We start from the raw sequence: 49,605 nt of genomic DNA, 5'->3' as shown, positions 1-49,605 counted from the left end.
CTGAAGCTCTTGCCCGGGAAACAAACTCAAACTAACAGTCCCTTGTCCTGCCTCGCGGGTGGAGGAATTTGACTGACCACACCCGGAGGAATTTGAAGTGACCCGCGGGGTTTCCGGAAAGACCGCCCTCGTGACCGGCTCCACCGCCGGCATCGGCCACGCCATCGCGAAAGGTCTCGCTGCGTCCGGCGCGAGCGTGGTCATCAACGGTCGCGGCCAGGACAAGGTCGATGCCGCCGCGCGCAAGCTGGAAGGGGCGGGCGTCAAGGTCCGCGGAATCGCCGCCGACGTCTCGACCGCAGCGGGCTGCAAGGCGCTCGTCTCGGCGCTGCCGGAGGTCGACATCCTCATCAACAACGCCGGCATCTTCGAGCCAAAAGACTTCTTCGAGATCCCCGACGAGGACTGGAGCCGCTTCTTCGAGGTCAACGTGATGAGCGGCGTGCGGCTGTCGCGCGCCTATATGAAGGGCATGCTCAAGCGCAACTGGGGCCGCATCGTCTTCATCTCATCGGAGTCCGGGCTCAACATTCCCGTCGAGATGATCCACTACGGCATGAGCAAGACAGCCCAGCTCTCGGTCGCCCGCGGCCTCGCGCAGCTCACCCGCGGCACCGGCGTCACCGTCAATTCCGTGCTGCCGGGTCCGACCATGTCGGAGGGCGTCGAGACCTTCGTGAAGGATCTCGCCAAGCAGAATGGGCAGTCGGTGGATGAGGCCGCGGCCAATTTCGTCAAGCAGCACCGCCCGAGCTCGCTGATCCAGCGCTTCGCCAGCGTCGACGAAATCGCCAACATGGTGGTCTATGTCGCATCGAAGGAAGCGTCCGCGACCAACGGTGCGGCGCTGCGGGCCGAGGGTGGCATCGTCAACACGATCGCCTGAGACGCGTTCGTAGGGTGGGTTAGCCGGCGGCTGCGCGAAGCGCAGTCCGCTGGCGTAACCCACCACTGTGTATCTCCGAAGGGGCAGAAGAGGTGGGTTACGCTGCGCTAACCCACCCTACGGCGTTGTAGCGCCTACCATCCCTCGAGCACGATCTTCCCGCGCGACTTGCCGCTTTCGAGCAGCGCATGCGCGCGCTTGAGGTTGGCCGCGTTGATCGAGCCAAAGGTCTGGTCGAGCGTGGTGCGCAGCACGCCCTTGTCGATGAGGTCGGAGACGTCGTTGAGCAGATGATGCTGCGCGATCATGTCGGGCGTCTGGAAAGAGGAGCGCGTGAACATCGATTCCCAGTGTACCGAGATCGCCTTGCCCTTGAAGGTGCTCACGGCGAACTCCGGGGGATCGTCGATCAGGCCGAACCGACCCTGCGGCGCCATGAACTCGGCGATCGCCTTGTAGTGCTGGTCGGTGAAGGTGAGGCTCGCCACCAGCGCGACCGGCGGCAGCCTCAAGCTCTCGATCTGCTCCTTCATCGGCTTGCCGTGGTCGATCACCGCATGCGCGCCGAGATCGAGGCACCATTTTTGCGATTCCGGCCGCGTCGCGGTCGCAAGCACCGTGAGGCCCGTGAGGCGGCGCGCAAGCTGGATCAGGATCGAGCCGACGCCGCCGGCGCCGCCCGTGATCAGGAGCGTGCGCGGATCGACGCTCTTGCCGGGCGCCGCGCCGAGCCGGTCGAACAGCAGTTCCCAGGCGGTGATGGAGGTGAGGGGGAGGGCTGCGGCCTGCGCGAACGACAGGCTCTTCGGCTTGTTGCCGACGATGCGCTCGTCGACCAGGTGGAATTCGGAATTGGTGCCCTGGCGCAGGATCGAGCCGGCGTAAAACACCTCGTCGCCCGGCTTGAACAGCGTGACGTCCGGACCCACGGCATCGACGACGCCGGCCGCGTCATAGCCAAGAATCTTCGTCTCGCCCTCGGGCGGGGCGGCACGCTTGCGTACCTTGTAATCGACCGGGTTGGCCGAGATGGCCTTCACGGCGACGCGGATATCGCGCCCCTTGGGCTCGGGCTTTGCGGTCTCGAAATCGATCAGCGCGTCCTGATCCTCGATCGGAAGCGATTTTTTGTAGCCGACGGCCTTCATGGCTTGTCTCCATCAAATGGCGCGTAGCTTGTGATGTGCGCCTGGCCCGCTAACTGTCCCGCTAGCCCCGATTTGGCAAGTACTGTAAATTCGGGGATATAGTCCCTGTTTGGATACTATTGGGAAAACACGCATGAAGCGGCGAGATTTTACCCGGCGTCCCGGCTGCTCGGTCGAGGCGACGCTGGACCTGATCGACGGCAAGTGGAAGGGCGTGATCCTCTATCACCTCCAGGACGGCACCCAGCGCTTCGGCGAACTGCGCCGCCGGATGCCCGGCATCACCCAGCGCATGCTGACAAAACAGCTTCGCGCGCTGGAGGAGGACAAGCTCGTCATCCGCAAGGTCTATGCCGAGGTGCCGCCACGCGTGGAGTATTGCCTCTCCGAGCTCGGCGAGAGCCTGCGGCCGGTGATCGATATCCTGAAAGCCTGGGGCGAGAGCCATCAGCAACGGCTGTCCTGCGCGCCGCCGCCCGAAGCGGAGCCGGTCAAGAAGCCGAAGCGCGCAGCGTAACTCTCCGGGAGCGGACCGTGCCGCTCCCGGAAGAGATTGCATCAGAACGCAAACTGCGTGCGCAACGCGATCGCATCGAACTTCGAGCCGGTGTCCGCCGCCGACACCGCCGAGGCCTGCTTCGACACCGTGCCATGCAGATAGTCGAGCATGAAGCGCACATTGCCGTTGACGTACCAGTTGAGCGCCAGCGTGTAGACGGTTTGCCGCCCGCCGGCGATGCCGGCGGCGGTCGCCAACTGATCGTTCAGATCCACGGTCGAGTAGCGACCGGCGATCTCCCAGGCACCCCAGCCGCCGCCGTTGATCGAGAACGGATTGTTCGGCTTGACGCCGCCATAGGCCGCGTTGCTCGGATTGTACTTGCGCGATTCACCGGTCAGGACATAGGCCGCCTGTGCGTAGCCCCCCTGGAATTTCAGGCTCGACGTACCGATGGGCGCCACCGCGGTGTTCGCGCCGCGATCGATGTTGAACCAGTAGTATTCGCCCTGGACCCAGAGCGGTCCATAGGTGGCCGCGGCTTCCACGCCATAGACCTGCGCGCCCGACACATTTGCAATCGCTCCGGTCGAGATCAGCGTCGTAGGATCGATGCGCAGCTCGGGACGATCGCTGAGCGTGAGCGTTTGCGTGTTTGCGATCAGATTGCGCGGCGGCTGGATCAGCCACTCGGCGTCGGCGCCGAGATGCACCGAGTAGTCGTTGCCGCTCACGACCTGGCCCGCAACGCGGGCGGTCGCGCCGTATTGCTCGCTGGTCCCGGGAGGTGACACGCTCGAGGCCGAGTGAACGGCACCCGAGGTCGGGCCGGTCACGTAAGCGCCGGCCCAGAACACGTCATTGTACCAGCGGGCACCGGCGGCTGAACGGAAGTCGCCGGCGGCGATATTTTGCGCGATGATGCCGACCGAGGCGCGTTCCATGAAGGCAATGTCGTTGGAACTCGTGGATTCATCCAGGGTCCAGGCAAGGTCCATGATGCCGGCTTCGATTGCCATCTTGCCGCCGAACGGCTTCAGCCCCGTGTAGCTCACGAACGCGTTTTCGATGCCGGATGTGCCACCGCCAGGCAGGAAGCCGACAGGCGTAGCGCCAGCGGCGCCCGTGCCGCCAAATCCGTCGGACGAGCCCCCGAAATCGTAGATCAGCGCGAAATTCCAGTCTTCGAGGAATTTGCCGACGACACCGATGCGCGCGCGACGCACGTTTTCGCCGCTGTCCAGCTTTTGCGGCACAGTTGCCGCCGTGTTGGGACGATAGCCATAGCCGCCCATATCGTAGTGCACGCGACCGGTGATCGCGACACAGTTCGCCCCATCGGCGGTGCAGATGGTCGGCCGGTTGTTCGGCATCGTCACGACGGCGCCGGACGCGGGCGCCGGTCCCTTGAGCGGGATCGCCGCGTTGGCATTGGCCACGACCGCCTTCGCCTCCGAGCGCGCTTCGGCCTTGGCCTCCGCCTTTGCTTCGGCTTTGGCCTTCGCCGTGGCCGCCGTATTGGCGGCGGTCTGGCTCTGGAGCTTGTCGAGCTTCTGCTCCAGCATCTTCAATTGCTGCTTCAGCAGAGCGATCTCCTGATCGCTGCTGCTTGCTGTTTGGGCCTGGGCCTGCGAGGCCGCCAGCGCACCGGCGAGACCAATCGCGGTGGCTGCAAGTCTTGTCCTGCTCACATCATGACTCCATCGTTTGACGAACTTCCCCAAGTCGTAACGGGAGAGCCTAGGTCTGAACGATGACTGCCCCGCGACGCTGCGCCCGGTTGCGCGGTTCCCACTGATGCCAATTCGCCGCAACCGAATCCGCTCGCCCACCACAATGCTGGATGACGCGCATCATGCCAATCCACCGCCCAGGTAAATTGTCATTTCGCACGCAGGACTTGCACGCCGGACACACCGGGAAGGGGGGCTCAATAATGCCGCCTGGCGCCCTTCTATTGGCGGGCGAACGCGCCTATATTCCGGCGTCTTTTCCGAGAGGTAGGAATGTTTCGATCGACCCGGACCGCCGTCATCACGGCATTGTGCATAGCGTTTTCAGCCCACCTCAATCCGGCCGCCGCGCAGGACCGCCGTGTCCCGTCCTCGCCCGCCGAACTGCGGCTGTCCTATGCGCCAATCGTGCAGCGGGTGCAGCCGGCCGTCGTCAACGTCTACGCCGCCAAGGTGGTGCAGAACCGCAATCCGCTGCTGGACGACCCGATCTTCCGCCGCTTCTTCGGCGTGCCGGGTCAGCAGCCCGAGCAGATGCAGCGCTCGCTCGGCTCCGGTGTCATCGTCGATGCCTCCGGCCTCGTCGTCACCAACGTCCACGTCATCGAGGGCGCGGACCAGGTGAAAGTATCGCTGTCGGACAAGCGGGAGTTCGAGGCCGAAATCCTGCTGAAGGATCCGCGCACCGATCTCGCCGTGCTGCGCCTGAAGGACACCAAGGAGAAGTTTCCGACCCTCGACTTCACCAATTCCGACGAGCTGCTGGTTGGCGACATCGTGCTCGCGATCGGCAATCCCTTCGGCGTCGGCCAGACCGTGACCCACGGCATCATCTCGGCGCTCGCGCGCACCCAGGTCGGCATCACCGACTACCAGTTCTTCATCCAGACTGATGCGGCCATCAATCCCGGCAATTCCGGCGGCGCGCTGGTCGACATGAGCGGAAAGCTCGCCGGCATCAATACCGCGATCTATTCGCGCTCCGGCGGCTCGCAAGGCATCGGTTTTGCGATTCCCGCCAACATGGTGCGCGTCGTCGTCGCCTCCGCCAAGAGCGGCGGCAAGGCGGTGAAGCGGCCGTGGCTCGGCGCGAAACTGCAGGCGGTGACGCCCGAGATCGCCGAGAGCCTCGGCCTGCGTTCGCCGACCGGCGCGCTGGTCGCAAGCGTGGTCTCGACCGGCCCCGCGGCCAAGGCCGGCCTGAAATCCTCCGATCTCATCACCGGGATCGACGGCCAGACCGTGGATGATCCCAACGCCTTCGACTACCGCTTTGCCACGCGTCCGCTCGGCGGCACCGCGCAGATCGACGTGCAGCGCGGCGGCAAGCCGCTCAAGGTCACGATCGCGCTCGAGACCGCACCGGACTCCGGCCGCAACGAACTCGTCGTCACCGCGCGCTCGCCGTTCCAGGGCGCGAAGGTCTCGACCATCACGCCGGCCGTTGCCGACGAGCTGCATCTGGACGCCGATACGGAAGGCGTCGTGATCACCGATCTCGGGGGCGACAGCGCGGCTGCGAATGTCGGCTTCCAGAAGGGCGACATCATCCTCGCCGTCAACAACCAGAAGATCGGCAGGACCGCCGACCTCGAGAAGGCAGCGGGCGAACGGCCGCGGATCTGGCGCATCACGCTGGTGCGTGGCGGCCAGCAGATCAACGTCACGCTGGGCGGATGAGCCCGAAGCGACCACAGGAGACGCCAACTCTGTTCGCCGCGGCGGGGCTCGACCACGAGGCTCCGCATCCGCTGCCGGACCGACTGCGCCCGCGCGCGCTGTCGGAGGTCGTTGGCCAGGACCATATCCTCGGTCCCGACGGTGCGCTGACGCGCATGCTGGAGACGCGCACGCTCGGCTCGCTGGTGTTCTGGGGACCGCCCGGCACCGGCAAGACCACGGTGGCGCGGCTGCTGGCGGATGCGACGGATCTGCACTTCGAGCAGATCTCCGCGGTGTTCTCCGGCGTTGCCGATCTGAAGAAGGCGTTCGATGCCGCGCGCGCCCGCCGCGAGATGGGCAAGGGCACGCTGCTGTTCGTCGACGAGGTGCATCGCTTCAATCGCGCCCAGCAGGATTCGTTTCTGCCGGTGATGGAGGACGGCACCGTCGTGATGGTCGGCGCGACCACCGAAAACCCGTCCTTCGAGCTCAACGCGGCGTTGCTCTCTCGTGCGCGCGTGCTGGTGTTTCGCTCGCTCGATGCCGCCGCGATCGAAAAACTGTTCGCGCATGCCGAAGAGGTCGAGGGCCGCAAGCTGCCGCTCGATGACGAGGCGCGCGCCGTGCTGGTGCGCATGGCCGACGGCGACGGCCGGGCCTCGCTGACGCTTGTCGAGGAGGTCTGGCGTTCGGCGCGGGCGGACGAGATTTTCAACGCGGCGCAGTTGCAGGAGATCCTGCAGCGCCGCGCGCCGATCTACGACAAGTCGGCCGACGGTCACTACAACCTGATCTCTGCGCTGCATAAGTCGGTGCGGGGCTCCGATCCCGACGCCGCGCTGTATTACCTCGCGCGCATGCTCGATGCCGGCGAGGACCCGCTGTTCCTGGCCCGCCGCGTCGTACGCATGGCGGTCGAGGACATCGGCCTTGCCGATCCGCAGGCGCTCGTCATTGCCAACGCGGCCAAGGACGCCTTCGACTTCCTCGGCCATCCCGAGGGCGAACTCGCGATCGCGCAAGCCGTCGTCTATCTCGCCACCGCGCCGAAATCGAATGCCGTCTACACGGCTTTCAAGGCCGCGATGCAGGTCGCAAAACAGGCCGGCTCGCTGCTACCGCCAAAGCACATCCTCAATTCCCCGACCAAGCTGATGAAGTCCGAAGGCTACGGCGCGGCCTACGAATACGACCACGACGCCCCCGACGCCTTCTCCGGCCAGGACTACTTTCCGGAAGCCCTGGGCCGCCAGACCTTCTACGACCCGCCCGAGCGCGGTTTTGAGCGCGAGATCCGCAAGCGGCTGGATTACTGGGCCAAGCTGCGGAAGGAGCGGGGAGGCTCGCGCTAGAAACGGCCATTTCGCCGTGACGGGAGCCGGCTTTTAGGGTACGCAGGCAACCATGAGCCGCCGCATCAAGAGAATGAACCCAAAGCCCCGCTCGCGTGACGAGCGCGACGATTCGCGTCCGTTCAAGGCGCGCACTGCGAAGAAGGCGGGACCACGGCTGGGTGGCAAGCCGGGTGCGAAGCCGCCGCGCTTTGCGGCGGAGCGTGCTGAGCGGCGGCCGCCCAAGGCTGCGCCCGAAGCGTCGGCGCAGGCAAAGCCCGTCGAGGCGCTGCTGCCGACCAAGGTGCAGACCGTCAAGGTGACGGCTGACGAGAACAACATGCGCGTCGATCGTTTCCTGGAAGCGCGCTTTCCCGGCCTGTCGTTCTCCCACATCCAGCGCGTCGTCCGCAAAGGCGAGCTGCGCGTCGATGGCAAGCGTGTCGACAGCAAGGACCGGCTGGAGGAGGGCCAGAGCGTCCGCATTCCGCCGTTGAAGCTCGACACGCCGAAGGCCGCCGGTGAGCTGTCGGAAGGCGCCCAAAAGACGCTTCAGGCGCTGAAAGAGATGACGATCTACGAGGACGACGACGTCCTCGTCCTGAACAAGCCTCTCGGCCTCGCCGTGCAGGGTGGCTCGGGCATGACACGGCACATCGACCAGATGCTGGAGGTGATGCGCGATTCCAAGGGCCAGAAGCCGCGCCTGGTGCACCGCATCGACCGGGAGACCTCGGGTTGTCTCCTGATCGCCAAGACGCGGTTTGCCGCCTCGCATCTGACCGGCGCGTTCCGTTCGCGGTCCGCGCGAAAAACCTATTGGGCGCTGGTGCCGGGTCTGCCGAAGCCGAAGCAGGGCCGCATCTCGACCTTCCTCGCGAAGGAAGAGAGCGAGGACGACACCATCATGCGCATCGCCCAGCATGGCGACGAAGGTGCCAGCCACGCGGTGACGTATTATGCGGTGGTCGAGACCGCCGGCAACAAGCTGACCTGGGTGTCGCTGAAGCCGGTGACCGGCCGCACCCATCAGCTGCGCGCCCACATGGAGCATATCGGCCACCCCATCGTCGGCGATCCCAAATATTTCAACATCGAGAACTGGCAGCTGCCGGGCGGCCTGCAAAACCGGTTGCATCTGCTTGCGCGCCGCATCGTCATTCCGCATCCCCGCGGCGGCGTGATCGATGCCACCGCGCCATTGCCGCCGCACATGCAGCAGTCGTGGAATCTGCTCGGGCTGGATGCGAGCCGGTTTGATCCGATCGAGAACGCGCCGGAAGAGTAGGGATTGGACGTGCCGGCTGCGGCAGTTGCGCGACCGAGTAAGCCACATTCTCCGGTGTCATCGCCCGCCTTGTGCGCAATTGCGCACTGGGGCGGGCGATCCAGTACTCCGAGACGGGCTGCGGTTGAATCGATGGGCCGCGGCGTACTGGATGCCCCGCCTTCGCGGGGCATGACAGCTGTGAGTCGAACTGTCCCACCCCCTCACTTCCGAAACTGCTCCAGAAACATCCGCAGACTGTCGTGCGGGCTTTCGACATCCGTGATCAGCCAGCCTTCGGGTCCGTTGACCAGGACGAAGTTCAGCGTGACCTTTCGCCCGCGATTGTCGAAATTCGCTGCGACATAGGTCTTGTCGTATTGCCTGCGAACGACCGTGATCGCGACCGGGCCGAGCTTCCAGTTCGGGCTCTGCACCAGGAAGTCGTAGGGCTCGACCCTCGGTGCGCTCCAGGCCCTGCGCAGGCTGGGGTCGAAGAATTGCCGGGCGGAGGCGGCATCGCGCGGCAGGCCTTTTGACAGTTCCGGCGCGCCATCGCCGTAATGCGCGTAGACATTGCGGACCAGCGATTCCGGGGAGCGGAAACCGGCGTCCGCCGCGGCCGGCCAGAGCCCGGCGAGCAGGGCCGCAATGCCCGCAAGTTCCCTCATGCGTTGCCGCTCGCTTTATCAGCCGCCGGTCTTGGCTTACAAGCCTAGCATCCAGAGACCGGGGCCGAAACGAGATGCGCGAATTGTTCGATGAGGTTGCGGGGCGGTCCCCGCTCGATCCGCAGGAGGCGGTGCGCCAGGCCGCGCGTACGCCGCGGCGCAAGCGCTTCTACAAGGAGGCGGGCCTGGCCGAGGCCGAGGGCGGTTTCGCCATCACGCTGGACGGCAGGCCGATCCGCACGCCATCGGCCCGCCAGGTGGTGATCCCGTCGCGCGCGCTGGCCGATGCCGTGGCCGCGGAATGGGCGGCCCAGGGCGAGACGATCGATCCCGTGACCATGCCGCTGACGCGGATCGCCAACAGCGTCGTCGAGGGTGTCATCGATCGCGTCGAGCTCGTCAGCGACGACCTTGCAAAATACTTCGAGACCGACCTGCTGTTCTATCGCGCCGGCCACCCCGAAGGGCTGGTCGCCCGCGAGGCCACGCATTGGGACCCCGTGCTGTTCTGGGCCGCGGAGACCCTGGGCGCGCATTTCATCCTGTCCGAGGGCATCATGCATGTGAAGCAGCCGGACGAGGCCGTTCAGGCCGCCCGCGCCGCGCTCCCCGGTGATCCCTGGTCGATCGCGGCGCTCCATGTGGTCACGACCCTGACCGGTTCGGCGCTGCTGGCGCTGGCGCTCGCCCATGGCGTGTGCGATGCCGGCCAGGTCTGGGCCGCCGCCCATGTCGACGAGGACTGGAACGCCGAGAAATGGGGCGTGGACGAGGAGGCGGCTGGCCGCCGCGCCGCTCGCCTGAAGGATTTTGAGGCCGCCGTGGCGGTGCTGGCGGCCGTGAAGCCGCAAGCGGACGAAGGTCCTTAACGAGAGGTTTACGAGGGCGGCCTTAGGGTGGGGCCAGCGTTCCCCGGACCCCTGAAATGCCAACGCCGATAAGCTCGATCGTTCCCGTCGGTGCCGCCAGCCCCGTGGCTGATGCGGCGACGCCCGATCTTGTGCTCCAGGCCGGCAGCGTCGTGGACGCAAGGGTCGTCAGCGTGATGGCCGACAATCTGGTGCGGATCGCGATCGCCAATCTGTCGATGGATGTGATGTCCGAGGTGTCGCTGACACCGGGGCAAAATCTCCAGCTCGCAGTGTCGCAGAACGACGGCACCATCAGGCTCGCCATCATGAACGGGGCAGGCGAGGCGACGGCGGACCAGATCACGCTGACGCCGCGCGCGGCGTCGCTCGTGGACAGCCCGTCGCTGGCGCCATCTGCGACCACCGCACGCAACACGCTGACGCCATCGGAGCAGGTCGCCGTCACCGTGGCTTCGGCCGAGGCGGTAACAAAACAGGGCAGCCAGGCGCCGCTGTTCGCCAATCTCGCCTCCGTCGTCACCGGCAGCGATCTGCCGGCGGGACTGAAGCAGGCGGTGCTGGACGTGTTGGCGCAGCAGACGCCGCTCAACACTGGGCTCGATGGCGGTGATATCGAATCCGCCTTCCAGAAGTCCGGTCTGTTTCTCGAGGCGTCATTGGCCGCAGGCACAACGCCGTCCTCCGGCACAATGCCGGACCTGAAGGCCGCGCTGCTGGTGCTGCGCCAGACATTGGCCACGCTCGAGACCGCCGCGCCACGGGCGCAAGGCGCCGCGATCGCTACGGCGGGGAAACCGCAGGTCGCCGCCGTGCCGGGTCAGGCCGCATCGCCGTCAACCGAGCTCGATATGGCCCAACAGCCGCAGATGCCGCGCAGCGCCAATCTCCCAGCCGCTGTACTCGCCGACATCGCCGGCGGCGCTCCGCAGGCCGCGATGCCGCGAACCATGTCCGCCGGCCTTGCCGCGACCCTCCTGCAGGAGGTCACGCAAAACCTGCCGCGCCTGATCGGCAACGTGCCGGGCTCCAACAAGGCCGTGCCCGACGGCCATCTCTTCGAGGCCGCGGCGCGCGCGACACCGCCGCCGTTCCGCGGCGCGCTGCCGGCGCCGCAGGGGATCGCCTCGCCATCGCTCGCGCCGGATACGCCGCTCTCCGCAACGGTGCACCGCCTGCTCGACGACACCGATGCCGCGATCGCGCGTCAAACGCTGCTCCAGGTCGCTTCGCTGCCTGATCGCACCGATGCCTCCGGCCATCGCATCGGCCCGGCCGTGCCGCAATGGAATTTCGAGATTCCCTTTGCGACCCCGCAGGGCACCGCGATGGCGCAATTCGAGATCTCGCGCGATGGCGGCAATGAGTCCTCTGATCCCGCCAAGCGCGCCTGGCGCGCGCGCTTCACGCTCAATGTCGAGCCGGCCGGCCCCGTGCATGCCCTGATCACGCTCAACGGCGACAAGACCTTTGTGCGGATGTGGGCGGAGCGGCCGGCGACCGCGCAGCAGCTCCGCGCCGGCATCGGCGAGCTCAACCAGGCCCTGACGCGCGCCGAGCTCAAGCCCGGCGACATCCTGGTGCGCGACGGCACACCGCCGCAGCCGGCACCGGCCCGCGCCGGCCACTTCCTGGATCGCGCCACATGAGCGATCCATCCAAGCTCGCCATTGCGCTGCATTACGAGAAGGGCAGCAACGCGCCTGTCGTCGTCGCCAAGGGCAAGGGCACGATCGGCGAAAAGATCGTCGAGATCGCCAAAGCCAACGACATTCCGATCGAAGAGAACGAGATCTTGGCCGGCGCGCTGTCCAAGGTCGAGCTCGGCGAGGAGATCCCGCCCGACCTCTACAAGGCCGTCGCCGAAGTGCTGGTGTTCGTGCTGCGGCTGTCGGGCCGGGGGCGGTAGAGCATGATCCGGAAAAGCGTGCAGCGGTTTTCCGACAAGATCATGCTCAGGAAATAACCTGTCATCGTTTCACCACGATAGCGGCTGCATGGTCGCGGCCATCTTCATTGCTCAACGGATACTGCTCGTGCTGACCCGCCGTTCCACGCTCGGCCTTCTCGCCGCAGCCGCCACCATGCCGCAGCGCGCGTTCGGCCACGTCGCGCCGCCGCGCAACGAGATCCGCGACAGCCTCGCAAAGCGCTTCACCGACCTCGGCACATCAGGCACCTTCGTCGGCTACAAGGTCGAGGACTATCTGATCGTCGCCAGCGACAAGGAACGTTCCGGCGAAGCGAAGCTGCCGGCCTCGACCTTCAAGATCCCGAACTCGCTGATTGCGCTGGAGACCGGCGTCGTCACCGATCCCGACAAGGACGTGTTCCCCTGGGACGGCGTGAAGCGGCCGATCGAGGCCTGGAACAAGGACCACACGATGCGCAGTGCCATCGCGGTCAGCGCCGTGCCGGTCTATCAGGAGATCGCGCGCCGGATCGGGCAAGAGCGGATGCAAAAGTATGTCGACATGTTCGACTACGGCAATCGCGATATCGGCGGCGGCATCGACCAGTTCTGGCTCACCGGCAATTTGCGCATCGACCCGGTCGAGCAGATCGATTTCGTCGACCGGCTGCGCCGCCGCGCGCTGCCGATCAGCAAGCGCAGCCAGGACCTCGTCGCCGACATCCTGCCGGTGACCAAGGTCGGCGACAGCGTCATCCGCGCCAAATCCGGCTTACTCGGCGCCGAGCGCGGCGAACCGTCGCTTGGCTGGATGGTCGGCTGGGCCGAGAAGGGCGAGGCGCACACCGTGTTCGCGCTCAACATGGACTGCAAGGAGCCGCGTCTCGTCGGCGAGCGCATGCCGTTGACGCAAGCCTGCCTTGCCGAGATCGGCGCGATCTAGCTGGCGCGTACGAACCTGCTAGCATCCTTCCGACCAAAGAAAAGAAAAGGTCGGGAGGATAAAATGAGTTCAACGCCACTCTGGCTGTCGTCGCTCACGTTGGCCGCCGTCGGCGGCTGGCTCGCAGCCACGATGTTTGCCGCACCCGCCACCAGCAAGGAGCCGCGCTTTCCGCAGCTCACCATGGACCAGCTCGACGCCAAGCAGAAGCCGCTCGGCGAGCAGATCATGAAGGTGTCGAGCGTCGGCATCGGCGGGCCCTACAATCCGATGATCCGCAGCCCGGTGCTCGGCCAGCGACTGTTCGACCTGTTCTACTATCTGCGCTGGGAAACCTCGGTCCCGACCAAGCTGAACGAGTTCGCGATCCTGATCATCGGGCGGCAGTGGCGCTCGCAGGTGGAATGGTTCGCGCACGCGCCGCTGGCGGCCAAGGCGGGCCTGTCGCCGGATATCATCGCGGAGCTGAAGGCCAACAAGCGGCCGTCGAAAATGGCCGAGGACGAGGCCGTGGTCTACGACTTCGTCACCGAGATCACCACCACCAAGAAGGTTTCCGACGAGACCTACACGCGGGCGAAGAAGGTGTTCAACGATCAGCAGATCGTCGATCTTACCGCGGTTGCCGGCAATTACGTGATGGTCGCGATGCTGCTGGCGATGGCCGAAGAGACGGTGCCGCCGGACAAGCAGGAGCCGTTCAAGCCGGGCGAGCCGTAAGGGCTCGTCGTCGCGAGGAGCTCGCGACAAATTGCGATATCGTAGGGTGGGCAAAGGCGCGCAGCGCCGTGCCCACCATCTCTCCATACGTGATCTATAGTCGGTGGGCACGCTTCCGCCTTCGCTCTTCGAGCTACGGCGGACAAGTCGCTTTGCCCACCCTACGGCATCGGCGCAAGCTGAGCAGTCTCAGCCCAGCTTGAACAGCGCCTGCAAGAACTCCACCACCGCTTTCCGCGACTCCGCGGCGGTCGCGGGGTTGCCGCCGACATGCGGATTGAGCTCGACGCAGGCATCCTTGTAGGTGAAGGGCGCGTTGGTATCGCCGTTCATCAGCACGCCGCCGTCGCCCTCCTTGATATGGCAGTTGCGCACGGTCTGCGCGTTGGCCGACACCGCAACGGTGTTGACGCCGAGCAGGCCGCTGTCGAAGCCGTGCGCGCTGTCGGGGTATTCGGTCAGCACCACATCGCGCCCGGCCGTCTTGAGCCGTCCGACGAACGCCTTGCAGCTCGTCACGGGATTGTAGTCGTCGGGCGTGCCATGGAAGATGCGGATCGGGCGTGTGGCGACGTCGCCGTCGCTTTGATACGTCGTCGAGCAATCCGGATAGAAGGGAATGTAAGCCGCGAACTGCACGCCGGACTTGTTCCAGAGCTTGTTGAAGCGATCGAGGCTCGCATAGAGCGTCGCCTGTCCGCCGCGCGAGAAGCCCATCAGCACGATGCGGTCGGGATCGACGCGGGGATGCTTCGCCAGAATCTCCAGTGAGCGGTAAATGTCGACGATCAGGTTGAGGCGGCCGAGCAGGGCCTGGTTCGGCCCCACCACCGTCAGCCCGCGGCCCGTAAAACCGTCGATCACGAAGGTCGAGATGCCCATGGCGTTGAAAGCGTGCACCCAGGCCTCGGTCGTGGCGCCGACGCCGCTCGAGCCGTGCATCAGCACCACGACGGGAAGTTTGCCGGTGCCCTGCGCGACGCGGAATTCGCCCGCGACCGTCACCGGCTTGCCGGCCACCGCATCGCCGCTGAGGAATTGCTGGTCGGAGAGGGTGAGCGAGGGGATCGGGTAGATCTCGGCGCGGGTGGCGACTTGCTTCGGCAGGGATTGCGCGTTGGCGAGCACGGTTGAAACGCCGAGCGCGATGAGCGTGGCAGCGACGCGGAATGCCGTCGGCATCAAGTCCTCCCTTGTGATTTTCAGGGAGTAGAACAACAGGCCTGCGCGCTGTCAATTTGTCGCGGGACCATCAGCTTCAGCGTCATGGCCGGGCTTGTCCCGGCCATCCACGACCTTCTCGATGGACCACCAAAGAGCGTGGATGCCCGGGACAAGCCCGGGCATGACGACCTCAAATGCCTCAGGCCTTATCGGCCGTCTTCTTCATCAGCGCCTCGTCGATCGCAAAGCCGCCGATCTCGCTCATCGCCTGCGAGATCACGTCGCCCTTGCGTGCAAAGCCGGCGGAGAGGACATCGAACTGGGTGCGTGCCAGACGCAGCACCTCGAGCGGCACCGAGACCACGGTGTCGTTGAAGCTGTCGACTGAGGCGCGCAACGTCTCGAGCTCGGTGGTGAGCTTGCCGATATGGCTTTCCGCATGCTGCATCAGGCCGAGCAGCTTGCCGCGTTCGGCGTCGAACGCGGCGCGCTCGGCCGCCGCGGCCGCGGTCACCTCGGCGAGCTGGGTCGTCAGCGCCGCGATCTGGCTGACCATGGCTTCGGAGGCGAGCGCGGTCGCCTCGCGCAGGTCTACAAGGCGCTTGTTCTCTTCCTGTTGCTCGTGAAACAGCCGTTCGGCCGACATCGCCCGTTGCTTGAGTGATTCGATCAGCGCGGCCGCGCGCAGCAGCATCTCGCCGTTGCGCCCCGACACCATGCTGGCCATCCGCCGCAGGAAGTCGGTGGTTTCGGACGATGAGTTCGGCGGCAGAGGGACGACCGTGGCGGACATGGGTGATGCTTGCAGCCAGACGTGGTGACCGCCGCCGTACCGACTGAGCTCACGCAACATTCGGCGCCTGATCGTGAAGGGAGCAAGCCTGAATCGGCCGGCCCGGTCAACCGGTGGGGGCCGACAAAACGACGGCAATCCCCTCAGGCGTCTTTCTGGCGGCCGATCCGCCCGAGATGGGTGAAGCCGAACCCGGCCGAATATTTCAGGCCGTAGCCGAGCGCCCGGTCGATGCCGATATGGGCGAGCCAGATCATGGCGATGGACAGCGTGAGCGGCGAGGCGAAGCCGAAGCCCAGCGTCAGCAGCGCCACCGGCGCCATGTAGCTGTGGGCGGCATTGTAGACCAGCGCCCCGAATCTGGCGTCGGCCAGGTACGCCAGGAAGCTCAGATCGGGGACGAAGAAGAGCAGGCCGAACACCAGCCACGAGCCGCCCCAGGAGGCGTAGAGCATCACCATGCCCGTAAACAGGGTCAGGCCTTCCAGCCGCAGCAGGATCTTGACGCCGCCGGTCGCCGCGCCGGTCTCGGCCGTTGCTTCATTCATCGTTGTCTCCCAGGCAAAACTTTGTAATTCCTTGCGCTTTGGCGCTGCGGCAAGGCAGCCCTGCGGCGCCGAAAGCGGCTTCCCGGCCCGCAAAATGCCGTGTTAGAACCCCCGGCAATCGCATTTAGGCTAAGAACTGGCGGGAGCAAATGAAGAATATCCTGGACGCCCTTGAAGATCGTCGCGCCGGCGCAAAGCTCGGCGGCGGGGAGAAGCGCATCGAGGCGCAGCACGCCCGCGGCAAGCTGACCGCGCGCGAGCGCATCGAGCTCCTGCTCGACAAGGGATCGTTCGAGGAGTTCGACATGTTCGTCGAACACCGCTCCACCGAGTTCGGCATGGAGAAGAACAAGATCCCCGGCGACGGCGTCGTCACCGGTTGGGGCACCGTTAACGGCCGCAAGACGTTTGTCTTCGCGAAAGACTTCACGGTGTTCGGCGGCTCGCTGTCGGAGACCCATGCGCTGAAGATCACGAAACTCCAGGACATGGCGATGAAGGCGCGGGCGCCCATCATCGGCCTCTATGACGCGGGCGGCGCCCGCATCCAGGAAGGCGTCGCCGCGCTCGCCGGCTATTCCTATGTGTTCCGCCGCAACGTGCTTGCCTCGGGCGTGATCCCGCAGATCTCCGTCATCATGGGCCCCTGCGCCGGCGGCGACGTCTATTCGCCGGCGATGACCGACTTCATCTTCATGGTGAAGAACACCAGCTACATGTTCGTCACCGGCCCCGACGTGGTGAAGACCGTCACCAACGAGGTCGTCACGGCGGAAGAGCTCGGCGGCGCCTCGGTGCACGCCACGCGCTCCTCGATCGCGGACGGCGCCTTCGAGAACGACGTGGAGACGCTCTTGCAGATGCGTCGCCTGATCGACTTCCTGCCGTCCAACAACACCGACGGCGTGCCGGAATGGCCGAGCTTTGACGACATCGGCCGGGTCGACATGTCCCTGGACACGCTGATCCCCGACAATCCAAACAAGCCCTACGACATGAAGGAGCTGATCCTGAAGGTCGTGGACGAGGGCGATTTCTTCGAGATCGCGGATGCCTTCGCCAAGAACATCGTCACCGGCTTTGGCCGCATTGCGGGCCGCACCGTCGGCTTCGTCGCCAACCAGCCGATGGTGCTGGCCGGCGTGCTCGACTCCGACGCTTCGCGCAAGGCCGCGCGCTTCGTCCGTTTCTGCGACGCCTTCAACATCCCGATCGTCACCTTCGTCGACGTGCCGGGCTTCCTGCCGGGCACCGCGCAGGAATATGGCGGCCTGATCAAGCATGGCGCCAAGCTGCTGTTCGCATATTCGCAGTGCACGGTGCCGCTGGTGACGATCATCACCCGCAAGGCCTATGGCGGCGCCTTCGACGTCATGGCCTCCAAGGAGATCGGCGCCGACATGAACTACGCCTGGCCGACCGCCCAGATCGCCGTGATGGGCGCCAAGGGCGCGGTCGAGATCATCTTCCGCGCAGACATCGGCGACCCCGACAAGATCGCCGCGCGCACCAAGGAATACGAAGACCGTTTCCTGTCGCCGTTCATCGCAGCCGAGCGCGGCTACATCGACGACGTCATCATGCCGCACTCGACCCGCAAGCGGATCGCGCGGGCGCTGGCGATGCTGAAGGACAAGAAGGTGGAGACGCCGGCGAAGAAGCACGACAATTTGCCGTTGTGAGGCCTCGTAGCCCGGATGGAGCGTAGCGAAATCCGGGGTCTTGCCTTAGTCCCGCATGTCGCTGCGCTCATGCGGACGACTGGTTTCTTCTGATTTGGCAATCTCGATCCAAATGACCGAAGACGATCTGACCGACGAGATTTCGGACATCGAAGCGCGGATCGAGGCGCTGGCCGAGATCGCCGAGCGGTGCCGGAAGTACATCCTGGCGTCGAAGATCGCCATCGGCGGTGGTGCGGCGCTATTGTTGATCACGATCCTCGGCTTGTTTGGGACAGGTCTGACCGCGGCGCTCGGATCGATCGCATTGGTGTTGGGTGGGATTGTGTCGCTCGGTTCGAACATCAGCACGTTGCAGCAAACCGAGAGCGCCATCGGTGCTGCGGAGGCGCTTCGCGCGCAACTGATCGGCAGGATCGACCTGCGGGTAGTTGAGGATGCGCCGATGAAGTTGGTGTGAGGCGAAATTCGTAAGGCCGGTTAGCCCCCGCGACCGCGCGAAGCGCAGTTCGCGCGGCGTAACCCACCATCCTTGTTGACGTGCGTTGGCGGATTACGCTTGCGCTAATCCGCCTTACGTTTGGCATCCGCCGCAGCGAAATGCGTCATCTGATCGGCGTGGGCTTTTGCGAACGCCGGACGGCCCGTGGCGCGCGCGACGTAGTCGCGGCAGGCAGGACTGTCCGTCAGCCCGTCGAACTTATCGACGACCCGCAGCACGTCCGACATCAGGATGTCGGCGACGGAAAAGGACCCCGCCAGCCATTCGTGGTCGGCAAGCACCGTCTCCATGTGCTTGAGCCGGAGTTTTAGGAAGTCGTCGACGAACTTCACGGCAGGTGAGCCATCGTCGCTGCCGGTGAACTTGAACATCGTCCAGGGCAGGGCTGGCATCTCCACCGAATTGAGTGCCGCGAACACCCATTCGACCGTGTCGCTGCGGCCGCGCGGATCGGTGGGCATCAGCTTGGCGCTGAGCTCACCCAGATGCAGCAGGATCGCGCCGCTCTCGAAGATCGAGAGGTCGTCGTCGGTCAGCCACGGCACCTGGCCGAACGGCTGGTGCGCGAAATGCGCGGCGTCCCGCGGGCCGAACGGTACACTCGCGACGCGATAGGGCAACGCGGCCTCTTCGAGCGCCCAGCGCACACGAAGGTCGCGCACAAAACCGCGCGGCATCTCGGGAACCCAGTCGAAGGTGGTGAGAGTGAGGTTGGCCATGCGGTGTCTCCCTACTGTCTGGGCATAGGACGGATGAAGGGCGGGCGTTCCGACAGCGTGAGACTTTTTTTCTCCGCGGGCAGCGACCGTAGGGTGGGCAAAGGCGCGCTTGCGCCGTGCCCACCATCTTTTGGCCGACGACAGAAGTGGTGGGCACGCTCCGCTTTGCCCACCCTACGGGGCCACTGGGCTTCGCTCACTGCCCGAGCTTCGCAAGCCTACCTTGCTTCGCGGCCTCGACCGCGCGCTCTGCATCCTCCGGCAGCAGAATCCGCTCCGCCACCTGCCGCGCCGCCTCGCGCCGGACCGCCGCCGCATACGCCCCGTCATCCGCATATCGCTCCGCGATCGACAGCCTGGGATCGTGCACTTCCTTCCGCGCGGCCTCGGTCGGTGCGAACGGAACCACCGCGCCTTGCAACGGATAGAGCGCCGTCGGGCCAAAACCCTGCGCGCGCGGATTCCATGCGGTGTAGGTCGCGCGCGGCACCGCGAGCGCAAGCTGGCGGATACCTGCGATGGCCATGCCGTCATTGTCCGCCTTCGGCACGAACACGGGATAGCGGCCGATCTCCTTGGGCGGCAGCACGCTCTGGTCGGAGAAGGCGGCGAGCGTGTGGATGCCGGCATAGGGCAGGCCGGGGATATCCATCGGCACTGCGCCTTGCGCCGCGACCAGCGTGCCGTGGGCGCGCATGGGGACGCGGCTTGCGGGTGGCTTTGTGCCGTCGCTGATCCAGGCGTTGAGGTCGGTGAGGAGGGCGCGCATAGGCCCGCCCGCATGCATCGGGTTTTGCGGCAGCGACATCGCCGGCACGCCCTTGCGCATCACGTCGGAGGCTTCGGCGAAATGCGGCGTGCCTGAGATCATGTAGGCGCGGACGTTGTCGGGAAGGTCGAGGTGGTTGCCGGCGAGGTCGGTGACGAGCAGCGAGGCGTGCGAGGCCCACCATTCGTGCTCGCTGTCGGTCTGCATCACCTTCGGGCACGTCGCCGAGAGCGCGCAGCGGCGAAGCAGGCCGTCGGTCTTGCCGGAATAGGGATCGCTCAGGCTCGCATAGGTGAAGGGGAACAGATCGGCCTGCCACGCCGGATCCTGCGGATGGCGCGGGTTGCGGCCGGGCTGGCCGAAGCGGACATTGGTCGCCATCCGCCGCGTGCCCGCGACATGCGGCATCAATCCGTCGAACACGGTGCGCCCCGAGAGGTCCTCGTTGAAGCCGAGATAGAGGAAGTCGCGCAGGAAGCGGCCGGATTGCGACACGCCGAAGCCGATGGCGCGGCTGACCGAGGGATGCAGGCCGTTCAGCAGCGGGTTCGCCTGCGTCTCGTCGTGGCGGAGGAAGCTGACGACGTCGCGCACGGCGGCATAGCCCATGCCGAGCGGCACAGGATCGCGCGCGGTGTAGGTGATCTCGTAGAGCGCGCCGGCATCAAAACCGTCGGGCCGGGTGATCTCCACCGTCACAGGATCGACGAGCTTTGCGAGGAGGCCGGAAGGCGTCTGCCGCGCATCGGCCCAGGCGGCGCGCACGGAGACCTTGAGGTCGGCGGCGTCAGTCGCCGGCCAGGTCAGCGTCGCGCGCGCGGGATTGGTCGTGTTGTCGAAGACGATCTCTTCGCGCGCGGGCCCGGTGACGGTCTTCAGCACCGGTGCCGTCATCGCCATCTGGCCGGGCTTCGAGGGGATGTCGCCCTGCCAGCCGACCCAGACCATCGTAAAACCCTGGCGGTGCAGGAAGCCGATGCCGGCGTCGTCGGCCTTGTCGGCATTGTTGGCGCCGGGCTGAGCGGAATCGTCGAACAATTGCGGCGCCAGCTTGCGGCCGCGATTGGGCACCTCGAGCAGCAGCGTGCCGTTGCCGTGAGTGGGATCGGTAGGGCGCAGGATCACGACGTCGGCGGTGGCTGCCACCTTGCCGTCGGAGCTACGCGGCGCGAGCGCGAGGTCGGTGATGACGGCGTTGCGATCGTCGGACGGGTTGAGCGCGAAGGTCGCGCGCGCGGTGATGCGCTCATAGGTGCCGACATCGCCAAAGCTGCGTCCGGCAAAGGCGGGATCGCGCGCGAGGATGTCGAAGCGGACGATTTCGGCGAGCGAGGCCGTGGGCCACAGGCAGGTGATCGCAACGAGGCCCGTGATGATCCTGCGCATGGCCGTTCCTTCCCTTGTCGGCGCGATCCGAATGTTCTGTCGCGCGGGCTTTTTGTTGCCGCCACTATAACCGTCTATGCTGCGGCCAAACAACGGGAGGAAACACATGCCTGCTGCCTACTTCGTCGTTCGCGCCACCGTCACCGACGCCAGCAAGCGCGCCGCCTTCGACACATGGTACGAGACCGCGCATGTGCCCGACGCGGTGAAGGCGTTCGGCGTAGCTAAGGCCTGGCGGTTCTGGAGCCTGGACGATCCCTCGCTGCATCAGGCGATGTATCAGTTCGATGACGAGGCCAAGCTGGCTGCGATGCTCAAGGGCGATGCGTTGAAGCAGCTCGTCGCCGATTTCAATCGCGACTGGCCCGACGTGAAGCGCACGCGCGAGACGCTGGTGCTGGCGCAGGAGTTTGGAACGTAGCCGTAGTCTGCTTGTCCCTGACACCCATGTCATGAACCTGAAGATGCGATTCAGCTTTCGTTCATGTCGTGACCGCGACACTCCCTCTGCATCACTTGCTCGATAGCCTAGAGGACATGTCATGGAGCGTCGGAACTTTTTGAAACTTGCATTCGGCGTCGCGGCTGGAGCCGCAACGTTGACCGCGACCGCACAAGCTGCACCGTTGGCGCCGCAGCCGCTCGGTGATCCCGCGCGCGCGCCGCAAGGCAATCCCGACGCTCGTCCCGCCGTCACCACCAGTGAGGAGACCGCGCAGCTCAAGCCCGAGCTGGTGCATTGGCATGGCCACCACCGCCATTGGGGCTGGCGCCACCGCCACTGGGGTTGGCATCGCCGGCGCTGGCACCGCCACCACTGGTAAGCTCGGCACAAGCCAGGCCTTGAACGGGGATCGCGATTGCGGTCCCCGTTTTGATTCTGAGCTGGCGGATGCGACGCTAGGCGTTCAAAACGAAAATGGCCGCGCAGGCTTTCGCCGCACGGCCATCTCGCAAGACGAAAAGGTCAGATCAGATCGGGCGGCACCGGCCACCCCACCAACGGAAGCCATACGGGCAGACGCGGGCGCGGGGCACGACGACGACCGGCGGAGCAACCACCACGGGGGCGGGCCGCACAACGACCGCACCGCGCATCGGGCGGCAGCCGCCATAGGCGCCGCGGTACCAGCCGGGGCCGCAGCCGCCGGCGGCGCTGGCCGCCTCGCTGAAACCGACGACCGCGCTGGCGAGCATGACGGCGGCAAACAAGTATTTCATGAGATCTTCCTCTTGTCCTTGGGCAGGTTTTTGGAGCGCTTGCGGCGCACAATGAATCAAAAGACACGATTCGACACGTTAAATTTGGGGACGTGCCGACACGTCGCGATCCAAACATGCCAATCATGACCTGAATGCGGCATGAACATTCTCCGCATGCGGCTTCCGGCGACAGCAATGGCGCTGGAGCGCCGTCCCGATGGAATCGGAACGGGGCTCCAGGTTCTTTGTTCTGACGCGTTTTCTTGACTCGAACCGGTATCCGCTTCGCTCGAAAACGCTCTAGCGGCCGAGAAAGCCCAGCACCAATTCCTTGTACTTCTCCGGCGCCTCCAGGAAGACGAGGTGGCCAGTGTCCGCGATCACCTCGGCCCGCGCATTCGGCATCTTGGCCGCAAGCGCTTTCGCCAGCTCCGCGTTCTGGCCCATTTTCGCGCGCAATGCCTCCGGCGCGTTCGGACGGCCCGGCGCGTTGTGATCGTTGGCGCCCATGATGAACAGCGTCGGCTCGGTGATCAACGCGACCTCGTGCGCGACCGGCTCGCGATAGATCATCTGGCCGGAGCTGACGTAGGCGCGCAGCCAGCGCGGATAGTCCGGGCTGCCCTTGATGTTGAAGCGGGCATCGACGAACGGCGTGATCGCGTCGGGCGGCAGCTTGATCGCGTAGTTGGTCTGGAGCTGCTTGCGATAGCCGTCGGGTGTGAGCTTGTCCTCGCTCTCGATGATCTTCTCGGTCGGCGTCGGCGGCACATAGAGACGGTAGTCTTCCAGCCCGATCGGTGCGGTCAGCACGAGATGGGCGACGCGGTCCGGATAGGCGCGGGCGATGCGCACGCCCAGCATGCCGCCGAGCGAATGCGCGACGACCTCGGCTTTGTCGATCTTGAGATGATCGAGCAGCGCAATGGTGTTGCGCGCCAGCGTGTCGAAGTGCAATTCGCCTTGCGGCTTGGAGGATTTGCCGAAGCCGATCTGGTCCGGCACCACGACGCGGAAGCCTGCCTCGCTCAGCATCTTGATGACGGGCGCCCAGTAGCTCGACGGAAAATTGCGCCCGTGCAGCAGCACGACGGTGCGGCCGTTCGGCCGCTCGGGCGCGACGTCCATATAGGCCATGCTGAGCTGCTCGCCGTCATTGACGACAGGCAGCAGATGCACGGGATACGGATAGGCAAAGCCTTCGAGCGCGATGCCATAGGGCTCGCGCGGGGTGGTGTCGGCGGCGTGGGCGGACGTGAACGGGGAAGCGAGGAGGGCTGCGGCGAGAGTCGCGCGAAGGATATAGCTCATGGAGGGCTCAGAGTAATGGTTGAAGCTGGGAGACACGACCTCCGTCATGCCCGGGCCTGTCCCGGGCATCCACGTGGTTCGGCGAGAACTGCACTAAAGGCGTGGACGGCCGGGTCAAGCCCGGCCATGACGGAAGCCGTGGTTCACACGCAAACGTGCGATCTCACGCACCTGGCGTGATCAATCCTTCCCGGTCCCGAACAGCGTCGCAAACTGCTTCTCGCCGGTACGGGTGAAGTTCACCACGCGGCTGCCGGGCGCGGCGTCGCGCGCGGCCCATTTCAGCTCGGCGAAACGCTGCATCATGGCGGCGCCCAGCGTGCCGGCGAGATGATGGCGCCGCTCGCTCCAGTCCAGGCAGGCCTTGCACACCGGACGGCGCGGATGGGTGAGCATGTCGGGCGAGATCTGCAAATGCTTTGCGAGGAAGCGCTCGCCCTCGGCCGTCAGCTCGATGTCCTGCTTCTTCTGCCTGACCAGGTTTCGTGTGCGTAGACTGTCGAGCATCTGCACGCCGAGATCGCCGGCGAGGTGGTCGTAGCAGATCCGCGCGCGCCGCAGCGCCGGATCTTTCGGCCCGGTGCGCACGCGCATGTGGCCGGTGCGCGCGGCAAGCCCCGCAAGTCCCTCGAGCACGCCGGCGACGTCATCGTCAGTGAGGCGATAGTAGCGGTGGCGGCCCTGCTTCTCCGGCTCGATCAGCCCGCCGGCCTCGAGCTTGGCCAGATGCGAGCTCGCGGTCTGCGGCGTGATGCCGGCCTCCTGCGCCAGCTCGCTCGCGGTGAGCGCGCGGCCGTTCATCAGCGCGGTGAGCATGTTGGCGCGGGCGGGGTCGCCGACCAGCGAGGCAATCATGGCGATGTCAGGACCTGATTTCATGCTTCGATGGTAGCCGAAGCATTGCGGTGGGGCAAGGACGTAGTCTGTCCCTGCGAACACGTCATTGCGAGCGAAGCGAAGCAATCTAGTTGCTTCAGCGGCGACGGTGTTGCTCGCGCTTGCCGCAATGAAAAATCAGGGAGCCCACGATGTCCGTCACCGTCTTCATCCGCTACCAGCTCGATCCCTTCAAGCGCGCGCAGTTCGAGGAGTACTCGAAGCGCTGGCTCACCATCATCCCGAAATGCGGCGGCGACCTGATCGGCTATTTCATGCCGCATGAGGGCACCAACAACATCGCGTTTGCGCTGATCACCTTCGAGAGTCTGGCCGCCTATGAGGCCTATCGCGCCCGGTTGCGGCAGGACGCAGACGGCATGGCCAACTTCCATTTTGCCGAGGAGAACAAATTCATCCTTGCGGAAGAGCGCACCTTCCTGCGCAAGGTGGTATTATAGGCCATCAACGATAGGAGACGCCCATGATTGCCGTGATTTTCGAAGTCTGGCCCAAGCCGGAACATCGCCAGGACTACTTCGACCTCGCGGCCGACCTGAAGCCGATCCTGCAAACCATCGATGGCTTCATCTCGGTCGAGCGCTTCGAAAGCCTGACCGAGAAGGGCAAGATTCTGTCGGTGTCGTTCTGGCGGGACGAGGCGGCGGTTCAGGCGTGGCGCAACACGATGGAGCACCGGCGCACGCAGGCGAAGGGCAGGGCGAAGATCTTTGCCGATTATCACCTGCGCATCGCCAGCGTCATCCGCGACTACGGCATGAATGATCGCGAGCAGGCGCCGAAGGACAGCCGCGCCGTGCACGATGCGCACTAGCGTTTGCATTTGCGCGCGCTTATGTCTGCGCGGCCAACAAGGGAGAGAAACATGCATGTGACAACCGCTGACAAGCGCGCGACGTTCAAGACGATGCACGAGAGCGGCTGCTTCATCCTGCCCAATCCGGTCGACGTCGGCAGCGCCAAGGCGTTGCAGCATCTCGGTTTCAAGGCACTGGCCTCATCGAGCGCGGGCTTTGCCTGGACCATCGGCAAGGCCGACAACCACGTCACGGTCGACGACGTCTGTCAGCATCTGGCAGCATTGTGCTCGGCCGTCGACATCCCCGTGAATGCGGATTTCGAGGGCGGGTTTGCCGTCGAGCCGGACAAGGTCGCGGACAATGTCGAGCGCGGTGTGCGCACCGGCGTCGCCGGCCTCTCGATCGAGGATTCCACCGGCGACAAGGACAAGCCGCTCTACGAGCGCGCGCTGGCGGTCGAGCGCATCAAGGCCTCGCGCAAGGCGATCGGCGACAGCGGAACGCTGCTGGTCGGCCGGTGCGAGGCGTATCTGTGGGGCGTGACCGACCTCAAGCTCGTCATCGACCGGCTCACGGCCTATGTGGAGGCAGGCGCCGATTGCCTCTACGCGCCGGGCCTGAAGACGCGCGGGGACATCGCCGCGGTGGTGAAGGCTGTCGCACCAAAGCCGTTCAACCTGCTGATCGGCGCGTCCGGCCTGTCCTTGCAGGAGGCCGCCGACCTCGGCGTGCGCCGCATCAGCGTCGGCGGCTCGCTCGCCCGCGCCGCCTGGGGCGGCTTCATGCGCGCCGCGAAGGAGATGGCGGAGAAGGGGACCTTTACGGAGCTCGGCACCGGCTATTCCGGCGGCGAACTCAACAAGATGTTCAGCTAAACGAAAAGCGGCGGGATGTGAGGTCCCGCCGCTCTCTCATGCTCTCGGTGTCATGCCCCGCGTAAGCGGGCCATCCAGTACGCCGCGGCCTCTCGATTCAATCTCCGCCGCTGGTGGAATACTGGGTCGCCCGGTCAAGCCGGGCGACGACACATGTTGTCGTTACTTCGCGCCCTCAGACGGGGCGGCCGGATCTGGCGCCGCCGGCTTGCTCGGGGCAGCACCCGTGGTCACGCCGGGTCCGGTGTTGTTGCGCGGCGTCACGTCGCGCATGCCGGAAGGCGCGGCCGGATTCGCAGGCGGAGCCTGCTGCGCGGTCTGCGTTGCCGGCGTGTTGCTGGCCTGGTTGCCGGTGCTCGTGTTGTTCAGTCCGTAGAACACGGCACCCAGTACCAAGGCGATCGCCACTGCGAACAAGGCTACCTTGCCGCTGGAGGCGGGGCCTTCGCCAAGCTCGGGATCGGCCTGAAGCTCGGCATCCCGTCGCGCCGCACGGACATACTCATCATCGGCGAGATTCGGGCGATACGGATCGTTGGGAAAACGGTCGTCAGCCATCGATTTTGTCTCCTCGATTATTGCGGCTGGACAACCGCTAGATGCGAGAATCTGTTCCGCCCTCCTTAGTGCTTTCGTCGCATGTTGCCCTTGCGCGAGGAATCGGGAACCTGTTCATTTTGGAACCGTGCGTGTCGGTTCCATCGATGGGGAAGGGAACAAGGCGATGTGGAGCTTGCCGCCGAGCGATAGCGTGCTGCATCTGTTGTCGCTGGTCGCGGTCGCAGCGCAAGGCATGACCGCCGCGCTCGCGGCCGGCCGCCGGAGCATGGACTGGCTCGGCGTCTGCTTCCTCGGCTGTATCACCGCGCTCGGCGGCGGCACCTTGCGCGATCTCTTCCTCGGGCACTATCCGCTGGCCTGGGTCGCTCATCCCATCTATCTCGCACTCGCCGGCGGCGCGGCCTTCCTCACCATCCTGATCGCGCGGCTCGTACACCGGCTGAAGGTGGCCTTCATCGTGCTCGATGCCATCGGTCTCGTCGTCTTCACCATGGCCGGCTGCGACATCGCCTGGCAGACGAATGCCGCGCTGCCGATCGTCATCGTCTCCGGCATGGTGACCGGCTGCGCGGGCGGGGTGCTGCGCGACGTGCTCTGCAACGACGTGCCGCTGCTGTTCCGCTCCGAGCTCTACGCGACCGTTTCGGTCGCGACCGGCCTGTTCTACGCCACCGCCTTCGGCTTGAAGCTCAACGCGGAGCTCTGGACGATCTTGACGTTTGTCCTCGGCGTCAGCTTCCGCCTGCTCGCGGTGCGCTACAAATGGGAGATGCCGAAATTCGTGTTCACGGAAGGCGAGGAGCGGTAGGGCTTACTTCGCCTTTCGTAGAGTTTGAGCGCTATCGCATCCACGGCGTCATGGCCGGGCCTGTCCAGGCCATCCACGACCTTTGCCACGGCACGAAAGAACGTGGATGCCCGGGACAAGCCCGGGCATGACGACCTCTGGTGAATACTGAGGAGCGTGAACTACGGCTCCTTCCGCGCCTTCGCCACCTGCGCCGCGGTCACCAGCGGCGCGGCGTTGCCCCAGGAATTGCGGATGTAGTTCGTCACGGCGGCGATCTCTGCGTCGGACAATTGCTTGGCATAGCCGGGCATCTCGCCGGTGTTGGGCGCGCGTGGCGTCGTCACGGTGTGGGCGCCGTCGAGGATGATGCGCAAGCTGGAGGACGGATTGACCGATTGCAGAAGCGCGTTGCCGGGCAGCGGCGGATAGATGCGCGGCGCGCCGGAGCCGTCGGCTTCATGGCACGCGATGCAGAGCTTTGCGTAGACGGCCTGGCCGGCCTTCATCTCGGCATCGTCGGGCGGCGTCACGATCGTCTCGCGCCGCGACGCTGGCAGGCTCTTCAAGTAGACCGCGATGGCGCGCACATCGGCATCGCTCATCTTCGAGGTCGAGCCGACGACCACCTCGGCCATCAGCCCGCCGGCATGGCTTTTGACGTTTCGCCCGCTTTGCAGATATTCGGTGATGTCCTCGACGCTCCACGACTTCAGCCCGGTGCGCGCGGCGCCATCGAGCCTTGGTGCGTACCAGCCGCCGACTTCGTTGCCCGACAGCGCCTGCGCAGTTTTGTCCGCGCCGAAATAGTTCTTCGGCGTGTGGCAGGCGCCGCAATGGCCGAGCCCGGTGACGAGATAGCCGCCCCTGTTCCACGCCGCGCTCTGGTTCTGGTCCGGCTCGAACAGGGCGGGCTTGAAATACATCGCGTTCCAGAGCCGCATCAGGCCGCGATAGCCGAACGGCCAGCGCAGCTCCGGCGGCTTGTTGCGGCTCGCGACGGGCGCCAGCGTTCCGAGATAGGCCCGGATCGCCAGCGTGTCGTCCTTCGTCATCTTCGTGAAATAGGGATAGGGGAAGGCCGGGTAATAGTTCGAGCCGTCGGGCGCGACGCCGGTGCGCACCGCGCGGGTGAAATCGGCGTCGGTCCAGGCGCCGATCCCGGTGTCACGATCCGGCGTCAGGTTCGGCGCGTAGATCGCGCCGAAGGGCGTATCGATGCGCTTTCCGCCCGCGAATGGCTTTGCCGGATCGGCGGTGTGGCAGCTCGCGCAGTCGCCGGCCTCGACCAGCGCCTTGCCATAGGCGATCAGCTCCGGCGATGGCTCGGCGGCGCGGGCCGTGCTCGCAATTGCACTGCACAATGCGACAACAGCCAGAATCATTCGCATCGAAAGCCTCCCCTGCGACCAATCGCCCGGATAGGAGCCTCACGTCGTTTCGCGACGGCGGGGGTATGGTGACACAAATTGAAAATGCTTGATGCCTTTGCAGCCACGAAATTGCGATTTTTACCCGGCGCTTCCTTTGGTCCAGATTTGTGATGCGGAGCGTTAAATATCCGACATAGAGTGGCAGAGGTGGTCGGCGCGCCCTAGCTAAAAACAACGGGCAGGCAACGGCTTAAGTGGCCAAACGCTCAAAGGGGCGGAAGAGGACAAGAATGGGTATCAACCAGGGTCCGATCAGTCTCGACCAGAAATACACCCAGGAAACCGGACACGTCTTCACCACGGGCATCCAGGCCCTGGTCCGGTTGCCAATGGCCCAGATCCGGCGCGACCGCGCCAACGGCCTCAACACCGCGGGCTTCATTTCCGGCTATCGCGGCTCGCCGCTTGGCGGCTATGACCAGCAGCTCTTCGCGGCGCGAAAGCATCTCGAGCAGTACAACATCAAGTTCCAGCCCGGCGTGAACGAGGATCTGGCGGCGACCGCCGTGTGGGGCTCGCAGCAGCTCAACCTCTCGCCCGGCGCCAAATATGATGGCGTCGTCGGCATCTGGTACGGCAAGGGCCCCGGCGTCGATCGCTGCGGCGACGTGTTCCGCCACGGCAATGCCGCCGGCTCGGCCAAGAACGGCGGCGTGCTGTGTCTGGCCGGCGACGACCACGGTGCAAAATCCTCCACCGTTCCGCATCAGTCAGACCACGCCTTCATGTCGGCGCTGATGCCTTATCTCTATCCGTCCAGCATCCACGAGATGATCGAGATGGGCCTGCTCGGCATCGCGATGTCGCGCTATTCGGGCTGCTGGGTCGGCATGAAGGTGATCACGGAGACGGTGGAGACCACCGCCGAGATCGACCTCACCGACGAGATGAAGCCGTTCATCATCCCGCCCGATTTCGAGCTGCCGCCCGGTGGCCTCAATCTGCGCTGGCCCGACGACCGCTTCGAGCAGGACCGCCGCCTCCAGGACTACAAGGGCTTTGCCGCGATCGCCTTTGCGCGCGCCAACAAGGTCAACCGCGTCACCATGGATTCGCCGAACGCCCGCTTCGGCATCATGGCGTCGGGCAAGAGCTATGAGGACGTCCGCCAGGCTCTGCGCGAGCTCGGGATCACCGAGGAGGTCGCCGCCAAGATCGGGCTTCGCCTCTACAAGATCGGCATGCCTTGGCCGCTGGAGCCGGAAGGCGTACGTCAGTTTGCAGTCGGCCTCGAAGAGATCTTCATCATCGAGGAGCGGCGCGAGATCGTCGAGAACCAGGTCAAGCAGGAGCTATTCAACTGGCGCGACGACGTCCGCCCGCGCATCGTCGGCAAGATGGACGAGCACGACAAGCGCTTCCTGACCTTCGCCGCCGAGCTCAGCGTCGCCTCGCTTGCGACCTCGCTCACCGAGCGGCTACTCCGACTTAATCTCAACCCTGAAATCGCGGAGATGCTCCGCGCCAAGGCCGACTGGTTCAACGGCCGCCAGGCGACCCAGATGCAAGCGACAGCGCCTGTTTCTCGCGTCCCGTATTTCTGCTCCGGCTGTCCCCACAACACGTCCACCAAGGTCCCCGAAGGCAGCCGCGCGCTCGCCGGCATCGGCTGCCACTTCATGGCGCTGTGGATGGATCGCTCGACCGAGACGTTCACGCATATGGGCGGCGAGGGCGTGCCGTGGGTCGGCATCGCGCCCTTCACCAACGAGAACCACATCTTCGCCAATCTCGGCGACGGCACCTACTTCCACTCGGGCCTTCTCGCCATCCGGCAGGCGGTGGCTTCCAAGACCAACATCACCTACAAGATCCTCTACAACGACGCCGTCGCCATGACGGGCGGCCAGCGCCATGACGGCGATCTCTCGCCGCAGCAGATTACGTTCCAGCTCCACGCCGAAGGCATCCGCGAGATCTATCTGGTCTCGGAGGCGCCCGACACCTATCCGGCCGACACCATCGCGCCCGGCGTGAAGAAGTATCACCGCGACGAACTCGACAACGTCATGAAGATGTGTCGCGAGTACAAGGGCACCTCGGCGATCGTCTTCGTGCAGACCTGCGCCGCCGAAAAGCGCCGCCGCCGCAAGCGCGGCCTGATGGAGGATCCCGCACGCCGCGTCATGATCAACCCGGCGGTGTGCGAGGGCTGCGGCGACTGCTCGGTGCAGTCGAACTGCATCTCGGTCGAGCCCTTGGAGACCGAGTTCGGCCGCAAGCGCGCCATCAACCAGTCGTCCTGCAACAAGGACTATTCCTGCGTGAAGGGCTTCTGCCCGTCCTTCGTCACCGTGGACGGCGGCAAGCCGCGTCACCGCGCGCCGGCCGATCTCGGTGAGATCGGCGAGCTACCGGAGCCCGCGTCTCGGCCGATGCTGGACAAGCCCTACAACATCGCCGTCGGCGGTGTCGGCGGCACCGGCGTGCTCACCATCGGTGCGCTGCTCGGCATGGCCGCGCATATCGAGGGCAAGGCCTCGATGATCCTCGACATGTCTGGCCTTGCGCAAAAGGGCGGGGCGGTGCTCAGCCACGTCCGCCTGTCCGATCATCCGGCCGAGGTGACCTGCTCGCGCATCGTCACCGGGACGGCCGACGTGGTGCTCGCCGCCGACGAGGTGGTCGCGGTCGCCAAGGATACGATCTCGCTCTGCGACACCAGCCGCACCCGCGGCATCATCAACAGCCACGTCATCCCCACCGCCGACTTCGTCCTCAACCGCGACTTCAACTTCCAGACCCGCAAGCTGAACGGCTTGCTGGAGACGGCGCTGCACAAGGACTCGGTATTCTTCGATTTCACCAAGCCGGCCGAGCAGCTGCTTGGCGACAGCATCGCCACCAACATGATGATGATGGGTTATGCCTATCAAAAGGGGCTGTTCCCGCTGTCGGCTGAAGCGATCGAGCAGGCCATCGAGATCAACGGCGTCTCGATCAAGATGAATAAGGAAGCCTTCCGCCTCGGCCGCCTCGCGGTCGCCGATCCCCAGCGCCTCGCCGACATGCTGAAGGGGACCGACGAGGTGGTTGCGCCGAAGACGCTCGACGCGATGACGCTGGATGAGGTCGTCGCGCATCGCGCCAAGCACCTGACCGCCTACCAGAGCGGCCGCCTGGCAAAACGCTATCGCAAGCTGGTCGACCAGGTTCGCGATGCCGCCAAGCAGGGCGGTTATGACGATGCGCTGTCGCGCGCGGTCGCCGTGAACTACGCCAAGCTCCTGGCCTACAAGGACGAATACGAGGTTGCGCGCCTCTACACCGATGGTGCTTTCGAGCAGCAGCTCCGCGACCAGTTCGAGGGCGACTTCAAGTTCAACTTCAACCTGGCTCCGCCGATCCTCAGCAGTGGTGTCGACGCGCTGGGACGCCCGAAGAAGCGCGCCTTCGGCCCATGGATGCTGAAGGCATTCAGGGTGCTCGCGAAATTCAAGTTCCTGCGCGGCACGCCGCTCGACATCTTCGGCCACAGCGCCGACCGCAAGCTCGAGCGCGATCTGATCGTGGGCTACGAGAAGGACGTCGCCACCGTGCTCGGCCTGCTCTCGCCGGTCACCGTCGACACCGCCGTCGAGCTCTTGTCACTGCCCGATCGCATCCGCGGCTACGGCCCGGTCAAGGAGAAGGCGGTTACTGAGGCCAAGACGCGCTACGCCCAGCTCGCAGCCGACCTCGCGAGCCCACCGCCCGCGCCAAGGCAGATCGCGGCGGAGTAGGGCGGTCTCGACGCGAACGCAATGCGTAGTGGTGGGTCAGCCCTGCCGATGCGCCAAGCGCATCTGCTCGGCGTAACCCACCACCTCTCCGTCCACGTGGAAAGCAAAGAGGTGGGTTACACCTTCGGCTAACCCACCCTACGATTTCTTCTTTGAAATCAACCAGCGTCCTACTGTGCATGGGGTTGTTTTCGCGAAAAAAGAAAATCGCTTGTGCCGTCGGGCAAAACACCTTTAGGATTTTGCTTGTTATTGCGAGCGTAGCGAAGCAATCCAGAAATACATCCGCGGAAAGACTCCTGGATTGCTTCGCTGCGCTCGCAATGACGACGCGGAGGCAGACGGGCGTTCCATGACCGTCGCCACTTGCGCCAACGCGCTGCCCTCTCGCCCGACGGAATATTTCCGCGCTTGCCAAGCTGGTCCCCGCGGTTCAGAAAAACGGAGCAAGAAGAAACGCGAGCGCGGAGACCTGACGTTTTGACCATCAAGGGCAAGGCCTACATTGCCGGGATCTACGAACACCCGACCCGGCATGCGCCGGACAAATCCACCGCCCAGCTCCATGCCGAGGTCGCCAAGGGCGCGATCGAGGATGCCGGGCTCTCCAAGGACGATGTCGACGGCTATTTCTGCGCCGGCGATGCGCCGGGCGGCGCCTGGCCGATGGTCGATTATCTCGGCCTGAACACCAAAAAACTCCGCCACGTCGATTCCACCGAGACCGGCGGCTGTTCCTACATCATCCATCTCGGCCACGCCGCTGAAGCCATCGCGGCCGGCAAGTGCTCGATCGCGCTGATCACGCTCGCCGGCAAGCCGCGCACCGGCGTGATGCCGCCGCGCGCAGCCGGCGCGGAGGCCGATTTCGAGTCTGCTTACGGTGCGACCACGCACAATGCCTATGGCATGTGTGCCATGCGCCACATGCACGACTATGGCACCACCAGCGAGCAGCTCGCCTGGATCAAGGTCGCGGCCTCGCATCACGCGCAATACAATCCGCATGCGATGCTCAAGGACGTCGTCACCGTCGAGGACGTCCTGAATTCGCCGATGATCTCCGATCCGCTGCACCGCATGGATTGCTGTGTCGTCTCCGATGGCGGCGGCGCGCTGATCGTGACGACGCCGGAGATCGCCAAGAGCCTGAAGAAGCCGCTGGTCAAGCTGATCGGCCATGGCGAGGCGATGAAGGGCCCGCGCGGCGGCAAGGATCTCGATCTCACTTACTCCGCCGGCATCTGGTCCGGCCCGCGCGCCTTCGAGGAAGCCGGCATCACGCCGCAGGACATCAAATACGCCTCGATCTACGACAGCTTCACCATCACCGTGCTGATGCAGCTCGAGGACCTCGGCTTCTGCAAGAAGGGCGAGGGCGGCAAGTTCGTTGCCGACGGCAACCTGATCTCGGGCGTCGGCAAGCTGCCGTTCAACACCGACGGCGGCGGCCTCTGCAGCAACCATCCCGTCAATCGCGGCGGCATGACCAAGATCATCGAGGCCGTCAGGCAGCTGCGCGGCGAGGCGCATCCGAAGGTGCAGGTCAAGAATTGCGATCTCGCCATCGCCCACGGCACCGGCGGCCTTCTGGGCGTTCGGCACGCCGCTTCGACGGCCATTCTGGAGCGCGTGTGATGAGCGAAGCGAAAAAGTATCTGGCACCGGTGACCAATCCGGAGACCGCAGCGTTCTGGGATGCGGCCAAGCAGGGCAAGTTCATGATCAAGCGCTGCACCGCCTGCGGCGAAGCGCATTACTTTCCGCGCTCGATCTGCCCGTTCTGCTACTCCGACAAGACGGTGTGGGAGGAGGCTTCGGGCGAGGGCACGATCTATACGTGGAGCCTGATGCGGAAGTCGCCGACCGGCCCCTATGCGATCGGCTACGTCACACTGAAGGAGGGGCCGTCGGTGCAGACCAACTTCGTCGACTGCGATCTCGAGAAGCTCAAGATCGGCCAGAAGGTGAAGGTGGTGTTCAAGCCGACGGATGGCGCGCCGCTGCCGTTCTTCACGCCGGCGTAATTTCTTCCTTCCCCCCTTGTGGGGGAAGGTGGCATAGGCCGCCTCCGGCGGCCGTTCTAAAAATGGACGCCGAAGCGAAGCTTCGGCTACGGCGCCGGATGAGGGGTATCGCTCCACAGAGAGGCTTTTTCTGAGGAGCCAACCCCTCACCCGAATGAGTTTGCCGCACGGCTCTCGCGGCCCTCTCCCACAAGGGGAGAGGGCGCATTAACGAGCGCCGCTGCTTGCGGAGAGACCGGGAGGAAACCAGAAAAATGTCCGCCAGATACGAAGAACTCAAAGGCCTCAAAAATCTCGGCCAGAAATATTCCTATGGTGATCGCGAGGTCATGCTTTACGCCTACGGCATCGGCCTCGGCGCCGATCCGATGGACGAGAAGGAGCTCGCCTTCGTCAACGAGGGCACGTTCACGCCGCGGCCCCTAAAGGTGGTGCCGACCTTTGCGTCCGTCGCGGCCTGGGGGTCGGGGCCCGGCGAGATGAACCTCAACCGCGTCATGGTGGTCGACGGCGAGCGCGACATCACCTTCCATCAGCCTCTGCCGGTGGCTGCAAACATCACGGCGGACTCCTCGGTTGTCGAAGTCTACGACAAGGGCAAGGACAAGGGCGTCGTCATCAGCCACCAGACCGTGCTCAAGAACGAGAAGGGCGAGAAGCTGGCAACGCTCGTCGCCTCGCGCTTCGCCCGCGGCGACGGCGGCTTTGGCGGGCCGAACCTGACCCAGCCCGATCCGCACAAGATACCCGCGCGGAGCCCCGACAGGACCATCGATATCGTCACGCGCCCCGACCAGGCACTGGTCTATCGCCTCTGCGGCGACCGCAACCCGCTGCACAGCGATCCCGAGTTCGCCAAGAAGGCCGGCTTCCCGCGCCCGATCCTGCACGGCATGTGCACCTACGGCATCACCTGCCGCGGCGTGCTCCAGACCTATGCCGACTACGACGCCTCTGCTTTCCGCCAGCACGTCGCGCGGTTCTCATCGCCCGTCTATCCCGGCGAGACCGTGACGATGGACCTCTGGAAGGACGGCAACACCATCTCGTTCGAGGCCAAGGTGAAGTCGCGCGGCGTCACCGTGATCAAGAACGGCAAGACGGTGCTGGGTTAGGGACGCACCGGCGTTTCACTCCCTCGCCCCGCTCGCGGGGAGAGGGTGGGGTGAGGGGGAGTCTCCGCAGAGACGGTGATAGACGAGTTCGCGGAGGCTCCCCCTCACCCTGAAATCAAGTGGTGCTTGATTTCAGGCCTCTCCCCGCACGCGGGGAGAGGCGAAGCAAGAAAACAAAAACAGGGAGAGGCCACCATGGGACTACTCGACGGCAAGGTTGCGCTGATCACCGGCGCAGGCGGGGGGCTCGGTGAGGCCTACGCAAAACTGTTCGCGCGGGAAGGGGCGTCCGTCGTCGTCAACGATCTCGGCGGTCCCCGTGACGGCTCCGGCGCCGACAAGTCGATGGCGCAGCTCGTGGTGGACGCGATCAAGGCCGAGGGCGGCAAGGCGGTCGCCAACGGCGCCGACATCTCCACCATGGAGGGCGGCCAGTCGGTGTTCGACGACGCCATCAAGCATTTCGGCCGCGCCGATATCCTCGTCAACAATGCCGGTATCTTGCGCGATCAGACCTTCGCCAAGGCGTCCGAATCCGACTGGGACAAGGTCATCAAGGTGCACCTGAAGGGCACCTTTTGTTGCACCATGCCGGTGTTTCGCTGGATGCGGGAAAACGGCGGCGGCGTCATCGTCAACACCTCCTCGACATCAGGGCTGATCGGCAATTTCGGCCAGACCAATTACGGCGCGGCCAAGGGCGGCATCTGGGGCCTGTCCAACGTGCTGGCGATCGAGGGGCGGAAGTACAACATCCGGATCTGGACATTGGCCCCGGGCGCCCTGACCCGCATGACCGCAGACCTGCCCCGCTATAAGGAGAACCCCGGTGCGGCGCTGGGGCCGGACGGCATCGCGCCGGCCGTGCTATACATGGTCAGCGACTTGTCGGGCGACCAGACCGGCAAGGTGCTGGGTGTGTCCGGGCCCCGCGGCGTGCGCGAAATGCGGATGATGGAAATGGAAGGCTGGAAACCGCCGCACTCGGGCTGGAACGCCCAGGACATCGTCGATCATGCCAGGGAGATCTTCTTCTCCGAGGAGCAGATCAAGATGGGGGCGCGGAGGTTTTAGCCACACTGTCATTCCGGGGCGCGACGAAGTCGCGAGCCCGGAATCCATAGCCACCAGCCGGGGTTATGGATTCCGGGCCTGTCCCTTCGGGCCATCCCGGAATGACGAATAGAGAGAGACAAAGGAAGACAATGAAACTGACCGCCGACGCCAAGGGCACCTTCGCAATCGCGCCGACGCCGTTCCACGATGACGGCCGGATCGACGAGCGCTCGATCGACCGCCTGACCGATTTCTATGAGGAGGTCGGCTGCGACGGCGTCACGGTGCTGGGTATCCTCGGTGAGGCCCCCAAGCTCGACGCCGCCGAGGCCGAGCAGGTGGCGGTGCGCTACGTCAAGCGCGCCAAGAAGATGCAGGTGATCGTCGGCGTCTCCGCGCCGGGCTTTGCCACCATGCGTTCGCTGGCCAGGGCCTCGATGGACGCAGGCGCGGCCGGCGTCATGATCGCGCCGCCGCCCTCGCTCCGGACCGACGACCAGATCGTCGGCTATTTCAAGCAGGCGGCCGAGGCGATCGGGCCCGACGTGCCCTGGGTGCTCCAGGACTATCCGCTGACGCTCACGGTGGTGTTCACCCCCGCCGTGATCCGCAAGATCGTCATGGACAATCCGAATTGTGTGATGCTCAAGCACGAGGACTGGCCGGGCCTGGAGAAGATCTCCACTTTGCGCGGCTTCCAGAAGGACGGCTCGCTGCGTCCGCTCTCGATCCTCTGCGGCAATGGCGGCACGTTCCTCGATTTCGAGATGGAGCGCGGCGCCGACGGCGCCATGACCGGCTATGCTTTCCCGGAGCTTCTGATCGACGTCGTGAACCTCTCCAAGGCCGGCAAGCGTGATGCTGCGCATGATCTGTTCGACGCGCATCTTCCGCTGATCCGCTACGAGCAGCAGCCCGGCGTCGGCCTGACCGTGCGCAAATACGTGCTGCAGAAGCGCGGCATCATCGCTTCCAGCGCGCAGCGCAAGCCGGGCGCGACCATGACGGCGACGGCGAAGGCCGAGGTCGACTACCTGCTGTCGCGCGTTGCCCGTTTCGACAAGCGCGCCAATCTCGGCCCGCAATCCAGCGCCGCAGGTTAGTTGAATGCCAGAGACATCAGCATCACGCCCGGCTTCGACGATCCTCCTGCTCCGTGAAGGCGCAAAGGAGATTGAGGTCTTCATGATGGTTCGCCATCATCAGATCGAGTTCAACTCGGGCGCGCTGGTGTTTCCCGGCGGCAGCGTCGATGCCGGCGACAACGAGATCGTTGCCCGCGCTGACCTCTATTCGGGCGGCGAGGCCTTAAGTGAATCGGATCGCGGTTTTCGGATCGCCGCGATCCGCGAGACCTTTGAGGAAAGCGGCATCCTGCTGGCGCGGTCGAAGGACTTGGGCGCGCCGATCGATGCCAGGCGCGCCGGCGAGATCGCCGACAAGCATCGCGTCGCCCTCAACGAGCACAAGATCAGCTTCCTGAGTATCCTCGCCGACAACGGCCTCCAGCTCGCGCTCGATACGCTCGTGCCCTATGCGCACTGGATCACGCCGGAGGGCATGCCGAAGCGGTTCGACACCTGGTTCTTCCTCGCGGCCGCACCGCCCGATCAGCTCGGCGCCCATGACGGCCGGGAGTCCACCGACTCGATCTGGGTGTCGCCGCGCGAGGCGGTGGAGGGCGGCGAGAGCGGCCGTTTCAAGCTGCCGTTCCCGACCACGCGCAACCTGATCCGGCTCGCCAAGCAGGGCAGCGTGGGCGCCGCGCTGGAGCACGCCCGCGGGATGTCGGTCGTCACGGTGATGCCGATCATGACCAAGACCGAGACTGGCCGCCAGCTCCGCATTCCCCGCGAAGCCGGCTATGACGGCGAGGTGTTCGAGGTCGGGGCGGTCGGCTAAGATACTTCGATACCAAACGAAGTATTGGCGGCCACGGACGCGCTAGGTTCCGTCCATCGCGAATGGACGGGACGCGCAAAATGGATCAGGGACGGGACCCCAACATCGCCGTCGAGCTGGCGCTGCTGGTCGCGCTCGCAACGCTCTGGGGCGGCTCCTACACCTTCATCAAGCTCGGCGTCGCCACTATTCCGCCGATCACGCTGATCGCGGCGCGCACCGCGATCGCCGGTCTGCTGCTGCTCGTCGTCATGTGGGTACGCGGCATCAGGATGCCCACGGATGCCGCGACCTGGCAGCGCTTCGCCTTCCAGGCCGTGCTCAACCGCGTCATCCCCTGGACGCTGATCGCCTGGGGCGAGCGCCATGTCGATGCCGCGCTCGCCACCATCCTCAACTCGGCCGGACCGATCTTCACCTTCCTGCTCACGGCCGTCGTCACGCGCCACGAGGTGACGACGCCGCGAAAACTGTTCGGCGTGGTCGCCGGCATGGCGGGCATCCTGCTGATCGTCGGCGTCGACGCTTTCCACGACATCGGCAGTGGCCTCGTCGCGGAGGTCGCCATCGTCGCCGCCACCATCTGCTACGCCTGCGCCGCGATCTTCGGCCGCAGCTTTAAAGGTCTCGATCCGATGGCACCGGCCGCGGGCTCGCTGCTGACGGGCGCGGCGGCGCTGATCCCGGCCTCGTTGATCGTCGAACAGCCCTGGACGCTGTCGCCCTCGCTGAGTTCCGTGCTGGCGCTGCTCGCGCTGGCGACCTTCTCGACTGCGGCGGCGTTCGCGATCTACTTCCGCCTGATCCAGACGCTAGGCTCGGTCAGCACCACCGCGCAGGCCTATCTGCGCGTACCCATCGGGGTTGCCATCAGCGTCGCCTTCCTCGGCGAAACCCTGAGCCGGACCGCCTGGATCGGGCTTGCCTGCGTCGTCCTCGGCGTCGCCGCCATGACGATCCCGGCCCGGCGGCCGGCCAGCGTCAAAACGTCATAGTCGGGAGGGGAGACGGGCGGCGGGCTCGCGATATTAAGGATATTCGGCAGCTTGAGGCATGTTCCCCCGGGGCCGCAAACCATCGTATATTGGGCCTCCAATAGCCCGGTCCTCAAAAGCCCCAATGTCCGCCGAATTGACGCCGACCCCTGAGAAAAAGCGAACATTCTCGCTCTCCATCGGCCAGCTCACCTTCGGCAGCTTCCTCCTGGTGCTGGCGGTGATCATCGTCACCTCGACCGCGAGCGTGATCGCGATCCGGCACATCGATTCGACCTTCGCCGAGTTGCAGCGGCTCCAGAGCGTCGGCGACCTCGCCGAGGACATCGACCGCCGCATGAACGAGCTGCGGCTCGCCGCGCGCGATTTCGTCACCGATCCCGGCGCCGGCATCCAGTTCAAGCAGGTGGGCGAGGCGGCCACGACGCTCAGCGACATCCTGAAGAAGACCCGCATCGAGCTCGCTCCCGAGCAGCAGGACATGATCGACGGGGTCACCGAGCGCCTTGCGACCTATCGCAATGGCCTCGAGCGGATCTCGACCCTGATCGACCGCCGCGCCCAGCTGCTCGCCGGGCTGCCGCCGCTGCGCGACCGGTTCGACGTGGCCGTCGGAGCCGCGGCGGACCGCGAGCTCGCCTCCCGCCTGTCGGAGGCGCAGAGCCAGATCGCGCTCGGGCTGCTCGCGCGCAACCCGTCCGCCGCCGAGCAGGCCGCGCAGGGAATGCGGGCGATGGACATCGCGGACGCCAGGCTGAAGACGGCCGTGAACGACTATGCCGAGGCCATCATCGCGGTGGCGGTCCGGGAGCGGCAGATTGCCGATATCGACCGCGAGGTACTGGGCACCGAGGGCCGCCTGATCGGCCGCGTCACGGAACTCCTGCGCGAGGTCAGCGCCAGGCGCGGCCACGTGCTGTCGCGCGATTTCGCCCGCACGCTGACGGAGGCGCGGTGGCAGAGCATCGTGTTCGGCACCATCGGCGTCTTGATCGGCATTCTCGCGGCGGGCTTCGTGGTGCGGCGGACCGTCCGGCCGCTTGCGAAGATCGCGAGATCCATCCGCGCGCTCGCAGCGGGCGAGAAGGACACCTCGATCCCGTCGGCCGACCTCGACAACGAGATCGGCGACATCGCGCGCGCGGCCGAAGTGTTCCGCCGCGCGCTGGAGGAGGCCGACACGGCGCGCGAGGCGGCGGTGCGGGCGCTCACCGAGCAGCGCTTGGCCGAAGAGAGCTACCGCAAACTGTTCGAAGGCTCGGTCGACGGCATCTATGTCACGACGCCGGCCGGCGATCTCCTCAACGCCAATCCGGCGCTGGCGCGGATGATGGGCTATGACAGCCCGCAGCAGCTCATCGACAGCATCAACGACATCGCCCACACCATCTACGTCCACCCCGAGGCGCGTGCCGAATATCAGCGGCTGATGGCGCGCGACGGCATCGTGCGCGAGTTCGAGTACCAGGTACGCCAGCGCAGCGGCAACATCCTGTGGCTTTCCGACAGCGCCACGGGCGTGCGGGACGAGGCGGGCAACATCGTCCGCTACGAGGGCACGCTGCGCGACATCACCGACCAGAAGCGGGCGGAAGACGCCATCGCCGAAGGACGGCGCCTGCTCCAGCAGGTCATCGACACCGTGCCCGCGGTCATCAACGTCAAGGACCGCGAGCTGCGCTACGTGCTGATGAACCGCTACATGGCCGGCATCTTCGGCATCGAGCCCGGCGATGCGCTCGGCCGCACCACCGCGGATCTGATGTCGCGCTATGGCGCGGCCAAGTCCGACGAGAGCGACAAGAGGGTGCTCAAGCTTCGAAGAGGCCTCGGCTTCTACGAGGAGGAGTACAAGGATTCCTCCGGCAACATGCGGCAATGGCTGGTCAACAAGTTGCCGCTGCTCGATGCCGACGGCGAGATCGAGCGGATCGTCACCGTGGCGCTCGACATCGGCGAGCGCAAGCGCGGCGAGCAGGAGATGCGCAAAGCCAAGGAATCCGCCGAGACCGCGCTCCGGAATCTGCGCGAGACCCAGGCCTCGCTGATCGAGGCGGAGAAGCTCGCCGCGCTCGGACGGCTCGTCGCCGGCGTCGCCCACGAGGTCAACAATCCCGTCGGTATCAGCCTCACGGTCGCATCCGCGCTGGAGCGCAAGACCGCGATGTTCACCTCCGAAGTCGAGCGCGGCGAGCTCCGTCGCTCCACGCTGAACGAGTTCCTCAACACCAGCCGCGATGCGTCCTCGCAGCTCGTCTCCAATCTCAATCGTGCCGCCGAGCTGATCCAGTCGTTCAAGCAGGTCGCGGCCGACCGCAACTACTCCGACCAGCGCAGCTTCGATCTCGGCGACCTCACCGAGCAGGTGGTGATGAGCCTGCGGCCGGGTCTGCGCAAACACAATCTGACGCTCAACGTCGAGTGCCAGCCGAGCCTGACCATGAACAGCTATCCCGGTCCGTATGGCCAGGTGCTGACCAATCTGTTTCTCAATTCGGTGGCGCACGCCTTCCCGGACGGCCGGCCGGGGATTATCGACATCCAGGTGCGCGAGTCCGGCAAGGACAATGTCGAGATCATCTTCTCGGACAATGGCTGCGGCATGTCGCTCGACGTCCGCCGCCGCGCCTTCGATCCGTTCTTCACGACGCGGCGCGACCAGGGCGGCACCGGCCTCGGACTGCACATCGTCTACAGCATCGTCACCAATCGCCTCGGCGGGCGGCTCGATCTCGATTCCGAGCCGGGCGAGGGGACACGCATCCAGATCATCCTGCCGCGCACCGCGCCGCTCGAGCAGGCTGCGGAATAGTCCCGCGCCTAATCAGCTTCCGCGAGCTTGTGCAGCGTGGCGCCGAAAATCAGGCTGGCCTTGCCGACGAGCGCTGTGCCCGTCATCTCCGCGCGGGTGTCGGTGTAGGTCCCGCTGACGCCGATGCCGACCGGGGCAGGCCCGCCGAACAGCGGATTGTCGTCGCCCCGCGGCGAGGTGTGCCGTTGCACCAGCACCTCGCCTTTGAAGGTGTGGTCGTCCTTCACGACGTAGCTGCCGGTGTAATAGAGGTACGCATCGCCGCCAAGGATCCTGCCGTCGCGAAAAAGAATCACGCCGCTGCCCTTGCCGACTCGACCATCGAGCAGGTTCACGTGAATCGAGTAGAGGCCGTTCTTCATCACGTCCCACAGGCCGGCCGCCATCGCCCAACGGCGTAACCGGTAGAGCTTTTATGCCAAAGCGCGTTCCCGCGCGCAACGCGGCAGTTTGCCGGGCGGCGGTGCGATCTTGCCGCCGCCAGCCGTAGTTGTCCCGGCTTGTCTATGACACCACCATGACTGTCTGATCATGACGCGAGGCCAGTCGTTGCGAATCAAGTTGGCCCGCGAAATGCATAACCATTGTTGCACTGGCCGCGGGGTGCTGGAGCAAGACCAACGTGAGCAACTGGATCGATTCCGGCGGCGATGAGCCGCGTCTGTACAGTGTGCGTCCCACGATTTGCGAAACACAACGGCCGACTGGCGGCGCGCCACGCTGGCGAAGCATGGTGAGCCTCGCTTGCGCCTGGGCCCTGATCGCGCTCGCAGCCCCCTCGGGGCATGCGCGCGACCGCGGCCAGTTCGTCAACACCAATGCGGAATTGAAGGCGTGGTTCGACGGCCTGCGCAGCGGTAAGGGGCCTTGTTGTTCCGATGCCGACGGCTCGGCGCTCTCGGACACCGACTGGGAGAGCAAGGATGGACACTATCGTGTCCGCATCCCGCGCCTGGGCCACGTGCTCGACGGCCAGCAGCAGGAGTTCGTCTGGGTTGACGTGCCCGAGGAGGCCGTCATCTCGGAGCCGAACCGGGTCGGGCGCACCATGGTGTGGCCGATCTACGGCTACATGGGCGTCGCCATCCGCTGCTTTATGCCTGGCAGCATGAGTTAGCCGGGCGACAGCACGCCCGGCCTCTCGTCGACCTCAGATGCGGCGCCGCGTTAGGTGTATTTCTTGTCGCGCTCGAGCAGCTCGATGGAGATGCCTTCCGGGCCGCGGATGAAGCAGATGCGCACGCCGGGCCGGATCGTGGTCGGCTCGCGCGTGAAGGTGACGCCCTTGGCCTTGATCTCGGCCGCGACGGCGTCGATGTCCTTCACGGTGAGACCGAAATGGTCGAGGCCCTGATGCGGGTGCGGCGGCGGCGGGTTGACGGCGTTGTCGCCCTCGAGCGATGCGATGAAGATCTTTGCGCCGCCGAGATTCACGTCGATCCGTCCCGGTGCGCGCACGATCTCGCCGCCGAGGATGTCCCGCAGCCAGGCCGCTGTGGCCTCCGGATCGGGACTGCGCAGATGGACGTGATCCCAAGTGACGACGACTGGCATTTCATGTTCTCCCAACAGGGTCTTCGATGTTGCAACGCATGTTAACGGCCCCGGCTGGTGATCGCCACCGTCCTTGCCGACTCGGCCTGAGCGCGGGAACCTTAGTTCGTCTCCCGGATTAAGGTAAACAGTGGCCGAGTCCGTCGTCGAACGAACTCCGGTCGCGGTTGGTGATGCAGCCATGAACGCCAGGTTTGACCGGATCGGGTGGGGACGTTTCGCCGGGAGCGGCGAGCGCCTGGCGCGAGCCGTGACGATCGCGAGCGTCTCGTTCGGGCGAAGCGTGCTGTGGCTACTGGCGGCGATCATCGTCGGCTGCGGGGTGTGGATGCTGCTGCCGCTCTCCAAGGGCAACAGCGCCGAGCCGGTGAACTCTGACGTGGCAACGGTCGAACCGGCACCTCCGGTGGCGGCGGTCTCGCCGATTGTCGAAGCTCAGGCTCCAGCTGCGGCAGAACTCGATCGCCTCAAAATCTCATCGCAGACCTGGCGCCGTGGCGGGCTCGGCTCGAAGGCGCTGGTGACGTTCACGCTGCGAAACGACAATGACTATGCTGTTAAGGATCTGGAGATCGTCTGCGCGTTCACGCGACGCGATGGCAGTCATCTCACCGACCGCAGCCGCGTGCTTGCCGACACGGTAACGATGAAGAGCCGCAAGACCTTTGCGCGTATCCCTGTCGGCTTCATCAACGTTAACGCCGATCAGGCGAAGTGTTCGCTGGTCGCAGCACGGCGCGCGTAACGCCCGGCAGTTCCCGGTAGCGGAAAAGTTACTGTCCGCAGCCCTTGGCCGAAAAACTTGACGTCGCCATTTGAACCAAGGGCCGGGTGCAGGAACCAATTAGAGTATCGCCTGTTTAAGGCGAAGAGCCCACGCGGGGATGCGGGGGGCGGAGCGTGGCCGATGCCCATTTTCAGGTACTTCGTTTTCGTCGGTGGAGCCTTGCTCGCACTGTTGTTCGCGGCGGATTACGTTCTGCCATCACAACCGGTCGAACGGGCCATTGTCACCGCAAGCAACGATCAGCCCTTGATCCGGATCCGGTCGGATCGCCACTTGCCTGAGCGTGTCGTGCTCGACACCAGCCAGCCAACGATTGCCGCACCCGCAGTGAAGACCGCCGCGGTCGTCGCGCCTCAGCCGCCGGTGCAGGAGGCTGCTTCGCCGGAGCTGGCCGAGATGTCGGCCAAGGCGCGGGTGCGCGAGACCTTCGCCCAGTTTACGCCGGCCCCGAAGGATGCCACCAGGAAGGCCGACGCCAAGCCGCAAGCTCAGGCCCAGCCCCCGCAGGCTGCGGCTCAGCCCAAGCGCAAGGTCGCCAGGTCGCATCCGGCGCCGCAGCAGGGCCGGCCGATGATGATGGTGGCGCAGCGGCCGCAGTTCGGCTTCTTCTGGTAGGAACGCCTCTGACCCGTCTCGAAACGAGACGGGAAGGGCTTTTTATTGGTCAGTCTCTCTGCTAATTCGAACCCATCCGAACGCCGTCCGGTGCGCTGGCTTGCCAGCAGCGGTCAGGCGCTTCTCGGTTGCGGCCCAATACCCGGGCCGGGGCGCTCGTAGCTCAGCTGGATAGAGCATCGGATTTCGATTCCGAGGGTCGGGAGTTCGAATCTCTCCGAGCGCGCCACTTAAGCTCCTGATACTTAAGCAATTTTTGTTGCTCCCGTTTTCCCGTTCCGAACGCCTTCCGGTGCTCCATTCCGAACGTTTGTCGCCGCTTCGTTCTCCTGCTCCTTCGCGGCAGCCTCCGCCAGTACGTGCGCGTGGCGCTTTTTGGTCGCCGACAGCATGCGCGCCTGGGTGCGCTTGGCGTAGCCTTCATATGACCGCTGGGTGCTGTGGAGCGACAGGGCGCGACCTTGACCGTCGGTCAGTTCGGCCTCTTCCAGCTCGGTCATGCCACCATGCCGGCAGGCATCCAGGGTGAACCACGGCGGCACCCCCTCGATCTTCTTCCGGAGGCGGGCAACCGCATGCTCGATCGAGCTATAGACCCACGGGATCGCGATGGGTTCCTTGCCGCGCTCCTTCTTCGAGTTCTTGCCAACCTGACGAAGGATCATCTGCACGCCTACCCTCGGTAGGCGAGCCAGTACATCCTCGGCATCGGCGTAGAAGCGGACCACGCCTTGCTCGGTCTGCATTTCGAGGGGGTGGGGAGCGATCTTGTTCGTCTTGTGGTGCACAACGCGGATGGTCGCCGGCGCCGATGGCGCGCGATAATCGGACCACTTCATGTGGCCCATGACCACGTTTTCCGGCCGCTGGAGCCATTCGAAGCAGATGACGGCAGCCGCAGCGATCTCCGGATAGTCCTCGATGACCCCCCAGGCGAAGGTATAGACGTCCTCCCGTGTAACGGCCTTCTTCTCGGCCTTGGCGCGCACCTTCATCGTGACGCCGGTCCAAGGATTTGGAACTTCCTTATCGAATGGCAGGGAAATATCGGTGAACCACCTTCCAAGCCTTGCGGCATAGCCCGACCAGCTTCTCGGCCGTGCGCAGGCGCTCTTCGCCTTCCAGCTTCTTTTTGCCGGTGCCCGTCAGAAATTTCGCATAGAGCTTGTCGACGGTTCGGGGCGAGAGACGCTTGACCAGTTGATCCCCTGTGCGCTCGCCCTTCTTCGTGAGGGTGTCGCAGACTTGGTCCATCGCCCATTCGTAGTCGGGCCTGGAGCGGGGCGCCACCTTCCGAAGATAGGCGTCGCTGATCTTGTATTCGCGGAACAGCCAGTCAACCGTGCCGAACTTGGGCATGATCTTGCCCCCCGCGGCGGGCAGACCTTTGCGGGCGCGGTCCCATTCGTCGAACTGATCATTGAGCGTTTTGGCCCGCTCCAGCATCCTGGCGAAGTCGGTGCCCAGCGGCTCGTTCTCGACGGCGCAATCCATCTTCCGATACTTCGACGGCACGTCGTAGTAATAGGCGAGCTTGCCACTCGTCTTCAGCCGCTTCGGTCTGACGTGGCGGGGGAGGATATCCACGGTCAATACTCGTCGGCGAGGTCGGGCAGGTCGCTGCCCTCCGGGGCTATCGCCCTGTCCAGGTCGTCGATCAGCCATAAACGCCTCCGCCCTTCGTCAACGCGGGGCAGAGGATAGTCCTTCCCGACCCGCTGCAGGAAGGCCTCAACGGTCTTCTCCCCCACATAGCCGGCAGCCAGGTCCGCCTGCATGCGGCGGGGCCAGGACCCAGGGGGTATGGTGGCGGGACGGGTGGTCATGTCCTGACAGATACGCCTCGGTCGGGGGCGCCGGAATCGGCCCATCCGGCTTGGCCGCGGTCATCACCGGCTTTTTGGCCCAGCCAATCGAGATCGCGATCGATCCAGCGGATGAGTTCGACCTTGGCGTGGCCGACGATCCGGTCCTTGGGCGAGGGCTGATAGTCCGGGACGTAGTGCTGGATAAACTCCGGCCGCATGACAACGAACTGGACGGCGTAGCGGTTAACCTGCCGGATCATCAGCGAGCCGGCGGCGATGTCGCGCTTCAATGACGGGCAAAACCTGGTCGACTCGAGCGCGCATTCACGGTGGAGCAGCGGTTCGACCTGAAGGATTCCGGTGGTGCTGTTGCATGCGGCGTTCGAACGGACTCTGGCATGCGACAGCGACACCTTGGTCCGGTTCTTCAGCGGCTTGCCGCAGAGGTCACAGAGCCCGCGCGCGATCGCCTCGCGCTGCCGATCGTTGTGAGGCTTGCCGAACAGCGGCTTCCCAACGCCGGGGGCGTGGTTCATGCGCAGCGCCGGCGCCCGGGCATGGGGGCAGGGCCCGACGAACTGCCGCTCTTCGCCGGTCCAGGAGACGGTGTAGGGCACGGCTGTGTTGCCGAACCGCTTTATCGCCGACGCGCTCATGCTCAGTCCGGCTTCTTGCAGTTCGGATGGAATTCGCCGGAGCGCTTCGCCATCTCCATGACCTCGCGCCCGTATTCGACTTGGCCGTCGCGAACGGCATACGACGCATAGGTATGGAGCGCGCCGCCAGCATAGGTATCCTTCAACCGGATCAGAAAGAACTCGGTCTCGGTCGTGTCGCCCCAATCGATCACGCCGAACGATGCCAGCGTCTTCAGGGCCTCGCGCAATGCGAAGCCGGCAGTTCCGTCGGCGGTACCGTACTTCTCCTCGATTTCCTTGATCTTACGATTGAGGACCAAGCCGTACTTGCCGCGGCCGTCGGCGTTGAGATTGCGGTCGAGTTTCATTGCCATGCGTTCCTATGCTGCGAACAACCATTCCGCGGCGCGGACGTGGTCCTTCTCGGGATAGTCGATGAGATCCTTGGTGCGGAGCGCGCTGCGCGGGTTGGTGTAGCTGGTCGAGCTCGCTGAATACTGGGCGCCCTCGGCCGCGGTCGCGTTCGGCACCGCGCGCGGATAGTGCTGGGCGATCGAATACAGGATGCGCGCTTCCGGCCCGGGGAGGTTGCCAAGCACGAAGTCGAGCAGCGAACCGTTCAGCTTGATCTCCACCGCCTTCGCGACGCCGGCGGCGGTGAGGGCGAGATGATCGGCCATCGGATAGTCGATAAGTCCCCCGGTCTTCAATGCGCTGCGCGGGTTCGTGTAGGAGGTCGAGGACGGGCTGTAACCAGCCAGCCAGGCGATCTGGGCGTTCGAGGGCTTGACGTGGCCGAGCCGCCGCCACGTCGCCAGCGAGTTGAGAATGCGCTGTTGCGGGCCGGGAAGGGAGCCATCGCCGCTCGCCGCCGGCGCTGGGGCGCGGCCGGTGGGCGCGGCCGCGGGTCTCGGGGACGGAGATGCGCTTGGAGGCGCAACAGGCGAGCCCGATACCGGTGTCGGGCGATGATTGCGCAGTTCATGCGCGTATTCAGGGGCATGATCGGCGGCAGGCTGTTGAGCCGCGATGACTGTGTTGACCCGTAGCATGACCTCGCCGAGCGTATCCCGGAGTTCGGTCAATCCCTTGAAGGTCTGGAGGAACGGATAGAGGCCATCCCAAAGACCGCGGCGATAGGACTCGTCGAGGTCTTCCCGGCTAGCGCCGCCAGCGGGCTTTCGAGCGACTTCGCTGGTCAGCCGCGCGATCTCCGCGCGAAGGCGCGCCGGATCCTCGCTTTCGACCTGCTTGACAGCATCGCCGATGATGGCGCGGAGACGGTCGCGATCGACGGCCGCGGTCTTGACCTGCTGATCGGCCATGTCCCCGGTCGGAGTCGCCGAGTTGTCGTATGTCGAGATCTTCGGAAACTGCCGGAGCTCAGCGACCTGGGCCTCGCCGCTGCAGATCCAGCCCGACCCGGTCTTGAGCGAGGAGAGGGTCGTCGAGACGCTTTCGAAGGTCGTCTTGTCGCCGTTGGCCTTCAGCCATTTCTTGACC

The 49,605-nt window shown here is 65.2% G+C and carries 50 protein-coding genes, 1 tRNA gene and 1 pseudogene; 31 read left to right on the top strand and 21 right to left on the bottom strand.

The window, feature by feature from the left end; translation table 11 throughout:
- The first annotated feature begins 97 nt into the window (after positions 1-97).
- Positions 98-886 carry an SDR family oxidoreductase gene (locus tag QJT78_RS27170; protein ID WP_038943758.1) on the top strand — a complete coding sequence of 263 codons (789 nt, stop codon included), beginning with the start codon at positions 98-100 and terminating at the stop codon, positions 884-886.
- A 134-nt stretch (positions 887-1,020) separates the two neighbouring features.
- Here QJT78_RS27170 and QJT78_RS27165 read toward each other — a convergent pair whose 3' ends face one another.
- Positions 1,021-2,034, bottom strand: coding sequence for a zinc-binding alcohol dehydrogenase family protein (locus QJT78_RS27165; protein ID WP_028151188.1), 1,014 nt, complete (start codon positions 2,032-2,034; stop codon positions 1,021-1,023).
- Between the two features lie 133 nt (positions 2,035-2,167).
- On the opposite strand from QJT78_RS27165, the gene QJT78_RS27160 reads away from it, so the two are divergent.
- Complete coding sequence (locus tag QJT78_RS27160) at positions 2,168-2,551, top strand: helix-turn-helix domain-containing protein (RefSeq protein WP_028151187.1); 384 nt, start codon at positions 2,168-2,170, stop codon at positions 2,549-2,551.
- Between the two features lie 41 nt (positions 2,552-2,592).
- Here QJT78_RS27160 and QJT78_RS27155 read toward each other — a convergent pair whose 3' ends face one another.
- A complete protein-coding gene (locus QJT78_RS27155) occupies positions 2,593-4,224 on the bottom strand; it encodes an OprO/OprP family phosphate-selective porin (RefSeq protein ID WP_028151186.1) in 1,632 nt (543 codons plus the stop codon).
- Positions 4,225-4,539: 315 nt separating this feature from the next.
- On the opposite strand from QJT78_RS27155, the gene QJT78_RS27150 reads away from it, so the two are divergent.
- From QJT78_RS27150 to QJT78_RS27140, 3 genes are read left to right on the top strand one after another with little or no spacing between them, the layout of a single operon-like run.
- The gene (locus QJT78_RS27150; RefSeq protein WP_028151185.1) at positions 4,540-5,946 is read left to right on the top strand and encodes a DegQ family serine endoprotease; all 1,407 of its coding nucleotides are present in this window, start codon (positions 4,540-4,542) and stop codon (positions 5,944-5,946) included.
- Positions 5,943-7,280: a replication-associated recombination protein A gene (locus QJT78_RS27145; protein WP_028151184.1), complete on the top strand. Its 1,338-nt coding sequence runs from the start codon at positions 5,943-5,945 to the stop codon at positions 7,278-7,280. The genes QJT78_RS27150 and QJT78_RS27145 overlap by 4 nt, the downstream gene beginning before the upstream one ends.
- A gap of 52 nt (positions 7,281-7,332) precedes the next feature.
- Positions 7,333-8,547, top strand: a complete 1,215-nt coding sequence (locus QJT78_RS27140; RefSeq protein WP_038943757.1) for an RluA family pseudouridine synthase — start codon at positions 7,333-7,335, stop codon at positions 8,545-8,547.
- A gap of 203 nt (positions 8,548-8,750) precedes the next feature.
- Here QJT78_RS27140 and QJT78_RS27135 read toward each other — a convergent pair whose 3' ends face one another.
- Positions 8,751-9,197 (bottom strand): hypothetical protein, encoded by a 447-nt coding sequence (locus QJT78_RS27135; RefSeq protein WP_028151182.1) that lies wholly within the window; start codon positions 9,195-9,197, stop codon positions 8,751-8,753.
- A gap of 74 nt (positions 9,198-9,271) precedes the next feature.
- Between QJT78_RS27135 and QJT78_RS27130 the strand changes: the two genes are divergently transcribed.
- The 5 genes from QJT78_RS27130 (at position 9,272) to QJT78_RS27110 (ending at position 13,641) form a co-directional block, all read left to right on the top strand.
- Positions 9,272-10,066, top strand: a complete 795-nt coding sequence (locus QJT78_RS27130) for an ATP12 family protein (protein ID WP_028151181.1) — start codon at positions 9,272-9,274, stop codon at positions 10,064-10,066.
- Positions 10,067-10,122: 56 nt separating this feature from the next.
- Positions 10,123-11,715: a flagellar hook-length control protein FliK gene (locus QJT78_RS27125; RefSeq protein ID WP_038943756.1), complete on the top strand. Its 1,593-nt coding sequence runs from the start codon at positions 10,123-10,125 to the stop codon at positions 11,713-11,715.
- On the top strand, positions 11,712-11,975 hold the full coding sequence (locus QJT78_RS27120; protein WP_028151179.1) for an EscU/YscU/HrcU family type III secretion system export apparatus switch protein: 264 nt from the start codon (positions 11,712-11,714) through the stop codon (positions 11,973-11,975). The genes QJT78_RS27125 and QJT78_RS27120 overlap by 4 nt, the downstream gene beginning before the upstream one ends.
- Positions 11,976-12,102: 127 nt before the next feature.
- On the top strand, positions 12,103-12,921 hold the full coding sequence (gene blaOXA, locus QJT78_RS27115) for a class D beta-lactamase (RefSeq protein ID WP_080586638.1): 819 nt from the start codon (positions 12,103-12,105) through the stop codon (positions 12,919-12,921).
- Positions 12,922-12,984: 63 nt separating this feature from the next.
- Positions 12,985-13,641 (top strand): hypothetical protein, encoded by a 657-nt coding sequence (locus QJT78_RS27110; RefSeq protein WP_028151177.1) that lies wholly within the window; start codon positions 12,985-12,987, stop codon positions 13,639-13,641.
- Between the two features lie 189 nt (positions 13,642-13,830).
- Here the strand turns inward: QJT78_RS27110 and QJT78_RS27105 are convergent, their stop codons facing one another.
- The 3 genes from QJT78_RS27105 to QJT78_RS27095 all read right to left on the bottom strand — a co-directional run bounded on the left by QJT78_RS27105 (position 13,831) and on the right by QJT78_RS27095 (position 16,146).
- Positions 13,831-14,823 carry a dienelactone hydrolase family protein gene (locus QJT78_RS27105; protein ID WP_028151176.1) on the bottom strand — a complete coding sequence of 331 codons (993 nt, stop codon included), beginning with the start codon at positions 14,821-14,823 and terminating at the stop codon, positions 13,831-13,833.
- A gap of 181 nt (positions 14,824-15,004) precedes the next feature.
- Positions 15,005-15,598: a hypothetical protein gene (locus QJT78_RS27100; RefSeq protein WP_038943755.1), complete on the bottom strand. Its 594-nt coding sequence runs from the start codon at positions 15,596-15,598 to the stop codon at positions 15,005-15,007.
- 143 nt (positions 15,599-15,741) lie between these two features.
- Positions 15,742-16,146, bottom strand: coding sequence for a DUF4260 domain-containing protein (locus QJT78_RS27095; protein WP_028151174.1), 405 nt, complete (start codon positions 16,144-16,146; stop codon positions 15,742-15,744).
- A gap of 149 nt (positions 16,147-16,295) precedes the next feature.
- On the opposite strand from QJT78_RS27095, the gene QJT78_RS27090 reads away from it, so the two are divergent.
- Both QJT78_RS27090 and QJT78_RS27085 read left to right on the top strand, forming a co-directional pair.
- A complete protein-coding gene (locus QJT78_RS27090) occupies positions 16,296-17,828 on the top strand; it encodes an acyl-CoA carboxylase subunit beta (RefSeq protein ID WP_038943754.1) in 1,533 nt (510 codons plus the stop codon).
- Positions 17,829-17,940: 112 nt separating this feature from the next.
- Positions 17,941-18,288, top strand: coding sequence for a hypothetical protein (locus QJT78_RS27085; RefSeq protein WP_028151172.1), 348 nt, complete (start codon positions 17,941-17,943; stop codon positions 18,286-18,288).
- A 104-nt stretch (positions 18,289-18,392) separates the two neighbouring features.
- Here the strand turns inward: QJT78_RS27085 and QJT78_RS27080 are convergent, their stop codons facing one another.
- Positions 18,393-19,049, bottom strand: coding sequence for a glutathione S-transferase family protein (locus QJT78_RS27080; protein ID WP_028151171.1), 657 nt, complete (start codon positions 19,047-19,049; stop codon positions 18,393-18,395).
- A gap of 196 nt (positions 19,050-19,245) precedes the next feature.
- On the bottom strand, positions 19,246-21,204 hold the full coding sequence (locus QJT78_RS27075) for an alpha/beta hydrolase domain-containing protein (RefSeq protein WP_028151170.1): 1,959 nt from the start codon (positions 21,202-21,204) through the stop codon (positions 19,246-19,248).
- Between the two features lie 106 nt (positions 21,205-21,310).
- Between QJT78_RS27075 and QJT78_RS27070 the strand changes: the two genes are divergently transcribed.
- Entirely contained in the window at positions 21,311-21,625 is a 315-nt protein-coding gene (locus QJT78_RS27070) for a hypothetical protein (protein WP_028151169.1), read from the top strand.
- A 121-nt stretch (positions 21,626-21,746) separates the two neighbouring features.
- The gene (locus QJT78_RS27065; protein WP_028151168.1) at positions 21,747-22,028 is read left to right on the top strand and encodes a hypothetical protein; all 282 of its coding nucleotides are present in this window, start codon (positions 21,747-21,749) and stop codon (positions 22,026-22,028) included.
- Between the two features lie 148 nt (positions 22,029-22,176).
- On the opposite strand, the gene QJT78_RS27060 is transcribed toward QJT78_RS27065, so the two are convergent.
- The 3 genes from QJT78_RS27060 to QJT78_RS27050 all read right to left on the bottom strand — a co-directional run bounded on the left by QJT78_RS27060 (position 22,177) and on the right by QJT78_RS27050 (position 24,597).
- The gene (locus tag QJT78_RS27060) at positions 22,177-22,425 is read right to left on the bottom strand and encodes a hypothetical protein (RefSeq protein ID WP_028151167.1); all 249 of its coding nucleotides are present in this window, start codon (positions 22,423-22,425) and stop codon (positions 22,177-22,179) included.
- A gap of 282 nt (positions 22,426-22,707) precedes the next feature.
- A complete protein-coding gene (locus tag QJT78_RS27055) occupies positions 22,708-23,718 on the bottom strand; it encodes an alpha/beta hydrolase (RefSeq protein ID WP_028151166.1) in 1,011 nt (336 codons plus the stop codon).
- A gap of 180 nt (positions 23,719-23,898) precedes the next feature.
- Positions 23,899-24,597 (bottom strand): winged helix-turn-helix domain-containing protein, encoded by a 699-nt coding sequence (locus QJT78_RS27050; protein ID WP_038943753.1) that lies wholly within the window; start codon positions 24,595-24,597, stop codon positions 23,899-23,901.
- Positions 24,598-24,746: 149 nt separating this feature from the next.
- On the opposite strand from QJT78_RS27050, the gene QJT78_RS27045 reads away from it, so the two are divergent.
- From QJT78_RS27045 to QJT78_RS27035, 3 genes are read left to right on the top strand one after another with little or no spacing between them, the layout of a single operon-like run.
- A complete protein-coding gene (locus QJT78_RS27045) occupies positions 24,747-25,055 on the top strand; it encodes an NIPSNAP family protein (protein WP_028151164.1) in 309 nt (102 codons plus the stop codon).
- 23 nt (positions 25,056-25,078) lie between these two features.
- Positions 25,079-25,429 carry an antibiotic biosynthesis monooxygenase gene (locus tag QJT78_RS27040; protein ID WP_028151163.1) on the top strand — a complete coding sequence of 117 codons (351 nt, stop codon included), beginning with the start codon at positions 25,079-25,081 and terminating at the stop codon, positions 25,427-25,429.
- A gap of 51 nt (positions 25,430-25,480) precedes the next feature.
- Complete coding sequence (locus tag QJT78_RS27035; RefSeq protein WP_038943752.1) at positions 25,481-26,290, top strand: isocitrate lyase/phosphoenolpyruvate mutase family protein; 810 nt, start codon at positions 25,481-25,483, stop codon at positions 26,288-26,290.
- Between the two features lie 162 nt (positions 26,291-26,452).
- Here QJT78_RS27035 and QJT78_RS27030 read toward each other — a convergent pair whose 3' ends face one another.
- Positions 26,453-26,848, bottom strand: coding sequence for a hypothetical protein (locus tag QJT78_RS27030; RefSeq protein ID WP_038943751.1), 396 nt, complete (start codon positions 26,846-26,848; stop codon positions 26,453-26,455).
- 166 nt (positions 26,849-27,014) lie between these two features.
- Here QJT78_RS27030 and QJT78_RS27025 point away from each other — a divergent pair, with 166 nt between their 5' ends.
- Entirely contained in the window at positions 27,015-27,659 is a 645-nt protein-coding gene (locus QJT78_RS27025) for a trimeric intracellular cation channel family protein (RefSeq protein ID WP_028151160.1), read from the top strand.
- A gap of 161 nt (positions 27,660-27,820) precedes the next feature.
- Here the strand turns inward: QJT78_RS27025 and QJT78_RS27020 are convergent, their stop codons facing one another.
- Complete coding sequence (locus QJT78_RS27020) at positions 27,821-29,029, bottom strand: cytochrome c (RefSeq protein WP_028151159.1); 1,209 nt, start codon at positions 29,027-29,029, stop codon at positions 27,821-27,823.
- Between the two features lie 272 nt (positions 29,030-29,301).
- On the opposite strand from QJT78_RS27020, the gene QJT78_RS27015 reads away from it, so the two are divergent.
- From QJT78_RS27015 to QJT78_RS26975, 9 genes are all read left to right on the top strand, one after another.
- Entirely contained in the window at positions 29,302-32,793 is a 3,492-nt protein-coding gene (locus tag QJT78_RS27015) for an indolepyruvate ferredoxin oxidoreductase family protein (RefSeq protein WP_212479135.1), read from the top strand.
- 480 nt (positions 32,794-33,273) lie between these two features.
- Positions 33,274-34,431, top strand: coding sequence for a thiolase domain-containing protein (locus QJT78_RS27010; protein WP_038943748.1), 1,158 nt, complete (start codon positions 33,274-33,276; stop codon positions 34,429-34,431).
- Complete coding sequence (locus tag QJT78_RS27005; RefSeq protein WP_028151156.1) at positions 34,431-34,820, top strand: Zn-ribbon domain-containing OB-fold protein; 390 nt, start codon at positions 34,431-34,433, stop codon at positions 34,818-34,820. Before QJT78_RS27010 ends, QJT78_RS27005 begins: the two co-directional genes overlap by 1 nt.
- Before the next feature lie 254 nt (positions 34,821-35,074).
- Positions 35,075-35,935 (top strand): MaoC family dehydratase, encoded by an 861-nt coding sequence (locus tag QJT78_RS27000; protein WP_038952678.1) that lies wholly within the window; start codon positions 35,075-35,077, stop codon positions 35,933-35,935.
- A 195-nt stretch (positions 35,936-36,130) separates the two neighbouring features.
- Positions 36,131-37,009, top strand: coding sequence for an SDR family oxidoreductase (locus tag QJT78_RS26995; protein ID WP_028151154.1), 879 nt, complete (start codon positions 36,131-36,133; stop codon positions 37,007-37,009).
- Between the two features lie 131 nt (positions 37,010-37,140).
- Complete coding sequence (locus QJT78_RS26990) at positions 37,141-38,094, top strand: dihydrodipicolinate synthase family protein (RefSeq protein WP_014494558.1); 954 nt, start codon at positions 37,141-37,143, stop codon at positions 38,092-38,094.
- Positions 38,095-38,098: 4 nt separating this feature from the next.
- Positions 38,099-38,893 carry an NUDIX domain-containing protein gene (locus tag QJT78_RS26985; protein ID WP_028151153.1) on the top strand — a complete coding sequence of 265 codons (795 nt, stop codon included), beginning with the start codon at positions 38,099-38,101 and terminating at the stop codon, positions 38,891-38,893.
- Between the two features lie 80 nt (positions 38,894-38,973).
- Positions 38,974-39,888, top strand: coding sequence for an EamA family transporter (locus QJT78_RS26980; protein WP_028151152.1), 915 nt, complete (start codon positions 38,974-38,976; stop codon positions 39,886-39,888).
- A gap of 124 nt (positions 39,889-40,012) precedes the next feature.
- The gene (locus QJT78_RS26975; RefSeq protein WP_038943746.1) at positions 40,013-42,700 is read left to right on the top strand and encodes a PAS domain S-box protein; all 2,688 of its coding nucleotides are present in this window, start codon (positions 40,013-40,015) and stop codon (positions 42,698-42,700) included.
- 8 nt (positions 42,701-42,708) lie between these two features.
- Here QJT78_RS26975 and QJT78_RS26970 read toward each other — a convergent pair whose 3' ends face one another.
- Positions 42,709-43,062, bottom strand: coding sequence for a GrlR family regulatory protein (locus tag QJT78_RS26970; protein WP_028151150.1), 354 nt, complete (start codon positions 43,060-43,062; stop codon positions 42,709-42,711).
- A 260-nt stretch (positions 43,063-43,322) separates the two neighbouring features.
- Between QJT78_RS26970 and QJT78_RS26965 the strand changes: the two genes are divergently transcribed.
- Positions 43,323-43,817, top strand: coding sequence for a hypothetical protein (locus tag QJT78_RS26965; protein WP_038943745.1), 495 nt, complete (start codon positions 43,323-43,325; stop codon positions 43,815-43,817).
- Between the two features lie 50 nt (positions 43,818-43,867).
- Here the strand turns inward: QJT78_RS26965 and QJT78_RS26960 are convergent, their stop codons facing one another.
- A complete protein-coding gene (locus QJT78_RS26960) occupies positions 43,868-44,254 on the bottom strand; it encodes a VOC family protein (protein WP_028151149.1) in 387 nt (128 codons plus the stop codon).
- A gap of 181 nt (positions 44,255-44,435) precedes the next feature.
- Between QJT78_RS26960 and QJT78_RS26955 the strand changes: the two genes are divergently transcribed.
- The 3 genes from QJT78_RS26955 (at position 44,436) to QJT78_RS26945 (ending at position 45,885) form a co-directional block, all read left to right on the top strand.
- The gene (locus QJT78_RS26955; RefSeq protein ID WP_049807714.1) at positions 44,436-44,999 is read left to right on the top strand and encodes a hypothetical protein; all 564 of its coding nucleotides are present in this window, start codon (positions 44,436-44,438) and stop codon (positions 44,997-44,999) included.
- 162 nt (positions 45,000-45,161) lie between these two features.
- Entirely contained in the window at positions 45,162-45,656 is a 495-nt protein-coding gene (locus tag QJT78_RS26950; RefSeq protein WP_028151147.1) for a hypothetical protein, read from the top strand.
- A 152-nt stretch (positions 45,657-45,808) separates the two neighbouring features.
- Positions 45,809-45,885, top strand: a tRNA-Arg gene (locus tag QJT78_RS26945).
- Positions 45,886-45,901: 16 nt separating this feature from the next.
- Here the strand turns inward: QJT78_RS26945 and QJT78_RS26940 are convergent.
- The 6 genes and pseudogenes from QJT78_RS26940 to QJT78_RS26915 form a co-directional block, all read right to left on the bottom strand.
- On the bottom strand, positions 45,902-46,651 hold the full coding sequence (locus QJT78_RS26940) for a hypothetical protein (protein ID WP_212479136.1): 750 nt from the start codon (positions 46,649-46,651) through the stop codon (positions 45,902-45,904).
- A 31-nt stretch (positions 46,652-46,682) separates the two neighbouring features.
- Positions 46,683-47,249: a hypothetical protein gene (locus tag QJT78_RS26935; protein WP_281460365.1), complete on the bottom strand. Its 567-nt coding sequence runs from the start codon at positions 47,247-47,249 to the stop codon at positions 46,683-46,685.
- Positions 47,246-47,434: a hypothetical protein gene (locus QJT78_RS26930; RefSeq protein ID WP_155257911.1), complete on the bottom strand. Its 189-nt coding sequence runs from the start codon at positions 47,432-47,434 to the stop codon at positions 47,246-47,248. Before QJT78_RS26930 ends, QJT78_RS26935 begins: the two co-directional genes overlap by 4 nt.
- A 44-nt stretch (positions 47,435-47,478) precedes the next feature.
- The gene (locus tag QJT78_RS26925) at positions 47,479-48,120 is read right to left on the bottom strand and encodes a hypothetical protein (protein WP_038943742.1); all 642 of its coding nucleotides are present in this window, start codon (positions 48,118-48,120) and stop codon (positions 47,479-47,481) included.
- Positions 48,121-48,122: 2 nt separating this feature from the next.
- Entirely contained in the window at positions 48,123-48,470 is a 348-nt protein-coding gene (locus tag QJT78_RS26920) for a hypothetical protein (protein ID WP_028154069.1), read from the bottom strand.
- A 12-nt stretch (positions 48,471-48,482) separates the two neighbouring features.
- Positions 48,483-49,605 (bottom strand): annotated as a pseudogene (locus tag QJT78_RS26915) (hypothetical protein); the annotation flags it as partial.

Source organism: Bradyrhizobium sp. Mp27 (assembly GCF_029953005.1).
GTDB classification, from domain to species: domain Bacteria; phylum Pseudomonadota; class Alphaproteobacteria; order Rhizobiales; family Xanthobacteraceae; genus Bradyrhizobium; species Bradyrhizobium barranii.
The sequence above is the reverse complement of the archived record's forward strand: the minus strand, read 5'-3'. Positions and strand labels throughout refer to the sequence as shown.

Coding starts and splice junctions, on each gene's coding strand:
- QJT78_RS26955 (WP_049807714.1), top strand. CDS start 44,436: ATGAACGCCAGGTTTGACCGGATCGGGTGGGGACGTTTCGCCGGGAGC.
- QJT78_RS27165 (WP_028151188.1), bottom strand. CDS start 2,034: ATGAAGGCCGTCGGCTACAAAAAATCGCTTCCGATCGAGGATCAGGAC.
- QJT78_RS26925 (WP_038943742.1), bottom strand. CDS start 48,120: ATGAGCGCGTCGGCGATAAAGCGGTTCGGCAACACAGCCGTGCCCTAC.
- QJT78_RS27035 (WP_038943752.1), top strand. CDS start 25,481: ATGCATGTGACAACCGCTGACAAGCGCGCGACGTTCAAGACGATGCAC.
- QJT78_RS26995 (WP_028151154.1), top strand. CDS start 36,131: ATGGGACTACTCGACGGCAAGGTTGCGCTGATCACCGGCGCAGGCGGG.
- QJT78_RS27125 (WP_038943756.1), top strand. CDS start 10,123: ATGCCAACGCCGATAAGCTCGATCGTTCCCGTCGGTGCCGCCAGCCCC.
- QJT78_RS27065 (WP_028151168.1), top strand. CDS start 21,747: ATGGAGCGTCGGAACTTTTTGAAACTTGCATTCGGCGTCGCGGCTGGA.
- QJT78_RS27000 (WP_038952678.1), top strand. CDS start 35,075: ATGTCCGCCAGATACGAAGAACTCAAAGGCCTCAAAAATCTCGGCCAG.
- QJT78_RS27070 (WP_028151169.1), top strand. CDS start 21,311: ATGCCTGCTGCCTACTTCGTCGTTCGCGCCACCGTCACCGACGCCAGC.
- QJT78_RS27105 (WP_028151176.1), bottom strand. CDS start 14,823: ATGCCGACGGCATTCCGCGTCGCTGCCACGCTCATCGCGCTCGGCGTT.
- QJT78_RS27100 (WP_038943755.1), bottom strand. CDS start 15,598: ATGTCCGCCACGGTCGTCCCTCTGCCGCCGAACTCATCGTCCGAAACC.
- QJT78_RS26920 (WP_028154069.1), bottom strand. CDS start 48,470: ATGAAACTCGACCGCAATCTCAACGCCGACGGCCGCGGCAAGTACGGC.
- QJT78_RS27055 (WP_028151166.1), bottom strand. CDS start 23,718: ATGAGCTATATCCTTCGCGCGACTCTCGCCGCAGCCCTCCTCGCTTCC.
- QJT78_RS27050 (WP_038943753.1), bottom strand. CDS start 24,597: ATGAAATCAGGTCCTGACATCGCCATGATTGCCTCGCTGGTCGGCGAC.
- QJT78_RS27145 (WP_028151184.1), top strand. CDS start 5,943: ATGAGCCCGAAGCGACCACAGGAGACGCCAACTCTGTTCGCCGCGGCG.
- QJT78_RS27060 (WP_028151167.1), bottom strand. CDS start 22,425: ATGAAATACTTGTTTGCCGCCGTCATGCTCGCCAGCGCGGTCGTCGGT.
- QJT78_RS26990 (WP_014494558.1), top strand. CDS start 37,141: ATGAAACTGACCGCCGACGCCAAGGGCACCTTCGCAATCGCGCCGACG.
- QJT78_RS27090 (WP_038943754.1), top strand. CDS start 16,296: ATGAAGAATATCCTGGACGCCCTTGAAGATCGTCGCGCCGGCGCAAAG.
- QJT78_RS26930 (WP_155257911.1), bottom strand. CDS start 47,434: ATGCAGGCGGACCTGGCTGCCGGCTATGTGGGGGAGAAGACCGTTGAG.
- QJT78_RS27095 (WP_028151174.1), bottom strand. CDS start 16,146: ATGAATGAAGCAACGGCCGAGACCGGCGCGGCGACCGGCGGCGTCAAG.
- QJT78_RS27005 (WP_028151156.1), top strand. CDS start 34,431: ATGAGCGAAGCGAAAAAGTATCTGGCACCGGTGACCAATCCGGAGACC.
- QJT78_RS26940 (WP_212479136.1), bottom strand. CDS start 46,651: ATGAAGGTGCGCGCCAAGGCCGAGAAGAAGGCCGTTACACGGGAGGAC.
- QJT78_RS26950 (WP_028151147.1), top strand. CDS start 45,162: ATGCCCATTTTCAGGTACTTCGTTTTCGTCGGTGGAGCCTTGCTCGCA.
- QJT78_RS27110 (WP_028151177.1), top strand. CDS start 12,985: ATGAGTTCAACGCCACTCTGGCTGTCGTCGCTCACGTTGGCCGCCGTC.
- QJT78_RS27015 (WP_212479135.1), top strand. CDS start 29,302: ATGGGTATCAACCAGGGTCCGATCAGTCTCGACCAGAAATACACCCAG.
- QJT78_RS27080 (WP_028151171.1), bottom strand. CDS start 19,049: ATGGCCAACCTCACTCTCACCACCTTCGACTGGGTTCCCGAGATGCCG.
- QJT78_RS26970 (WP_028151150.1), bottom strand. CDS start 43,062: ATGAAGAACGGCCTCTACTCGATTCACGTGAACCTGCTCGATGGTCGA.
- QJT78_RS27045 (WP_028151164.1), top strand. CDS start 24,747: ATGTCCGTCACCGTCTTCATCCGCTACCAGCTCGATCCCTTCAAGCGC.
- QJT78_RS27030 (WP_038943751.1), bottom strand. CDS start 26,848: ATGGCTGACGACCGTTTTCCCAACGATCCGTATCGCCCGAATCTCGCC.
- QJT78_RS27025 (WP_028151160.1), top strand. CDS start 27,015: ATGTGGAGCTTGCCGCCGAGCGATAGCGTGCTGCATCTGTTGTCGCTG.
- QJT78_RS27140 (WP_038943757.1), top strand. CDS start 7,333: ATGAGCCGCCGCATCAAGAGAATGAACCCAAAGCCCCGCTCGCGTGAC.
- QJT78_RS27040 (WP_028151163.1), top strand. CDS start 25,079: ATGATTGCCGTGATTTTCGAAGTCTGGCCCAAGCCGGAACATCGCCAG.
- QJT78_RS27120 (WP_028151179.1), top strand. CDS start 11,712: ATGAGCGATCCATCCAAGCTCGCCATTGCGCTGCATTACGAGAAGGGC.
- QJT78_RS26960 (WP_028151149.1), bottom strand. CDS start 44,254: ATGCCAGTCGTCGTCACTTGGGATCACGTCCATCTGCGCAGTCCCGAT.
- QJT78_RS27075 (WP_028151170.1), bottom strand. CDS start 21,204: ATGCGCAGGATCATCACGGGCCTCGTTGCGATCACCTGCCTGTGGCCC.
- QJT78_RS27020 (WP_028151159.1), bottom strand. CDS start 29,029: ATGCGAATGATTCTGGCTGTTGTCGCATTGTGCAGTGCAATTGCGAGC.
- QJT78_RS27085 (WP_028151172.1), top strand. CDS start 17,941: ATGACCGAAGACGATCTGACCGACGAGATTTCGGACATCGAAGCGCGG.
- QJT78_RS27130 (WP_028151181.1), top strand. CDS start 9,272: ATGCGCGAATTGTTCGATGAGGTTGCGGGGCGGTCCCCGCTCGATCCG.
- QJT78_RS26985 (WP_028151153.1), top strand. CDS start 38,099: ATGCCAGAGACATCAGCATCACGCCCGGCTTCGACGATCCTCCTGCTC.
- QJT78_RS26975 (WP_038943746.1), top strand. CDS start 40,013: ATGTCCGCCGAATTGACGCCGACCCCTGAGAAAAAGCGAACATTCTCG.
- QJT78_RS27150 (WP_028151185.1), top strand. CDS start 4,540: ATGTTTCGATCGACCCGGACCGCCGTCATCACGGCATTGTGCATAGCG.
- QJT78_RS27135 (WP_028151182.1), bottom strand. CDS start 9,197: ATGAGGGAACTTGCGGGCATTGCGGCCCTGCTCGCCGGGCTCTGGCCG.
- QJT78_RS26980 (WP_028151152.1), top strand. CDS start 38,974: ATGGATCAGGGACGGGACCCCAACATCGCCGTCGAGCTGGCGCTGCTG.
- QJT78_RS27160 (WP_028151187.1), top strand. CDS start 2,168: ATGAAGCGGCGAGATTTTACCCGGCGTCCCGGCTGCTCGGTCGAGGCG.